The organism is Curtobacterium sp. PhB78, assembly GCF_003751685.1.
Taxonomy (GTDB): domain Bacteria; phylum Actinomycetota; class Actinomycetes; order Actinomycetales; family Microbacteriaceae; genus Curtobacterium.
Genome location: NZ_RKIA01000001.1, coordinates 673176 through 730846, shown reverse-complemented (window position 1 = coordinate 730846; position 57671 = coordinate 673176). Strand labels below are relative to the sequence as shown.

The 57671-nt window shown below is 71.7% G+C and carries 48 protein-coding genes (2 of these 48 cut by a window edge); 23 read left to right on the top strand and 25 right to left on the bottom strand.

Going from position 1 to position 57671, the window contains the following annotated elements:
- Positions 1-721 carry the 5' portion of a hypothetical protein gene (locus EDF53_RS03570; protein ID WP_123292233.1) on the bottom strand. It extends 638 nt beyond the left edge of the window, so 721 of the gene's 1359 nt are visible here — the first part of the coding sequence; the start codon lies at positions 719-721; its stop codon lies beyond the left edge, outside the window.
- A 131-nt stretch (positions 722-852) separates the two neighbouring features.
- On the opposite strand from EDF53_RS03570, the gene EDF53_RS03565 reads away from it, so the two are divergent.
- Positions 853-2139 (top strand): O-antigen ligase, encoded by a 1287-nt coding sequence (locus EDF53_RS03565; protein ID WP_123938722.1) that lies wholly within the window; start codon positions 853-855, stop codon positions 2137-2139.
- Positions 2140-2393: 254 nt separating this feature from the next.
- Here EDF53_RS03565 and EDF53_RS03560 read toward each other — a convergent pair whose 3' ends face one another.
- Together EDF53_RS03560 and EDF53_RS03555 are read right to left on the bottom strand one after the other, a co-directional pair.
- Positions 2394-3140, bottom strand: coding sequence for a polyprenol monophosphomannose synthase (locus EDF53_RS03560; protein WP_123292232.1), 747 nt, complete (start codon positions 3138-3140; stop codon positions 2394-2396).
- On the bottom strand, positions 3137-5626 hold the full coding sequence (locus EDF53_RS03555; RefSeq protein ID WP_123292231.1) for a glycosyltransferase: 2490 nt from the start codon (positions 5624-5626) through the stop codon (positions 3137-3139). Before EDF53_RS03555 ends, EDF53_RS03560 begins: the two co-directional genes overlap by 4 nt.
- A 137-nt stretch (positions 5627-5763) precedes the next feature.
- Between EDF53_RS03555 and EDF53_RS03550 the strand changes: the two genes are divergently transcribed.
- On the top strand, positions 5764-7080 hold the full coding sequence (locus EDF53_RS03550; RefSeq protein WP_165918801.1) for a glycosyltransferase: 1317 nt from the start codon (positions 5764-5766) through the stop codon (positions 7078-7080).
- Positions 7081-7253: 173 nt separating this feature from the next.
- Here the strand turns inward: EDF53_RS03550 and EDF53_RS03545 are convergent, their stop codons facing one another.
- On the bottom strand, positions 7254-9803 hold the full coding sequence (locus EDF53_RS03545) for a hypothetical protein (protein WP_123292229.1): 2550 nt from the start codon (positions 9801-9803) through the stop codon (positions 7254-7256).
- The gene (locus EDF53_RS03540; protein ID WP_123292228.1) at positions 9803-10396 is read right to left on the bottom strand and encodes a hypothetical protein; all 594 of its coding nucleotides are present in this window, start codon (positions 10394-10396) and stop codon (positions 9803-9805) included. Before EDF53_RS03540 ends, EDF53_RS03545 begins: the two co-directional genes overlap by 1 nt.
- A gap of 190 nt (positions 10397-10586) precedes the next feature.
- On the opposite strand from EDF53_RS03540, the gene EDF53_RS03535 reads away from it, so the two are divergent.
- From EDF53_RS03535 to EDF53_RS03510, 6 genes are all read left to right on the top strand, one after another.
- On the top strand, positions 10587-11489 hold the full coding sequence (locus EDF53_RS03535; protein WP_123292227.1) for an ABC transporter permease: 903 nt from the start codon (positions 10587-10589) through the stop codon (positions 11487-11489).
- Positions 11490-11492: 3 nt separating this feature from the next.
- The gene (locus tag EDF53_RS03530) at positions 11493-12722 is read left to right on the top strand and encodes an ABC transporter ATP-binding protein (RefSeq protein ID WP_123292226.1); all 1230 of its coding nucleotides are present in this window, start codon (positions 11493-11495) and stop codon (positions 12720-12722) included.
- Positions 12641-13780, top strand: a complete 1140-nt coding sequence (locus EDF53_RS03525) for a glycosyltransferase family 2 protein (RefSeq protein ID WP_123292225.1) — start codon at positions 12641-12643, stop codon at positions 13778-13780. The genes EDF53_RS03530 and EDF53_RS03525 overlap by 82 nt, the downstream gene beginning before the upstream one ends.
- Positions 13781-13854: 74 nt before the next feature.
- Positions 13855-15045, top strand: coding sequence for a glycosyltransferase family 1 protein (locus EDF53_RS03520; RefSeq protein ID WP_221181184.1), 1191 nt, complete (start codon positions 13855-13857; stop codon positions 15043-15045).
- The gene (locus EDF53_RS03515; RefSeq protein WP_123292223.1) at positions 15042-15896 is read left to right on the top strand and encodes a glycosyltransferase family 2 protein; all 855 of its coding nucleotides are present in this window, start codon (positions 15042-15044) and stop codon (positions 15894-15896) included. Before EDF53_RS03520 ends, EDF53_RS03515 begins: the two co-directional genes overlap by 4 nt.
- 50 nt (positions 15897-15946) lie before the next feature.
- Positions 15947-16486: a DUF805 domain-containing protein gene (locus tag EDF53_RS03510; RefSeq protein ID WP_185020926.1), complete on the top strand. Its 540-nt coding sequence runs from the start codon at positions 15947-15949 to the stop codon at positions 16484-16486.
- A 125-nt stretch (positions 16487-16611) separates the two neighbouring features.
- On the opposite strand, the gene EDF53_RS03505 is transcribed toward EDF53_RS03510, so the two are convergent.
- From EDF53_RS03505 to EDF53_RS03495, 3 genes are read right to left on the bottom strand one after another with little or no spacing between them, the layout of a single operon-like run.
- On the bottom strand, positions 16612-18432 hold the full coding sequence (locus EDF53_RS03505; protein WP_148058256.1) for a glycosyltransferase: 1821 nt from the start codon (positions 18430-18432) through the stop codon (positions 16612-16614).
- A gap of 8 nt (positions 18433-18440) precedes the next feature.
- Positions 18441-19304, bottom strand: a complete 864-nt coding sequence (gene rfbA, locus EDF53_RS03500; protein ID WP_111085998.1) for a glucose-1-phosphate thymidylyltransferase RfbA — start codon at positions 19302-19304, stop codon at positions 18441-18443.
- A 21-nt stretch (positions 19305-19325) separates the two neighbouring features.
- The gene (locus EDF53_RS03495; protein ID WP_123292220.1) at positions 19326-19934 is read right to left on the bottom strand and encodes a dTDP-4-dehydrorhamnose 3,5-epimerase family protein; all 609 of its coding nucleotides are present in this window, start codon (positions 19932-19934) and stop codon (positions 19326-19328) included.
- A gap of 98 nt (positions 19935-20032) precedes the next feature.
- Here EDF53_RS03495 and EDF53_RS03490 point away from each other — a divergent pair, with 98 nt between their 5' ends.
- From EDF53_RS03490 to EDF53_RS03465, 6 genes are all read left to right on the top strand, one after another.
- The gene (locus EDF53_RS03490; protein WP_111086000.1) at positions 20033-20974 is read left to right on the top strand and encodes a glycosyltransferase family 2 protein; all 942 of its coding nucleotides are present in this window, start codon (positions 20033-20035) and stop codon (positions 20972-20974) included.
- Positions 20964-22523 (top strand): glycosyltransferase family 39 protein, encoded by a 1560-nt coding sequence (locus tag EDF53_RS03485; protein WP_123292219.1) that lies wholly within the window; start codon positions 20964-20966, stop codon positions 22521-22523. The genes EDF53_RS03490 and EDF53_RS03485 overlap by 11 nt, the downstream gene beginning before the upstream one ends.
- Positions 22520-24133 (top strand): glycosyltransferase family 39 protein, encoded by a 1614-nt coding sequence (locus EDF53_RS03480; protein WP_123292218.1) that lies wholly within the window; start codon positions 22520-22522, stop codon positions 24131-24133. Before EDF53_RS03485 ends, EDF53_RS03480 begins: the two co-directional genes overlap by 4 nt.
- Entirely contained in the window at positions 24130-25116 is a 987-nt protein-coding gene (gene rfbB, locus EDF53_RS03475) for a dTDP-glucose 4,6-dehydratase (protein ID WP_111086003.1), read from the top strand. The genes EDF53_RS03480 and rfbB overlap by 4 nt, the downstream gene beginning before the upstream one ends.
- Complete coding sequence (rfbD, locus tag EDF53_RS03470) at positions 25113-25964, top strand: dTDP-4-dehydrorhamnose reductase (RefSeq protein WP_123292217.1); 852 nt, start codon at positions 25113-25115, stop codon at positions 25962-25964. Before rfbB ends, rfbD begins: the two co-directional genes overlap by 4 nt.
- A gap of 179 nt (positions 25965-26143) precedes the next feature.
- The gene (locus tag EDF53_RS03465; protein WP_123292216.1) at positions 26144-27286 is read left to right on the top strand and encodes a glycosyltransferase family 1 protein; all 1143 of its coding nucleotides are present in this window, start codon (positions 26144-26146) and stop codon (positions 27284-27286) included.
- A 38-nt stretch (positions 27287-27324) separates the two neighbouring features.
- Here the strand turns inward: EDF53_RS03465 and EDF53_RS03460 are convergent, their stop codons facing one another.
- The 6 genes from EDF53_RS03460 to EDF53_RS03430 form a co-directional block, all read right to left on the bottom strand.
- Positions 27325-28080, bottom strand: a complete 756-nt coding sequence (locus EDF53_RS03460; RefSeq protein ID WP_123292215.1) for a glycoside hydrolase family 16 protein — start codon at positions 28078-28080, stop codon at positions 27325-27327.
- 250 nt (positions 28081-28330) lie between these two features.
- Positions 28331-28618, bottom strand: coding sequence for a hypothetical protein (locus EDF53_RS03455; RefSeq protein ID WP_123292214.1), 288 nt, complete (start codon positions 28616-28618; stop codon positions 28331-28333).
- Between the two features lie 212 nt (positions 28619-28830).
- Positions 28831-29298, bottom strand: a complete 468-nt coding sequence (gene purE, locus EDF53_RS03445; RefSeq protein WP_216834593.1) for a 5-(carboxyamino)imidazole ribonucleotide mutase — start codon at positions 29296-29298, stop codon at positions 28831-28833.
- A gap of 54 nt (positions 29299-29352) precedes the next feature.
- Positions 29353-30450 carry a hypothetical protein gene (locus EDF53_RS03440; RefSeq protein WP_123292212.1) on the bottom strand — a complete coding sequence of 366 codons (1098 nt, stop codon included), beginning with the start codon at positions 30448-30450 and terminating at the stop codon, positions 29353-29355.
- 90 nt (positions 30451-30540) lie between these two features.
- Positions 30541-32211, bottom strand: a complete 1671-nt coding sequence (locus EDF53_RS03435; RefSeq protein WP_185020925.1) for a glycoside hydrolase family 6 protein — start codon at positions 32209-32211, stop codon at positions 30541-30543.
- Positions 32212-32334: 123 nt separating this feature from the next.
- Positions 32335-33471 carry a 5-(carboxyamino)imidazole ribonucleotide synthase gene (locus tag EDF53_RS03430; protein ID WP_123292210.1) on the bottom strand — a complete coding sequence of 379 codons (1137 nt, stop codon included), beginning with the start codon at positions 33469-33471 and terminating at the stop codon, positions 32335-32337.
- Positions 33472-33584: 113 nt separating this feature from the next.
- On the opposite strand from EDF53_RS03430, the gene EDF53_RS03425 reads away from it, so the two are divergent.
- Both EDF53_RS03425 and EDF53_RS03420 read left to right on the top strand, forming a co-directional pair.
- On the top strand, positions 33585-34070 hold the full coding sequence (locus tag EDF53_RS03425; RefSeq protein ID WP_123292209.1) for a GtrA family protein: 486 nt from the start codon (positions 33585-33587) through the stop codon (positions 34068-34070).
- Positions 34067-35620, top strand: a complete 1554-nt coding sequence (locus EDF53_RS03420; RefSeq protein ID WP_185020924.1) for a DUF2142 domain-containing protein — start codon at positions 34067-34069, stop codon at positions 35618-35620. Before EDF53_RS03425 ends, EDF53_RS03420 begins: the two co-directional genes overlap by 4 nt.
- A gap of 178 nt (positions 35621-35798) precedes the next feature.
- Here the strand turns inward: EDF53_RS03420 and EDF53_RS03415 are convergent, their stop codons facing one another.
- A complete protein-coding gene (locus EDF53_RS03415) occupies positions 35799-36830 on the bottom strand; it encodes a lysylphosphatidylglycerol synthase domain-containing protein (protein ID WP_185020923.1) in 1032 nt (343 codons plus the stop codon).
- Between the two features lie 72 nt (positions 36831-36902).
- The gene (locus EDF53_RS03410) at positions 36903-38774 is read right to left on the bottom strand and encodes a glycosyltransferase family 39 protein (RefSeq protein ID WP_134195068.1); all 1872 of its coding nucleotides are present in this window, start codon (positions 38772-38774) and stop codon (positions 36903-36905) included.
- Positions 38775-38881: 107 nt separating this feature from the next.
- On the opposite strand from EDF53_RS03410, the gene EDF53_RS03405 reads away from it, so the two are divergent.
- Together EDF53_RS03405 and EDF53_RS03400 are read left to right on the top strand one after the other, a co-directional pair.
- A complete protein-coding gene (locus tag EDF53_RS03405) occupies positions 38882-40174 on the top strand; it encodes an acyltransferase (protein WP_185020922.1) in 1293 nt (430 codons plus the stop codon).
- A 143-nt stretch (positions 40175-40317) separates the two neighbouring features.
- A complete protein-coding gene (locus tag EDF53_RS03400; protein WP_221181183.1) occupies positions 40318-41331 on the top strand; it encodes a GH25 family lysozyme in 1014 nt (337 codons plus the stop codon).
- Between the two features lie 542 nt (positions 41332-41873).
- On the opposite strand, the gene EDF53_RS03395 is transcribed toward EDF53_RS03400, so the two are convergent.
- Positions 41874-43097 (bottom strand): polysaccharide pyruvyl transferase family protein, encoded by a 1224-nt coding sequence (locus EDF53_RS03395; RefSeq protein ID WP_165932442.1) that lies wholly within the window; start codon positions 43095-43097, stop codon positions 41874-41876.
- A 48-nt stretch (positions 43098-43145) separates the two neighbouring features.
- Between EDF53_RS03395 and EDF53_RS03390 the strand changes: the two genes are divergently transcribed.
- A complete protein-coding gene (locus EDF53_RS03390; RefSeq protein WP_123292203.1) occupies positions 43146-44333 on the top strand; it encodes a glycosyltransferase in 1188 nt (395 codons plus the stop codon).
- Here EDF53_RS03390 and EDF53_RS03385 read toward each other — a convergent pair.
- The 4 genes from EDF53_RS03385 to EDF53_RS03370 form a co-directional block, all read right to left on the bottom strand.
- The gene (locus tag EDF53_RS03385) at positions 44300-45685 is read right to left on the bottom strand and encodes a hypothetical protein (RefSeq protein WP_123292202.1); all 1386 of its coding nucleotides are present in this window, start codon (positions 45683-45685) and stop codon (positions 44300-44302) included. The genes EDF53_RS03390 and EDF53_RS03385 overlap by 34 nt on opposite strands.
- Before the next feature lie 41 nt (positions 45686-45726).
- Positions 45727-47034 carry a UDP-glucose/GDP-mannose dehydrogenase family protein gene (locus tag EDF53_RS03380; RefSeq protein ID WP_123292201.1) on the bottom strand — a complete coding sequence of 436 codons (1308 nt, stop codon included), beginning with the start codon at positions 47032-47034 and terminating at the stop codon, positions 45727-45729.
- A 66-nt stretch (positions 47035-47100) separates the two neighbouring features.
- On the bottom strand, positions 47101-47649 hold the full coding sequence (locus tag EDF53_RS03375) for a PH domain-containing protein (RefSeq protein WP_123292200.1): 549 nt from the start codon (positions 47647-47649) through the stop codon (positions 47101-47103).
- Positions 47650-47653: 4 nt separating this feature from the next.
- Positions 47654-48454 (bottom strand): biotin--[acetyl-CoA-carboxylase] ligase, encoded by an 801-nt coding sequence (locus EDF53_RS03370; RefSeq protein WP_123292199.1) that lies wholly within the window; start codon positions 48452-48454, stop codon positions 47654-47656.
- A 74-nt stretch (positions 48455-48528) separates the two neighbouring features.
- Here EDF53_RS03370 and EDF53_RS03365 point away from each other — a divergent pair, with 74 nt between their 5' ends.
- Positions 48529-50124 carry an acyl-CoA carboxylase subunit beta gene (locus EDF53_RS03365; RefSeq protein ID WP_123292198.1) on the top strand — a complete coding sequence of 532 codons (1596 nt, stop codon included), beginning with the start codon at positions 48529-48531 and terminating at the stop codon, positions 50122-50124.
- A gap of 13 nt (positions 50125-50137) precedes the next feature.
- Positions 50138-50392 (top strand): acyl-CoA carboxylase subunit epsilon, encoded by a 255-nt coding sequence (locus EDF53_RS03360; RefSeq protein WP_123292197.1) that lies wholly within the window; start codon positions 50138-50140, stop codon positions 50390-50392.
- Between the two features lie 770 nt (positions 50393-51162).
- Here EDF53_RS03360 and EDF53_RS03355 read toward each other — a convergent pair.
- From EDF53_RS03355 to EDF53_RS03340, 4 genes are all read right to left on the bottom strand, one after another.
- A complete protein-coding gene (locus EDF53_RS03355; RefSeq protein WP_123292196.1) occupies positions 51163-52212 on the bottom strand; it encodes a hypothetical protein in 1050 nt (349 codons plus the stop codon).
- Positions 52209-53519 carry a sensor histidine kinase gene (locus EDF53_RS03350; protein ID WP_148058255.1) on the bottom strand — a complete coding sequence of 437 codons (1311 nt, stop codon included), beginning with the start codon at positions 53517-53519 and terminating at the stop codon, positions 52209-52211. The genes EDF53_RS03355 and EDF53_RS03350 overlap by 4 nt, the downstream gene beginning before the upstream one ends.
- 107 nt (positions 53520-53626) lie before the next feature.
- A complete protein-coding gene (locus tag EDF53_RS03345; RefSeq protein WP_111086608.1) occupies positions 53627-54343 on the bottom strand; it encodes a response regulator transcription factor in 717 nt (238 codons plus the stop codon).
- 131 nt (positions 54344-54474) lie between these two features.
- Positions 54475-55734 carry a class I SAM-dependent RNA methyltransferase gene (locus EDF53_RS03340; RefSeq protein WP_123292194.1) on the bottom strand — a complete coding sequence of 420 codons (1260 nt, stop codon included), beginning with the start codon at positions 55732-55734 and terminating at the stop codon, positions 54475-54477.
- A 14-nt stretch (positions 55735-55748) separates the two neighbouring features.
- Here EDF53_RS03340 and EDF53_RS03335 point away from each other — a divergent pair, with 14 nt between their 5' ends.
- Entirely contained in the window at positions 55749-56543 is a 795-nt protein-coding gene (locus tag EDF53_RS03335) for a nucleoside triphosphate pyrophosphatase (RefSeq protein WP_123292193.1), read from the top strand.
- A 79-nt stretch (positions 56544-56622) separates the two neighbouring features.
- Positions 56623-57671 carry the 5' portion of a biotin carboxylase N-terminal domain-containing protein gene (locus tag EDF53_RS03330; protein WP_111086611.1) on the top strand. It continues 736 nt past the right edge of the window, so 1049 of the gene's 1785 nt are visible here — the first part of the coding sequence; it begins with the start codon at positions 56623-56625; its stop codon lies off the right edge, out of view.

Sequence of the window (57671 nt, the reverse complement as noted above, 5' to 3'; positions counted from 1 at the left end):
ACGCGGGAGCGCCGGGCGTCAGGTCGCGCGGGTGGGTGAGCGTCGTGACGACCTGCACGACGGCCCCGGCGAGCGCCACGACCGTGACGGGCAGCGGGAGCAGGCGCGCGCGGCGAGACCCGTCGCCCCCAGGACGACGCAGCGGCCACGCGAGCAGGAGCAGCGGCGTGAACAGGATCGTCTGCGGTTCCGTGAGGACCGCGAGTCCGGCGACGACGGCGAGCCCGACGGCTCCCCACCAGGTCCGGCTGCGGTGTGCGAAGACCCAGGGCACCAGCACGAGCAGGTACCAGTGCAGGTTGGCGGCGTTCCCGCTGATCTCGTACGGCGCGAGCGGCAGCACGACGGGCACCGCGGCGAGCACGAGGCGGAACGGCCACGGTCGGACCACGTCGCGGGACAGGACGAAGACCAGCGCGCACACGGCCCCGACCACCAGGCAGGACGACAGCGAGACGACCTGGGCGTACCGCGCGGTCGGCAGTGCGTACCCGAGGTCGACCACCATCCGGGGCAGCAGGTGCACGTACCCGGCGTACGGGTGCAGCAGGGTGTCCACCGGACCGAGGGCGATGCGCTCCCGCAGGAAGACCCCGCCGTCCTCGGCCCAGACGGTGTTCCGGGGCACGGGGCCGAGCCGGTACCAGGCGAGCGCGCCGGCGGCGAAGCCGATGACGACCGCGACCAGCGGCAGGCCGGCGGCCCTCCGCAGGGGGTCCATTGCAGTGAAGCTAGGTCAGCATCGCGCATCGTCGATGACGCCACACCGCGGATCGTCGATACAGCCGTTCCGCGATGCGGGCGACTCGTCACAAGGTCGTACGCCAAGATGGACGCGTGACGGACGGCCGGGTGAGCAGACACGTGCTCGGGCGCCGGTACCTCTCCGCCTGGATCGGCTTCTCGGCCGGTGGACGGTTCAGCCAGGCGCTCGCGACGGTCATCGTGCTGTTCGGGTTCGGGCAGCCGACCGTCCAGGCCCTCGTCGGCCGGTCGGGCACGTGGGCCGTGCTCGTGACGCTGTTCGTCCTCGCCGGGCTGAGCCTGCTCGGGCAGCGGTACCGGATCGAGTGGCACGGCGTGCTGCCCCTGTCGCTGCTGGCGTTCGTCGGGTACTGCGCGTTGAGCGTGCTCTGGAGCGAGTACTCGTGGGTCGCCCTGCGCGGTCTCGTGCAGACGGTCTGCTTCATCGGACTCGGCCTCTACCTGGCGCTCGGGCGGGACCTGGTGCAGGTGATCCGGGCGTCGGGTGACGCGTTCCGGATCCTCCTCGTCGTCGCCCTCGGCCTCGAGGTCCTGTCCGGACTGGTGCTCGACGTCCCGCTGCCGGCCTTCGGGATCCGCGGCGACATCGCCTACGGCGGCCCGATCCAGGGCATCGGCGGCACCCGCAACTTCATGGGGTTCATCGCCGCGATGGCCCTGGTCACCTTCGTCGTCGAGTTCCTCACCCGCTCGGTCACCATGTGGCGGGCGATCGGCTCCACCGCCCTCGCCGTCATCGCGCTGATGCTCGTGCAGTCCCCCATCACCGGCCTCGCGATGATCGCCCTCGCCGTCACCGCGCTGGCCCTCTGGTCGCTCCGGCACGCACGACCCGCCACCAGACCGGTGGTCAACGGCGTCCTCGGCGGCGCGGTCCTGCTCACCCTGGTCGTGGCCGTGTTCGCGCGGCACCGGCTGCTCGCCGAGATCGGTGCGGCCGGGGGCACGGCGACGCGCATCGACCTGTGGTCGCAGATCCGCGTCCTGACCGAGCGCTACCCGATCCAGGGCTGGGGGTGGGTCGGGACGTGGCCGACCGAGCCCGTCGTGCCGTACGTCACGCTCATCGACCCGTCCGGCGCGCGGTTCACGTCCGGCCTCAACGCGTTCGTCGACGCGTGGCTGCAGCTCGGGGTGGCCGGCACGATCATCCTGGGGATCGCCGCGCTGCTGGCCTTCGCACGAGCATGGGTCACGGCGACGACGTTCCCCGGAGTGGCCTACGTGTGGCCGGCCGCGGTGCTGGTGCTGCTCGCGGTGACGAGCACGGCGGAGAGCTACCTGCTGCACGGTGCGGGCCTGATGTTCTTCGTGACGGTGCTCGTGATCGCGGCGCGGCGGCGCTCGTGGCGCCGGCACCTGCCGCGGGCGTAGGTGCCGCGGGGGCGCGCAGGCACGGCGTGTGACGCACTTCGTGAGCAGGAATGGTCGAGTCCGCCGCGGCGACCCGACCATTTCTGTTCACGAAGCGCCGGCCACCGCCGTCGTCATGCCTGCTCGTGCGCAGAGCGCCGAGGTTCCACGACACGCCGCCCGTCTGCCGCCGAGGTTCCACGGAGCGGCGGTGGGAGCGCCGAGGTTCCGAGATCTCGGAACCTCGGGGCAGCGCGAGCGGGCGCGGGCGCGCGCTACGAGCGCGTCGGACGACCCAGGCGGCGCTGCAGGCCCCACTGCGTGACGCGGAGCATCGCCTCGACGACGATGGACCGGCTCATCTTCGAGACCCCGTGCACGCGATCGCGGAACCGGATCGGCACCTCGACGATGCGGCCGCCCAGCGCGTCCACGCGCAGCGTCATGTCGACCTGGAAGCAGTACCCCTTCGAGTCGATCGAGCCGAGGTCCATCCGCGCGATCGCGTCGGAACGGTAGACGCGGTACCCGGCGGTGATGTCCCGCACGTGGATCCCGAGCACCAACCGCGCGTACGTGTTCGCGCCGCGGCTCAGGGCCTGACGACGGAGCGGCCAGTCGACGACCGACCCACCGGGCACCCAGCGCGACCCGATCGCGAGCAGCACGTCGTCCGACGAGGTGACCGCGTCGATGAGCGCCGGCAGCCGGTCGGCCGGGTGCGAGCCGTCGGCGTCCATCTCGACCAGCAGCGGGTAGCCGCGCTCCAGGCCCCACCGGAACCCGGCGACGTAGGCCGTGCCGAGCCCGAGCTTGCCCGACCGCTGCAGCAGGTGCACCCGGTCGTCGTCGGCCGCGATGGACCGCACGATGTCGCCGGTGTGGTCCGGGCTGCCGTCGTCGACGACGAGCAGGTGGGCACCGGGCGACGCCGTCAGGATCGCGTCGGCGATGGCTCGGATGTTCTCGGCCTCGTCGTACGTCGGGACGATGACGAGGGCCGTGGTCTCGGCTGGGTTCACCGGTTGCCGAGGCGTCGCTTGATCTTCCCCGCGACGCTGCGCGGGCCCTCGGTGCGGAAGTAGTGCACCGCGCGCCCGACGTCGTAGCGGACGCCTGAGAGCTTCTTGCGGTCCGGCACGCGCACGCGCATCGTGTGGGGCGCGAGCTTCGTGCTGGTGTCGCGCACCGACTTGTCCGCCGCGCGGATCGGGTTCCGGCAGAACTCGACGAGCGGCGCCAGGACGTTCTCCCACGTGAACTGCTCGCGCACGCGGTCGACGTTGGCGATGAACTGGGCGCGGGCCTTCTTGTCGAAGAGCGCGGTCTCGAGCGCCGTGGCCAGGCCGTCGACGTCCTGTTCGTGCACTGCGACGCCGAGCTGCTGCTCGGCGACCAGGTCACCGAAGGAGTCGCCGGCCGTCGTGACGATCGGCAGGCGCGCCCACAGGTAGTCGAGGATGCGGGTACGGAACGAGAACGTGGTCTCGAGGTGCTCGTAGTGCGTCGAGACGCCGGCGTCGGCCTCGAGCAGGTAGGCGCCGCGCTCCTCGTACGGGATCCACGAGTCGTTGAAGAACACGTGCTTCCCGGTCAGACCGAGGGCGTCGGCCTCGGCGCGGACCTTCGCGACGATGTCCATCTCGGGCACGTCGGGGTTCGGGTGCTGCACGCCCATGAAGAAGAGCTTCACCGACGGCCGGCGGGCGGCGAGCTGGGCGATCGAGCGGACCAGGGTGATCGGGTCGAACCAGTCGTAGATGCCACCGCCCCAGACGACGAGCTTGTCGTTCTTGCCGATGCCCGGCACGACTCCCTTGACCCGCGGCTGGTCGTGCACCGGCGGGGTCGAGGACAGCCCGAACGGCACGACGCCGATGAGCGAGCGGAGGTCAGCGTCGCGCGAGTACGTGCGGGCGTTGACCCGGCCGGAACCGGCGAGCTGGCCGAGCCAGAACATGCGCTGGCGTTCCGAGGCACAGATGAAGTAGTCGCCGAGCTCGAGCTGGTGGTTGAGCGTGTCCGAGGCGTCGAGGATCTGACGGTTCCACTGGTCGACGTCGTCGCTGCGGCCCTGCTCGAGCTGCTCGAGGTGCAGCGGGTCGTACACGTCGACGACCAGGATCTTGCTCGTCGACTCGAGCACCGGGAACAGCCGGAGCGCGTGGCCCTGCACGATGATGACGTCGGCCCAGCCCTCGTGCTCGACCATCTGGCGGGGGTGGCGGTGCGGCACGGTGACGACGTCGTACGACGGGTCGATCTGCGACGAGCGGGTCAGGCTGACCACGCGCACGTCGTGCTCGGACGCGAGCTGCTTGGCCATCTGGGTGGCGCGGATCGCGGGACCGGCCATCTTCGCGCCGATCGAGTCGCCCGTGATGATGAGGATGCGACGACGGGTGCCGACCTCGAGCACACCGAGGGAGTGCACGATCTTGTCGTAGCCGGCCAGGTAGTTCTCGATCGGGTACGCGGGCTCGTCGCGGTTGCCGAACAGGCGCAGCAGCTCGCGGTCGCTGCGGACACGCGTGGCCTGGATCGCGCGGCGCGACTCGGTCATCGACGGCAGCTGCTCGACGAACTGGTCGACGCCGTAGATGCCGGCCATGCTCGTCTTCGGCACCGGGATGGTGGGGACGCTGTCGTCGCCGGGGTTCCGCAGGTCGAGCTCCGTGGAGTCGAGCTCCCCGCGGCCCACGGCACGGCGGACGGCGAGCGCCAGCGAGCCGGGCAGGGCGGCGGCGAGCTGCTCGTCGCCGAGGTTCTTGTACAGCGTGAAGAGGGCGTTCCGCTCGAGCAGGTAGGTCTCGCGGAAGTCGCCGAACTTGTTCATCGACGCGTGGTGCTTGTGGAACGCGACCGACTTCGGCTGGTACCGGAAGCGCCAGCCGAGCAGGTTGAGCCGCCAGCCGAGGTCGACGTCCTCGTAGAACATGAAGTAGCGGTCGTCGAAGCCGTCGAGCTGCTCGAAGAGCTCGGCGCGGATGAACATCGCGGCGCCGGTGCCGAACAGGACGTCGGTCTCGCTCTCCCAGCGGCCGGTGTCCGGCGACCCGGCGAAGGGCTTGTAGCCCATGCCGTACCAGGTCATCGCGGCCTCGGTGAAGTCGATGTTGACGCCCTCCCAGTCGAGGACCTTCGACGCCACGGCACCGATGTCGGCGCCGGACGCGAACGTGGCCATCGCCTCGCGCACCCAGCCGGTGTCGGGACGGGCGTCGTTGTTGAGGAACGCGACGACCTCGCCGGAGGACTTCTCGACGCCGAGGTTGCACCCGCCGGTGAAGCCGAGGTTGGCGGCCGCGTCGACCAGGGTGAAGTCGAGGTCGGAGGCCTGCAGCCGGCCGAGGTGCTCCGGACCGGAGCCGTTCTCGACGACGATCACCTCGAGCTTGTCCTGCGGCCAGTCCTGCTTGCGGAGTTCCGCGATGCTCGTCAGGGTGTCGTCCGTGCCCTTGTAGTTCACGAGGATGACGGACACGACTCCCGGCTTGCGCTCTGTCACGCGAGTTCCTCCAGCAGCTGCCGCGCACGGCGCGGATCGGTGGCTCGGCCCACGGGGTGCCGCGAGCCGATGACACCCTACAAGGCGCGCCCCGCCACTCCCCTGTGGCCGTCGCCGATTCGTGCAGAATGGGCCGCGTGACTGCCGCAGTGATCCCGAACACTCCCCTCTCCTCGCCCCTCGCACCGGAGTACGCGGCCATCGCGGCCGGTGCGCACGCCGAGGGGCCGCGCGGCACCGTCCGGTTCGCCGTGTCGACCGCCGACCCGACCGAGGGCAAGGGCGACCTGTTCGTCGCACTCGGGCTCGCACGGGCGCTCCGTGCCGAGGGCTGGGGCGTCGCGATGTGGCCGCTCGAGCGCTGGGGGGAAGCGGTCCCCGCCGACACCGCCGTCGTGGTCAGCATGATCGAGTCGTTCGTCCCCGGGTACGTCCCCGCCGGCACCGCCCTGGTCGCGTGGGTGCGGAACTGGACCGCGAAGTGGGCGGCCCTGCCCTACCTCGGTGAGTTCGACGCGGTGTGGACGTCGTCCGGCATCGCCCGCGACGCCGTCGCCGCGCAGTACGACGGTCCGGTCGAGGTCGTCCCGATCGGTGTCGATCTGGACCTGTTCACCGACGAGCGACCGCACGAGGCCGGCACGACCGCGCCCGCCACGGCGTCCGAGCGCACGGACCGTGCCGTCACGACCGTCAACTTCTGGGGCGTGCGCCGCCGCGTGCAGGACGTGCTCGCCGAGGTCGCCCCGGCCGAGCCGATCGTGTGGTTCGCCGCGAACGTCGACCACGTCGAGGCCACGGCCGGCGTCGAGCTCCGGCCCGCGGTGTCCTACTTCGCGCTGCCCGAGGTGTACCGCGCCGCCGGCTTCGTCGTCGACGACGTGATCGCCCCGGCCGCCGAGTACGGCACCCTGAACTCGCGCCTGTACGAGGCACTCGCGTCCGGGGCGCTGCCGGTGACGGACTGCGCGCTCGGCCTGGACGAGCTCGGCCTGTCCGACGTGCCGGTCTTCGACGACGCCGCGTCGCTCGAGCGGGTGCTCGCGATGCCCCGCGCCGAGCGCACGGCCCTGACGGCCCGACTCCGTGCCGTGGTCGTCGAGCGGCACTCGTTCCGTGCGCGCGCCGAGCAGGTCGGTCCGGTCCTGGACGCGGCCGTCGCGGTCGCCTCGGGTCGGTCCGGCGAGCGGAACGCGTTCCTGCGCTGGGCGACCGCGCAGCGCGAGGTCCTGCGGCAGGCCGAGCACGACCGTGACGTCCACCTGTCCGGGGTGCAGGACATCAACCGGCGGCTCGTCGCGTCGGAGCAGCAGGTCGGCGCGTACGACACGGCCCGCCGCCAGGCCGAGGCGGAGCGCGACCAGATCGCGGCGCGGTTCGCGGGCCTCACCCGCTCCCCCGAGTACCGGTTGCTGCACGGCGTGGGCCTGATGGCCCGGCGCGTGCGCCGCTGACGTGGGACCAGCACCGACGTTCAGCGCGCTCACTTCGTGAGCAGGAATGGTCGGGTCCGTCCACCGGACCCGACCATTGCTGCTCACGATCCGCCGCCCTGGGCGCGACCACGGAACGGACGGGAGGCCCGGTGCCAGCTGGCACCGGGCCTCCCGTCCGTCTCGGCGACCGTCTACTGCACGGTCACCGTCTTCGTCCCGAAGCTCTTGTACGTCCCGCTCGGCAGGTCCTGGTAGTAGACGCGCACGGTGTGCGTGCCGGGCTGCAGCCCGGTGAGCACCCGCGACAGCCCGACGTCCGAACCCCAGTTCGGGTAGTTCTTCTGCACGTCGGTGCGGGTCGCGTTCACCGTGCCGGGGGTGATCGCGACGCCGTCCAGGTGCATCTTGTACTTGACCGGGTCCCACACGTCGGGGTCGATCGCCCACCCCGTGACGGTGATGGTCCCCTTGCCGCCGGTGACGGAGTCGAACGACCCCTTCACCGCGCCGGTGTTGCCGGTCTTGCCCGTCGCGGGCGGGTCGATGACCGTGAACGACTTCGTGCCGAAGCTCTTGTACGTGCCGCTCGGCAGGTCCTGGAAGTACACGCGGACGGTGTGCGTGCCCGCGCTCAGACCGGTGAGCTGCACGGACAGGCCGACGTCGGAGCCCCAGCCCGGGTGGACGGCCTCGACGTCGGTGCGCTTGGCGTTCACCACACCCGGGTCGATCGCGACGCCGTCCAGGTGCATCTTGTACTTGACCGGGTCCCACACGTCGGGGTCGATCGCCCAGCCCTTGACCGTCGCGCTGTAGACGCCGCCGGTGACCGACTCGTACGAGCCCGTCACCGCGCCGGTCTTGCCGGTCTTGCCGGTGGTGCCGGACGACGGGGCGGTGGCCGACGTCACCTTCACGGTCTTCGTGCCGAAGCTCTTGTAGGTGCCGCTCGGCAGGTCCTGGAAGTAGACCCGCACGGTGTGGTTGCCGGCGCTCAGCCCGGTCAGGCGGAGTGCCAGGCCGACGTCGGAACCCCAGGACGGGTGCTTCGCCTCGACGTCGGTGCGGGTGGCGTTCGCGGTGCCGCTGTTCGTGCTGACGCCGTCGACGTGGACCTTGTACTTGACGGGGTCCCAGACGTCCGGGTCGATCGCCCACGCGCGCACCGTGGCCGTGCCGGCACCGCCGGTGACGGACTCGTACGAGCCGCGGAGCGCTCCGGTCTTGCCGGTCTTGCCGGTGGTCGGGGCGCTGACGGTGACGGACTTCGACGCGACCTTGACGTAGTCGGTGCCGGGCTTGTCCTGCGTGTACAGCGCCACGGTGCGGGTGCCCGGCGTGATGCCGCCGATCGTCTTCGAGAACCCGAGGGTGCTGCCGACGCCCTTGTAGACCTTGGCGACGTCGGTGCGGGTGCGGTCGGTGGTGCCGGTCGCCTTGCTGACGCCGTCGACCAGGATCTTCCACGGGGCGGGCTTCGCCGAGTCGGGGTCGAGGGCCCAGCCGGTCGCGGTGATCGTGCCGGCGCTGCCGGTGACGGTGTCGAGTGCACCCTTCGGGGCTGCGCTCACGACCGTGCGGGTGTAGCAGCCGAGCAGCGTGTTGCTGCCCTTGCCCTGGTTGATGGCGTAGGTGCACACCGAGTGCTTGCCGACGCTCAGCCCGGTCAGCTCGGTCGAGAACCCGTGCTTGAGGTTGTTCGCGCCGAGGGTGGCGGACAGGTCGGGCCGGTTCACGTTCGCGGTGACGGTCTTCGCCCCGGCGCCGTCGACGTAGAACGCGACGCGGAGCGCGCTCGTGGTGTCCGGGTCGACGGCCCAGCCGCTGACCGTGATCGACGACGTCGAGCTCGGCGTGACCGCGTCGACGTTGCCGTACGGGTTGCCGCCGCCGGTCGCCGAGCCGAACCAGTCGGTGTACATGCGCCAGAAGTTGCGGTTGCCGTACGCCGAGCAGCCGTCGCCGGTGCCGTAGAGGTTCGACATCGCGGCGGTGTTCGGGGTGTACGGGGTGTAGATGTACAGCCCTGCGGTCGCCTGGTTCTGGATGTAGACGGACTTGCGGCCGCAGGCCGCGTTCGGGTTGAGGAGGATCGAGTTGGTCCGACCCGCCTGGTACGCCCACGAGGTCGGCGACGACTGGTAGCGCTTGAACTGGAGCGCGGCGGCGTAGACCTGCTGACCGAAGCCGAAGTACGCCGGGTCGCACGGGGCGGTGTCGGGGCACGCGAAGCCGGTGGCGTGCAGGTACATGTAGGACGTCGGCGAGGACGTCGTGACGATGCCCTGCTCCTTCTGCAGGAGCACGAGGAGCACCTTCTGGCTGATGCCGCACGCGGCGCCGACCTGGGCGATCATCGTCGCGGCGGACTTGGTGCCGCCGGCGATGGCGCTGCACCGGCCGGAGACGGCGCCGATCGCGCTCATCTTCTGCGAGAAGTCCTTCAGGCAAGCGGGTCCGCTCGACGACTTCCGGCAGTTCGGGGCGACGCTCGTCAGGAACGACTGCACGGACGCGGCGTTCATCGCCGAGCCGTTGTAGAAGTTGGCGTCGCTGATGATGTTGCCCGGGTCGAAGTCGCCGGCGACGGCGGCCGAGGCGGACTCGGTCGTGGTCTGCTCGGACAGGATCGTGCCGAAGGTCAGCCCGCTGACGGCGACGGCGAGTGCCGCGACGATCGCGAGGGAGGTCCGGAAGGGTCGGCGACGGCGCCCGTCCGACTCGGTCTGGATGGAACGCATCACGGCACCTCCGCCGGCATCGGGTCGGACGTCGTCGACGCGGAGCCGACGGCGTAGGTCAGGGTGACGGACCAGGTGCCGCTGGGGACCTGGGCCGCGGGGAACGCGACCTGCGCGCAGTTGACCGAGGAAGCACTCGCCTGCGCCGCGCTCGTGGCGGTGCGCGTGACGCTCCCCTTCTTCGCGGTGAACGTGCAGATCCCGCTGGTGTCGGTGGTGCCGGAGACGAGTCCGCCGGCCTGCAGCGACTTCGAAGCCGTGTCCCAGCCGCTGTAGGTGACGACGGCGGTCGCCGGGAAGTCCGACGGGTCGGTGTCCGGCTCGTTGGTCGAGCCGGTCCCCGGGAAGGCACCGGGGGTGTCGTCGTCCGAGGCGGTGGGGTCGTCTGTGGCCTCGGACGCGGGCGACGACGCGGTGCCGGTGGGCTCCGTGGTCGCCGAGTCGTCGGCGGTCGGGGTCGGACTCGCGGTGCGGGTCGCTGACGCGGACGGCGACGGGGTGGCGTCGTCGCCACCACCGGAACAACCGGCCAAGAGAACACTGAGGGCACCGACCACCGCGAACGCAGCGATCGGCCTGGATGCGAGGAGCATGCTGACGGGCCGTCCTGTGGATGTTGACAAGGGTCCGGGTTGCGACAACGGTAACCCCAAAGTGAAGGTTGAGGGTTGGATCGGTCCGGAATCACCCCCGCTCGGGGTGCACGACGGCCGTCGCCCATCCCTGCCGCGCGGGCCCGGTGAGTATGCTGTTCCGGTCCTGCCCCCACGAACGAAGAGACGTATGGTCGATCAAGCCCGCATGGCGGCGCTCGCGAAGGAACCCCTCGTCGTGATCGGCGCTCCGACGAGCGCCTTCCGCGGAACCTGGCGAGAGCTGCGCGACGTCTTCCGGCAGCGCGAGATGCTCGGGATGCTCATCCGACGCGACCTGAAGGCGCGGTACAAGGACTCGGCGCTCGGGTTCGTGTGGACGCTGGTGCGCCCGCTGACCCAGCTGCTCATCTACTACTTCGTCATCGGCAAGGTCCTCGGCGCCGCCAACGGCATCGACAACTTCGCGATCTACGTCTTCACCGGCCTGACCGCGTACACGCTCTTCAGCGAGATCGTCGCCGGGTCGACCGGCTCGATCGTCGGCAACTCCGGGCTGATCAAGAAGGTCTACGTCCCGCGCGAGGTCTTCCCGCTCGCCAGCGTCGGCGCGGCCCTGGTCAACTTCACCATCCAGTTCGCGATCCTGCTCGCCGCGACCGTGGTCATCGGCGTCTTCCCGTTCCACGAGGGGCTCGTCTACCTGATCCCGTCGCTCGCGGTGATCCTCGTCTACGGCGCGGCCATCGGCCTGGTGCTGTCCGCGCTCAACGTGTACCTGCGCGACGTGCAGTTCGTCATCGACGTCGGCCTCATGGTCCTGCTCTGGGCCTCGCCGATCGTGTACTCGTACTCGCGGGTGGTCGCCACCGTGAACACCGACTGGCTCATCACCGCCTACACGAACAACCCCCTGACGCTGGCCGTGCTCGGCATGCAGAACGCGATCTGGCTGCACGACCCGGCCGACGTCACGTACCCGGACCACCTGATGCTGCGCCTCGGCATCGCGTTCGTCATCGGTGTCCTCTGCCTCCTCGGCGCGCAGCGGGTGTTCTCCCGTCTGCAGGGCAACTTCGCGCAGGAGCTGTAGACCATGGCCATCAGCACCCCCGTCGCCCCGACGCCCACCGAGGGCACCGCCGAGCGCCCGGACGTCATCGTCATCGACCACGTCCGCAAGCGCTTCACCGTCCGCAAGGACAACACCCTGCGCGAGCGCATCGTCACGCTCGGTCGCGCCGGCCGCAAGCACCGCCAGGACTTCTGGGCCCTCGACGACGTCACCGTGTCGATCCAGGCCGGCTCCACGGTCGGCCTCATCGGCCAGAACGGCTCCGGCAAGTCGACCCTGCTCAAGGCCATCGGCGGCATCATCCAGCCGACCTCCGGCACGGTGGCCCGCCGCGGTCGCCTCGCTGCCCTGCTCGAGCTCGGCGCCGGCTTCCACCCTGACCTGTCCGGGCGCGAGAACGTCTACCTCAACGCGTCGTTGCTCGGGCTGAGCCGCAAGCAGACCGACGAGAAGTTCGACGACATCCTGGCGTTCTCGGGGATCGGCGACTTCATCGACACCCAGGTGAAGTTCTACTCATCCGGCATGTACGTGCGACTCGCCTTCGCCGTCGCCGTGCACACCGACCCCGACGTCCTGCTCGTCGACGAGGTGCTGGCCGTCGGCGACGAGGCGTTCCAGCGCAAGTGCCTCGACCGCATCCGCACCTTCCAAGAGGCGGGCAAGACGATCATCATCGTCACGCACTCGCTCAGCCAGGTGCAGGAGATGTGCGACCGGGTGGTCCTGCTCAACAAGGGCAAGGTGCTGCACGACGGCGATCCCGTCCAGGCCGTGAGCATGTTCCGCGAGGTCCTCGAGGAACGCCGCCAGGGCGAGCTCAGCACCGACGTCGCCGTCGGCCGCGGCAAGGTCCTCGGCGCGAGCGTGCACGTCGACGGCAAGGAGCCCCGCGCCGAGGTCATGCCCGGCGACGACCTCGTCGTGGACATGGAGTTCGAGCACCTGGACGGCATCGCCGACTGGGAGGCCGCGGTGCAGATCAACAACGCCGGCGGCCAGGTCGTGTACGGCACCACCACCGGCATCATGGGCCTCGAACTGCAGCCGCTGCACGGTCGCCGGAAGCTCCGCCTGCGGATCGCCGACACCGCGTTCGGCACCGGCAAGTACTTCATCAACGTGTCGATGATGGACTCCGCCGGCCGCCACCTGCACGACATGCCGGAGTGCGACTCGTTCGAGGTGCCCGGGTTCGAGAACGCCGTGGGCACGGTCTACGCGCAGCCCTCGATCGAGGAGCTGGACTGAGCCCGACCGACGACGGCACCGACGTCCGGACCCCGGGCGTCCCGCGCACCGCGGTCGTCGTCGTCAACTGGGAACGCGCCGACCTGACGACCGCGGCCGTCCGCGCCGTGCTCGCCGAGGGCGCGGCCGACCAGGTGGTGGTCGTCGACAACGGCTCGTCGGACGACTCCGTCGCCGTCCTCCGCCGCGAGCTGCCCGACGTCGACGTGGTCGCGCGGGAGCACAACGGTGGGTTCGCGGCCGGCGCCAACACCGGCATCCGGCACGCGGACGCCGAGGTCGTCGTGCTGCTCAACAACGACGCGGTCCCCGCGCCGGGCTTCGTCGCGGCGCTCCGCGACCACCTGGCGCAGGCGCGGCCCGAGGTCGCGGCCGTGACGGGCCGCATCGTGCTCGCCGGACGCTGGTCGGGCCTCCCGGTCGGCGCGACGTCACCACCCGGCCAGCGCGTGCTGCAGGGCCACGACGGCCGCTCGTGGATTCCGTCGCCCGACGGCGACGTTCGCCTCAACTCGACCGGCGTGCGCGTCGACCACGACGGCAACGGCATGGACCGCGACTGGTTCGCGCCCGTCGACCGCGTCGCGGACGTCGACGTCTTCGGGTTCTCCGGTGGGGCCTCCGCCCTGCGGCGGAGCGCGCTCGACGACGTCGGGCTGCTCGACGAGTCGCTCTTCATGTACTACGAGGACACCGAACTCGCGTGGCGACTCCGCCGACGCGGCTGGCGCGTGGAACACGCGGCCGACGCGGTCGTCGAGCACGACCACTCGGCGTCGTCCGGGGTGCAGAGCGACCTGTTCCTCTTCCGCAACGCGCGCAACCGGATGGTCGTCGCGCTCTGGCACGCACCGTGGGGCACCGTCCTGCGGGCGAGCGCCCGGACCCTCTTCCGCGGCCTGCGCGGACTGCTCACTGCTCCCACCCGACGGGAGGCCCGGCTCGTCCTGGCAGCGTTCGCGGACGTCGTCGGGGCGCTCCCGTCGCACCTCGCGCGGCGGCTCCGCGAGTCGCGGCGCGCGTCCGTCCCGCGCCGCAGCGTGGACCCGGGCGCATGAGCGCGGAGGGCTATCCTGGTCACTCCCCCGCCGACGGACCCGACCGTGGCGCCCCCGTTCGGAAGGACCCTCGCGTGCCGCAGCTCACCGTCCTCGTCGACGGGACCGCGGTACCGCGTGCACTCGGCGGTGTGGGCCGCTACGTCGAGGGGGTCGTGTCGCACCTGACCGACCCGGCGCTCGACGTCCACCTGGTGGTCCGACCCGTGCACGCTCCGCACTTCGCCGCCGTCGCGCCCCACGCGACCGTGCACACCGCGCCGGGCTGGACCGACTCGGTGCCGCTCCGGTTCCTCTGGGAGCAGACCGGGCTGCCGGCGCTCGGCCGTCGGCTCGGCGCGCAGGTGCTGCACTCCCCGCACTACACGTTCCCGTTCGCGTGGCGCGGCGGATCCGTCGTCACCCTGCACGACGCCACGTTCTTCTCGAACCCCGAGTGGCACTCCCGCCTGAAGCGGACGTTCTTCACCTGGTGGAGCCGCCGGTCCCTGCGCTCCCGCCCGGTCGTCATCGTGCCGAGCGCGGCCACCGCGACCGAGGCCGCACGGGTCGTGACCGGCATCCGCGCCGACGTCCGGGTCGCACCGCTCGGCGTCGACCGTGCCGTGTTCCACGAGCCGTCCACCGCCGAGGTCGAGGACGCCCGGATCGCCGCGACGCTGCCCGAGGGTGCGCCGTGGATCGCGTTCCTCGGCACGATCGAACCGCGGAAGAACGTCACCGCGCTGCTCGACGCCTACGCCGCGGTGCGTTCCGCGCGCGCGGACGCCGGCTCGGACGGTGGCTCGGCTGGTGGCTCCGACGTCCCGTGGCTGGTGCTCTCCGGGGCCCGCGGCTGGGACGAGTCCGCGATCGCCCGGCTCGACGCGCTGCAGCCGGACGACCACGTGATCGAGGCCGGCTACCTGCCCCTCGAGGACCTGGCGGGCTACCTCGGCGGCGCGGAGTTCGTCGTCTATCCGTCGCTCGGCGAGGGCTTCGGGCTGCCGGTGGTCGAGGCGATGGCCTCCGGCGCCTGCGTCCTGACCACCCGGCGGCTGTCACTCCCCGAGGTCGGCGGTGACGCAGCGGTGTACACCGAGCCGTCCGCCCCCGCACTGGCGTCCGCGATGACGCGGCTGCTCGACGACCCGTCGCTCGTCGCGTCGCACCGGGCGGCCGCGCTGGCCCGGGCCGCCTCGTTCACGTGGGAGGCCACGGCAGCCGTGCACGTCGAGGCCTACACGGCCGTGGCCCGGGACGCTCGGGCCGGGGGTACCCGGTGATCCGCGTCGCCGTGCTGACGGTCACCTACAACACCGGCGAGACCATCCGGCCGTTCCTGGCGAGCGTCGCGGCGGCGTCCTCGGAGCCGGTCGCCGTCGTGATCGCCGACAACGGCTCCGCCGACATCGACGCACTGCGGGCGATCGGTGAGTCCTACGGTGCCGTCGTGGTGTCCTCCGGGGGCAACCGCGGCTACGGCGGGGGCATCGACGCCGCACTGAGCGCCCTCGACGACGTCCTGCCCGACGTCCGCCCCGAGTTCCTGCTCGTCACGAACCCCGACGTCGTGCTCGCACCCGGCTCGATCGACGAACTCGTCCGCGCCGCCGACCGGCTGCCGTCCGGCGGGTCGTTCGGGCCGCGGATCCTCGACGAGCAGGGCGAGACGTACCCGTCCGCGCGCCAGCTGCCGTCGCTCCGGACCGGGCTCGGCCACGCGGCGTTCTCGCGGTTCTGGCCCGCCAACCCGTGGAGCCAGCGGTACTGGTCCACCACGCAGGTCGTCGAGCGCGAGGCCGGCTGGCTGTCCGGCGCGTGCTTCCTCATCCGGACGTCGGTGTTCCGCGAGCTCGGCGGGTTCGACGAGTCGTACTTCATGTACTTCGAGGACGTCGACCTGGGTCAGCGCGTCGGTCGCTCCGGTCGCGCGAACGTGTACGTGCCGACGGCCGTGGTCACCCACACCGGGGCGCACTCGACGTCGTCCAACCGGCGCCGGATGGAGATCGAGCACCACCGCAGCGCGTACCGGTTCCTGTCGCGGAAGTACCGGGCGTGGTGGCTCTGGCCGCTGCGGGTCGCCCTGCACGCGGGCCTCTCTGCCCGCGCCCGCTGGGTCACACGCAAGTAGCCCGGTCGGGGGCCTGCAGGGCCGTGCGCGACCCCACTAGGCTCAGCGTCGTGCACCGCGACCCGGAACCCTGGCTCGGCTGCGGCCCGATCGACGCCGCCCGCCGCTACTGGACGGGGGCGTTCACGTTCCGCCGTGCCCGTGCGAGCCGGGCCGAGTTCTGGTGGGCACGCGCCGTCGACGTGCTCGTGGTCTGGCTCGTCGTGACGTTCGTGCCGATGGCCACCGGGATCCCGGACGCCGACGACTCGATGTCGACCTTCCAGAACACCCCCGGGTTCCTCGGGATCGGGCAGTCCGTCCTGAGCCTCAACGGCAGCCCCGACGGCTGGCACGTCGTCGCCCAGGGGCCGCCGTCGCAGTGGGTGCTGTTCGTGTGGTGCGTGCTGACCGTCATCCCGAACCTGGCACTCGGCGCGCGACGACTCCGTGACATCGGGTCGCCGGCGTGGATCGCGCTGTTCGGCGGCTTCCCGATCATGGATCTGTTCCTGCTGCTCGGTGCCCTGCGCCGCAGTTGGCGCCCGACGCTCCCCTCGGCCCCGGACCCGTCCGGCGCCGAACTTCCCGTCGCCCACCGCGCCGCGTAGCCGCCCGCCCGATCCGGATCGACGCCGGGCGCGCCCCGGCACGGTCATCGCGCCCCGAAGAGTCGGGGCGCGATGACCACGGCGGGGCGCAGCTCGGGACGGGACTCGTCGACGCGGAGCGGGGATCAGGAGCGGAGGCGGGCGCGTTCGGTTCGGGCTGCGTCCAGCAGCACGGCGGCTCGGGCGTCGAAGGAGTGCTCTGCGGCGATGCGCGACGCCACCGCCGCCCGCTCGGCAGCGGACGGCCACACTCGTGCCGGGTCCAGGAGCGCGGCGAGCTCGTCACGGGAACGCGCGACCGCGAGCGTCGGGACGTCGAGCACCTCGGTCAGCCCGGCGACCTCGTCGGTGACGACGACTCCCCCGGACGCCAACACGTCGAACACCCGGTTCGACACGAAGCCACCGGCCGCCATGTCCGCCCAGTGGTCGTTGAGCACCACGCGCGCCGAGGCGTAGGCCGTGGCGACCTCGGCCCGGCTCAGCGACGGTTCGCCGAGCGCTGCGTCGGGGACCACGCCCTGCCACCCCGGGCCGTGCACGCGCAGGTCGGCTCCGAGCGCCACGGCATCGGCGACCACCGGGCGCGCGGCGCCGCGGGTCGAGCCGACGAACACCACCCGGTCGGCATCGGGGCTCGTCGTCGCCCGCGCGCCCGGGTGGAACACCGCGGGGTCGGTCGCCTGCAGCAGCGTGCGGACCGGGACCCCCGATCGCGCTGCGGCCGCAGCAGCCCAGACCGGCCCGGCGGCGAAGGCCGCGTCGAACGACCGGAGCTCGGTGTCGGAGACGTCGTCGGGATGGCTGATCACCCAGAGGAGGTTCACCGACGCGGGGTTCGGCGGCACCCGGTCGAGCCCGCGGATCACGAGCGTCACGTCGTCCGAGGCGTCGTCGTCCCGCACGTGGGCGTCACGGCGGTCGATCCGGACACGCTGCCCGAGCCGCTCGAGTGCCCCGGCCAGCTCGGCGGCGAAGTGCACGTCGCCCCAACCGTCACCCTCGGGCCCGGCGGGAGCGGCGATCTTCAGCGACCAGGTGAGCGGGTCGGTGGCGCTGCTGGTCGTCCGGCGGACCGGTGTCACCGGTCGCGCTCCCCACGGCGGCAGCGGCGGCCCGGCCACGACGTCACGTGTCGCTGGCCCACGGTCCCGCCATGCGCTGAACGCGTCGACGGTCGAGGCGTCGACCGTGCGGCCGGCCTCGACCGAGCGGGTCGCCGCACCGACGACGCGCACCGGTCCGCCGTGGACATCGGCGACGGCGCGGGTCCAGGCAGTCAGGGTCATGCGTTCGTCCGGGAGGCACGGTGCCGGCACCAGCGCCGCCCCCGGCGTCGAGAGCACTGGTTGGTCCGCTGCGAACACGGCGTCGGCGTCCTCGGCGGCGCCTCCGGGAACGGCGTCGTCGGACCAGGGCAGCGCCCCGGGACGGAGGAGCCGGGCGCCGGAGCGGAGTGCGCCGTCCGGCAGGCGGACCCGTGCCTGTGCCACCGCGTCGGCCGCGGCGAGTGCCCGGAGACCGGCGGCATCGATCGTCACCGAGGTGTCGACGAGCACGAGGACCCGTCCGACCCCGGCGGCGAGGCCGGCGTTGATCGCGGACCCCAGGCCGTCGACCGGCACGGTCCGCACCCACGGCAGGCGACGACCGAACGGATCGCGCGGCGAGGCGTCGGCGACGTAGCTCACGGCGCGGACGTCAGCGCCACGGCCGAAGGCCTCGCGGGCGACGGCGACGAGGCGCGCGACCTCGGCGTGCCGGTCCGACCGGGTCGTGACGAGGACCGTGACGTCCTGGTCCAGGTGCGGCAGGGGGCCGTCGAAGCCGGCCACGCGGACGACGTCAGTCGTCGCTGCGGGCGTGGGACGGGCCTCCCGGTCGGGGTGGTCGGCAGCCGTCGTGTCGCGACGACGGCGACCGAACCACCCAGAACCGGACGCCACGGGCGGTGCTAGGCGCCGAGGAGCCGCTGGAGGTAGACGCCGTAGCCGCCCTTGACGAGCGGTGCGGCGAGCTCGGCGAGCTGCGCGTCGTCGATCCAGCCGTTGCGCCAGGCGATCTCCTCGATGCACCCGATCTTGAAGCCCTGACGGTCCTCGATGACCTTGACGTACTCGGACGCCTGCATCATCGACTCGAACGTGCCGGTGTCGAGCCACGCGGTGCCACGGTCGAGGACCTGGACGCCGAGTTCACCGGCCTCGAGGTAGCGCTCGTTGACCGTCGAGATCTCGAGCTCGCCACGGGCGCTCGGCTCGATCGTCTTCGCGATCTCGATGACCTTGTTGTCGTAGAAGTACAGGCCGGGGACGGCGTAGTTCGACTTCGGCTCGGCCGGCTTCTCCTCGATGGAGACGGCCGTGAAGTCGTCGTCGAACTCCACGACGCCGTAGGCCTTCGGGTCGGCCACGTGGTACGCGAAGATCGTCGCACCGTCGACCTCGGTGTTCTTCCGCAGGTTCGTCCCGAGGCCGGTGCCGTGGAAGATGTTGTCGCCGAGGACGAGTGCGACGCTGTCGTCGCCGATGAAGTCCTCGCCGATGACGAAGGCCTGCGCGAGCCCGTCCGGGGACGGCTGCACGGCGTACTGGATCTCCATGCCGAAGGCGGAGCCGTCGCCGAGCAGGGCCTTGAACTGCTCGTTGTACTCCGGCGTCGTGATGACGAGCACTTCGCGGATGCCGGCCATCATCAGGGTCGACAGGGGGTAGTAGACCATCGGCTTGTCGTAGATCGGCATGAGCTGCTTGCTGATGCCCTTGGTGATCGGCCAGAGGCGCGTGCCGGATCCACCGGCGAGGATGATGCCCTTCATCGGGATCGCTTCCTTACTTCGTTACTTCGTCGTGCGGAGGGACTCGGTGTAGGCCACGCACTCCTCGTACGTCGGCAGCAGACCGGCGGCGGCGGCCGCTTCGAGCGTCGGGGCGCTCGTGTCCTTCTCGGAGAGCACCGGCTCACCGATGCCGTCCGGCAGTTCGAGCCCGACGGTCGGGTCGAGGATCGTGATCCCCTTCTCGCGCTCGGGGTCGTAGTGCGCGCTGACCAGGTAGTTCACCGTGGAGTGGTCCTCGAGCGCGACGATCGCATGGCCGAGGCCCTCGGACAGGTACACGGCCTTGCGGTCGACGTCGTCGATGCGGACCGAGTCCCACTGCCCGAACGTCGGCGAACCGACGCGGATGTCGACGATGTAGTCGATGAAGGCGCCTCGGACGGCGGTGACGTACTTCGCCTGGCTCGGGGCGACGAGGGCGTAGTGGATGCCCCGCGCGACGCCGGCCGACGAGATCGACATGTTCACCTGGCGGAGGTCCAGCGGGTGACCGACCGTCTCTTCGAGGACGTCGGCCCGGTACGCCTCGAGGAATGCTCCTCGTGCGTCGCCGTGCTGGACGGGCGTGAACTCCCACGCGCCGGGGATCTTCAGTTCGCGGATCTGCACCGGGGAAGCCTAGCAAGGTGGCGCATCGCATAGGCTGTCCTGGTTCTGTGCCCCGCGCCCCGCGCGCTGCGACTCCCGAAACGAGACCAAGCGAGCCCGTGAAGCTATTCGTCCAGATCCCCTGCCTCAACGAGGAGAACACCCTCGCCAGCGTCATCGACTCGATCCCGCGTGAGATCGACGGCATCGACGAGATCGAGATCCTGGTCATCAACGACGGCAGCACCGACCGCACCGTCGAGGTCGCCAAGGAACACGGCGTCAAGCACTTCGTGCACCACACGACCAACATGGGGCTCGCCCGGTCGTTCCGCGACGGCGTCGACTACGCCCTGCTGCACGGTGCCGACATCGTCGTCAACACCGACGGCGACAACCAGTACCCGCAGGCGCAGATCGCCGAGCTCGTCCAGCCGATCCTGCGCAAGGAAGCCGAGATCGTCATCGGCGACCGGCAGACCCGCACGATCGAGCACTTCTCCGGCTTCAAGAAGCTCATGCAGCGCTTCGGGTCGTGGGTCGCCAGCCGCGCCGCCGGGCTCGACCTGCCCGACGCCGCGAGCGGGTTCCGCGCGTACTCGAAGTACTCGCTGATCCGCCTGAACATCGTCACGCGCTTCAGCTACTGCATGGAGACCATCGTGCAGGCCGGCTACAAGCGCCTGGCGATCGCGTCCGTGCCGATCACGACGAACCCGAAGACCCGCGAGTCCCGGTTGTTCAGCAACATCTTCCAGCACATGTTCGAGTCCGGCTCCGCGATCGCCCGGGTCTACCTGATGTACCGGCCGATGGCGCTCTTCGCCTGGGTCAGCGTGATCCTGGGCGGGCTCGGGCTCTGGCCGCTCGTCCGCTACCTGGTGCTGCTCGCGATGCAGACCCCCGGCAACCACCTGCAGTCGATCATCCTCGGTGTGGTGCTGCTCATCACGGCGCTGCTCTCCATCGTGATCGGCGTCGTCGCCGACCTCACCCGCCTCAACCGCACGCTGGCCGAGGAGCAGCTCGACCTGCAGAAACTGCAGCGGTATGGCGACTGACACGGCCCCGGCCGTGTCGGGCACCGTCGCCCGCCCACGGGTCGACCGTGCCGAGCGCGTCGTCGTCATCGCCCTGACGGTCGCGTTCGCCGCCGTCCTGGCGGTCTGGGCGATCGTGACGACCACCTACAAGGCGCCGGACGAGCCGACGCACGTCGACGCCGTCCTGCACCTGGCGATCGGTGACGCCTGGCCGGAGCCGGGCGCGATGCACTACCTCAACGCCACGCACGACACGCAGATCAGCAACCTGCGACAGCCGGCGTCCGACAACGCGACGTGGGGCGAGCTGCTGCGGGAGTTCCCCGGGGTGCACCCGACGAGCATCGACCAGATGTCGCAGCACCCGCCCACGTACTACGCGCTGGCCGCCGGGGTCCTCCACCTGGTGCACTTCGAGGACCTGCGGTGGGACCACGCCGTGATGGCCCTGCGGCTGTTCGACGCCCTGCTCGTGCTGCCCCTGCCGTTCCTGGCGTGGGCCACGGTGCGTCGGCTGACCCGCTCGCCCCGGGCTGCCGTGGTCGGCGGGGCGGCGATCCTGGCCGTCCCCGAGGTCGCGTCGATCGGTACCTCGGTGACGAACGACGCCCTGATGCTGCCCCTCGCGGGTGCGCTGGTGTACTTCGTCGTCCGGCTGCTGACGGGCGACCAGCGGGTGCGGACCACGGTGTGGATCGGCCTGCTGCTCGGCGCGATGCTGCTGACCAAGGGAACTGCCCTGCCCGCCGTCCCCTTCGTCGGGATCGCGGTGATGGCGGCGGGCTGCACCCGCGCGACCGTCTGGCGGAACGTGCTGCGCACCACCTGGACGCTGGGGATCGCCGGTGTCGTCGGTGGGTGGTGGTGGCTGCGGAACATCCTCGTGTACCACGCGATCCAGCCCGACGGCATGGCCTACGCCCGTCCGTCGATGCCGTTCCCGGACGACACCGCCGCCAGTCCGGAGGTATTCCTGCGCGACTACTGGAACGGCGTGACCCGCACGTTCTGGGGCAGCGTCGGCGGCCTGACGCAGTTCCAGTTCGCCCAGTTCCTGATCGACGGCCTGACCATCGTGTCGATCGCCGGCATCGTCATCTGGGCGTTCCGCCGCGGCCCGTCGCTGCGACCCGCGATCGTCTTGGCGTCGTACCCCGTCATCCTGATCGCCCTGCACATGCAGAGCGGGTGGGGCGGCTACGTGCGGAACACGATCGTCGCCGGCACCCAGGGCCGCTACTACTACCCCACCCTCATCGCCCTGATCGCCCTGAGCGCCCTGGCCTGGCGGCGCGTGACCGTCACCGCGGCCGGCGCCACACGACTGGCCGTCGGCATGTCCGTCGCGGCGACGGCCATCGCCCTCTACGGCGTCGTCTACGCGCTCCGGGCGTTCGGCCGTGACGCCGCGTTCTGGATCGACGAGTTCTCGATCGTCAAGTTCGACCAGTACGGCATGCTCGCTGCCGGCGGGAACTTCACGCTGGCCACCGTGGCAGCGGTCGCGCTGATCGCCACGGCGGTCCTGCTGGTGCGTTTCGTGCGCCGAACGGCGGTGACGGCGTGACCGCCCGCCGCGAGTGGGTCGTGCTCGGTACGATCACCGTCGCGTGGCTGGGCCTGCTGCTCGGCTTCGCGCTGCTCACCCCCGCGTTCGGCGCCCCCGACGAGCCCGCGCACGTCGACGCCGCGTTCCGGCTGGCGCTCGGCCTCGGGTGGCCGCACGGCGGCGAGATGCACTACCTCGCCGCGATCCGGCAGATCGTGGAGCACCCGGTGCCCGCCGTCGACCGCCCCACCGTCGACGCGCTCCTGGCAGCGGTCCCCGGCGACTCCCCCGCGATCGACCCGATGTCGCAGAACCCGCCGACGTACTGGCTCGTCGCCGCGGGCATCCTGCGCCTGATCCGCTTCGGGGCGCACGACTGGGCCACCTCAGTGCTCGTCCTGCGCCTGTTCGACGTCGTGCTCGTGACCGCGCTGCCGGTGCTCGTGTGGGCGACCGTCCGCCGGGTGACGCGGTCACCACGGACCGCCCTGGTCGCACCGCTGCTGCTCTTCGCGGTGCCGCAGCTCGCGCAGGTCGCCGCCGGCGTGACGTCGTGGGCGCCGATGATCCTGCTCGGCGCCGTGCTCGTGTGGCTGAGCGTGCGGGTGCTCACCGGTGACCGGTCGTGGTGGACCACGGCGGGGTTGGCCGTGGCGGTGACCGGCCTGGCGGCGATCAGCGCACTCGGCCTGCTGGCGGTGCCGTTCGTCGTGCTCGTGTTCGCGCTGGCCCGCGACGAGCGCGGCGAGCGCGAGCGCGACCGCGACCGCGACCGCGACCAGCGCACCGCACGTCCGTGGCGCCGGTCGGCCCTGCACGCCGGCGTGGTCGTCGTCGCTACCGCCGCGGTGTCCGGCTGGTGGTGGGTCCGCACGCTGCTCGTCAGCGGGACCCTGCTGCCGGACGCCCTGCGCGGCGTGACCACGGTGCAGCCGTACCCGTCGGGCGGCGCGAACCCCGGCGCGTTCGCCGGTCGGCAGTGGGACGGCCTGACCGCCTCGTTCTTCGGGGACTTCGGCGCGAACCAGTGGCCGCTGCCGCCCATGGTCGTCGACGCCCTGGCGATCGTCGGTCTCGTCGCCCTCGGCTGGTCGTACGCGCGTCGCGGCGCCGGACGCCGGGTGATGACCATCGCCCTGGTCTGGCCGGTGCTCGTCGTCGTCGCGACCCTGGCCTACAACTGGCGGAACTACCTCGGCACGCACCAGGGCAACGGGCTGCAGGGCCGGTTCCTGTTCGTGGCCGTCGTCGCCCTCGTGCTGTCGCAGGCCGTGGCGTGGCGTGCCCTGGTCGTCCGTCCGGAACTGCGCCGCCGGCTCGCCCGGATCGCCGCCGTCGGCTCGTTCGCCATCGCCCTGTACGGCATCGGCATCGCGTACCGCGGCGCGTGGGAGAACGTCCAGTTCCGGGTCACTCCCGGCGGCCTGTCGGCGATGGCCGGTGGCTCGCTCGCCGGGCCGCTCCCGATCGCACTGGCCGGCGCGCTGTTCCTCGCCGCCGCCGTCGCAGCCGCCGTGTTCGTCTGGCGCGTGGCCGCCGTGCCGAGCACCACGACCACCCCCGTCACCGGGCTCCCGCTAGAATCGCCGCCGACCCACGAACCGACCGTCAGGAAAGAGAACTCGTGAAGATCCTCGTCACCGGAGGAGCCGGCTTCATCGGCTCGAACTTCGTCCGCCGCACCCTGGAGGACGCGTACCCCGGCCTCGAGGGCGCCGAGGTCGTCGTCTACGACGCGCTGACCTACTCCGGCAACGAAGCGAACCTCGCACCGGTCGCCGACTCCCCCCGCTACACCTTCGTGCACGGCGACATCCGTGACGCCGCGAAGCTCGACGAGGTCGTCCCGACGGTCGACGCGATCGTGCACTTCGCCGCCGAGTCCCACGTCGACCGGTCGGTCCGCGACTCCGGCATCTTCGTCGAGACGAACGTCGTCGGCACCCAGCGCCTGCTCGACGCTGCGCTCCGCCACGGCACCGAGCGCTTCGTGCACGTCTCCACCGACGAGGTCTACGGCTCCATCAGCGAGGGCTCGTGGGACGAGGAACGCCCGCTCGAGCCGAACTCCCCGTACTCGGCGTCGAAGGCCGGCAGCGACCTGCTCGCCCGCAGCTACCACCGCACCCACGGGCTGAACCTCTCGATCACGCGCTGCTCGAACAACTACGGGCCGTACCACTTCCCCGAGAAGGTCATCCCGCTCTTCGTCACGAACCTCATCGACGACGTGCACGTCCCGCTGTACGGCGAGGGCAACAACATCCGCGACTGGCTGCACGTCGACGACCACACCCGCGGCATCGCGATGGTCCTGACCCGTGGCCGCGCCGGCGAGATCTACAACATCGGTGGCGGCACCGAGCTCACCAACAAGGAGCTCACGCAGCTGCTCCTCGACGCCACCGGCAAGGACTGGTCGTACGTCGACCGCGTCGCCGACCGTCTCGGCCACGACCTGCGCTACTCGGTCGACATCTCGAAGATCCAGGCCGAGCTCGGCTACGAGCCGCAGGTCCCCTTCGAGCAGGGCCTGGCCGACGTCGTGCAGTGGTACCGCGACAACCGTTCGTGGTGGGAGCCGCTCAAGGAGCGCGCAGCGATCGCATGACCAGGTACCTCATCACCGGCGCCGCCGGCATGCTCGGCCGTGACCTCCAGGCCGCGCTCGCCGGCCGCGACGTCACGGCACGCTCGCGCGCCGAGCTCGACATCACCGACCCGGCCGCGGTGGACGCCGCCGTCGCCGGACACGACGTCGTGATCAACTCCGCCGCGTACACGAAGGTCGACGACGCAGAAGGCCACGAGGACGACGCCTTCGCCGTCAACGCGACCGGCCCGAAGCTCCTGGCCGAGGCCGCGGTCCGCCACGGCGCGAAGCTCGTCACCGTGTCGACGGACTACGTCTTCGACGGCAACGGCACCGCCCCGTACGCCGAGGACGCCCCGACCGACCCGATCAACGCCTACGGCCGCACCAAGGCCGCGGGCGAGGCGTTCGTGCGCGAGATCGCCCCGGACACGTCGTACGTCGTCCGCACCGCCTGGATCTACGGCGCGCACGGACCGAACTTCGCCGCGACGATGCTCCGGCTGGCCGGCTCGCACGACACCGTGAGCGTCGTCACCGACCAGGTCGGTCAGCCGACGTGGACCGGCGACCTCGCCGCGCGGATCGTCGAGCTCGTCGACGGCGACGCCCCCGCGGGCGTCTACCACGGCACCAACGCCGGGCAGGGGTCGTGGTTCGACTTCACCCGCGCCATCTACACCGAGCTCGGGCTCGACCCCGAGCGCGTCCTGCCGACCGACAGCGCCGCGTTCGTCCGGCCGGCGCCGCGCCCGGCGTACAGCGTGCTCGGCCATGACGGCTGGTCGCGCGCCGGCCTCGCGCCGATGCGCGACTGGCGCGAGGCGCTGCGCGCTGCGGTGGCCGCAGGAGCGTTGACGAAGTAAGCACGGCAGTCGACCGGGAGGCCCGGATCACGTCCGCCGCGTCGCGAACGTGATCCGGGCCTCCCGTCCAGGTCTCCTGCCGCGGCTTCCAGGGGGCGGCCCACCTGCCCTGGTAGGGTCGGGCAGCCGGGCGCCGGGCCGGTCCTCGGCCCCATCACCACGACGAGGAGAGCAGCACCATGACCACCCTCCACGTCCTCGTCGACCAGGTCGTCGCACCCGTTCCGGGTGGCATCGGGCGGTACGCCGAAGAGCTCGCCCGGCACCTCGTGGCGAACGCGCCGAGCGGCTGCGACGTCGCCGGGGTCGTGTCCGCGGTCAGCTCCGACGAGATGGCCCACCTGCGCACCCTGCTGCCCGGTCTGTCCGACCTGCAGCGTCTTCCGCTGGCCCGTCGTGAACTCTCGCTCGCGTGGCAGGGCGGCTTCGTCGGTGGCATCGCGAAGGGCATGGTGCACGCGCCGAGCGTCCTCGCTCCCCTGGTCAAGCACGACCGGTTCCAGGACCCGGGCCGCCAGACCGTCGTCACCGTGCACGACACCGTGCCGTGGACGAACCCCGAGACCCTGACGCCCCGCGGCGTCCACTTCCACAAGGCGATGGTGAAGCGCGCGTGGAAGCACGCCGACGCCGTCGTCGTGCCCACCCACGCGGTCGCGAGCGCACTGAACGAGATCCACCGGTTCGACGACCGACTGCGCGTCATCGGCGGAGCTCCGAGCGGTCGGCTGCGGCTGCCCGTGGACGCCGACCTGCGCGCCGAGCGTCTCGGCCTGCCGGACCGCTACGTGCTGGCCGTCGGCACGCTCGAACCACGCAAGGCGCTCGGGTCCCTGATCGAGGCGCTCGCGCACCCCGACGCCCCCGCCGACATCCCGCTCGTGATCTCCGGCCCGGACGGCTGGGGTGACGTCGACGTGTACGGCACCGCCGAGCGCGCCGGGCTCGCCCGCGACCGGGTGAAGGTGCTCGGGCGGATCGACGACGCCGACCTCGCCGTGGTCTACGACCGGGCGACGGTGTTCGTGTTCCCGAGCTTCGCCGAGGGCTTCGGCCTGCCCGTGATCGAGGCGATGAGCTTCGGTACCCCGGTCATCCACTCCGACGACCCCGCGGTGGCCGAGGTCGCGTCCGACGCCGGGGTGACCGTCGCCCGGAACCCGCGGGACTCCTACCCGGAGCGGATCGCGCAGGCGGTGTACCAGGTGGTCAACGACCCGTTGCTCGCCGGACAGCTCGCCGTCGCCGGGCCGGACCGTGCCCGGATGTACGACTGGAGCGACTCCGCCGCCGAGACCTGGCAGCTGCACGCCGACCTCTGAGCCGGCGCGGGCGTCACGTCACTCCTCGGAGGTGTACGTCACTTCTTGTACGTGTACGTGCTGACCCAGTCGATGTACAGGTGGCCGGTGGCACCCCAGTTGCCGACCTGGAACATGTACCGGTGCGCGGTCTTCGGCACGTGCTTCGTGATCGTCTTGATCACCTTGCCGTCGAGGCGGTAGCGCACCGACTTCCCCGGGATCCACTCGATCGAGTACGTGTGCCACGAGCGCCACGAGACGCCGGTGCTCAGGCTCGTCGCGTTGACCTCCTGGCCGGGGGTCATCGAGTGGTGGTGCAGCATCGGCTGCTGCTCGAAGTTCGCCTCGGGGTAGTCGATCTCGCCGTCCGACCACTTGTCGGACGACGGCCAGAGCATGAACGCGGCGCCGTTCCCGTCGCCGCCGGTCGCCTTGGCGCGGACGATGAACTTGCCGCCCTTGTGCCCCCATGCACCCGACGGGGTGCCGAAGGTGCCGGCAGCACCGTGCTTGCCGTCCAGCTTGACGTCCATGTACCCGTTGTGCGAGCTGATCTGGGCGCCCGAGTAGTACATGCCCCCGGTGCCGTCCGGGTAGGGCTGCCACGACTTCGCGTAGGTCTTGGCGAACTTCCCCTTGGCCGCCGCCGCCGTGCTGAAGTTCTCGCGGAAGGTCTGCTTGAAGTTCCCGACGTTGCCGATCGGTGCCGAACTGGCGGACGCTGCGGTTCCCGTGCCGAGCGGTCCTGCGACGAGTGCGGCACTGAGGAGCACGACGGTGAGTGCGGCCCGCTTGGTTGCACGTTTCTGCATGAGCTGTCACTCCCTGACGTGACGGTTCGCACCCGTTCCCGTGGGTGCCGGGCGGCCGGATCTCGACCACCCGCCGTTCACCGTAGTTGCGAAATGCAGCCCGCGCGCGGGGTTGACAGAACCGGCGCATCCCCAGTACGCGGGGGTTGCAGAACGTTCCGTCTACGTCGAAGAAGTGCTGATCAGCGCCGTGTTGCGTCCCCCGTTCTGGGGCTGCCGGCGACTCGTCGACCCCGGCGGGCGGTGGTGTTCAGACCCGCGTGCGACGGCGGCGTGACGACACGACGGCGGTGACGACCGCGGCGAGGACGGCGACGACCGCGACCACCGCTGCGACCTCGGCCACGTGCGACGCCAGGAGCCACGAGTCGAACTGCGACTTCGTCGCGACGACGTGCTCGTCCGTGCCTCGGATCCACCAGGACACCGGGTTCATCGGGCCCGCACCGCGTGCGGCGACGGCGCACACCACGGCTGCGACGACCGCGACACCGACCAGGACGAGGGCGGCGGTGTGGCGACGGAGACGAGCGGGCATGGCGGTACCGTAGCGCGCATGACCCGATGCGAGGAATGCGGCCGACCGATCACCGGCGAGGTCGTCCGGACAGCGACGCGGACGCTCGACCGTGCCTGCGCCGACCGGACGAACGCGATCGCGTACGGCGTCCTGAACGGCGGGAACCCGTTCGACGGTCCCGGGGCCACCCGCGCGGAACGCTCGAGGGAGTCGCGCAGGCGCGCGGAACGCTAGAGGGAGTCGCGCAGGCGCGCGGCCTTCTCCTCGACCAGTCGCTCGAGGCCGTCGGCGTACTCGGTCAGGCGAGCCGCGACCGCGGGCTCCGAGGTGCCGATGATCCGCGCAGCGAGGAGTCCGGCGTTCGCGGCACCGTTGATCGCCATCGTCGCCACCGGGATGCCGGCCGGCATCTGCACGATCGACAGCAGCGAGTCGAGGCCGTCGAGGCGTGCGAGCTGCACCGGGACACCGATGACCGGCAGCGTCGTCATCGAGGCCACCATGCCCGGCAGGTGCGCGGCGCCACCGGCACCGGCGATCACGACGCGGATGCCACGCTCGGCGGCGCCGCGGGCGAACCGGGTCATCTTGTCGGGCGTGCGGTGCGCCGACACGACGTCCGCCTCGAACGGGATGCCGAGCTCGGCCAGGATGTCGGCCGCAGCGCGCATCGTCGGCCAGTCGGAGTCCGACCCCATGATGATCGAGACGAGCGGCTGGACGGGTGCGTCGGTGTCGGTCACGCGACGAGCCTAGCCGAGCAGCACGCGGCGCCAGGCGTCGTCGTCACGGCCGATCGTGCGCTCCCCGGTGACCCACCGGACCGCCCGTTCGTCGGCCGTCCCGCGCTCGACGGCGGCGCGCACCGCACCACGCCAGGCCCCGACGTCGTCCGGCACCGCGACGGCCCCGTGGGCCCGCGCCACGGCGTAGGAGGGCCGGTCCGAGACCACTGCTGGCAGTCCGAGTGAGGTGTACTCGAGGAACTTCAGGTCGCTCTTCGCGCGGTTGAACTCCTCGTCACGCAGGGGCGCGACACCGGCACGCCAGCGCTCCCGGTGCGCCACGAGCCAGCGGGAGAACGCCGGGTAGTGGCCGTCCGGCACCTCGACGCGGCGGAACCAGTCGGCGCCGCCCTCGTCGGTCACCCCGATGACCTCGAGCCGGATCGGCGTGCCGTCGGTGGTCGTCAGGTCGGTGAAGACGTCGCGCAGGAGTTCGAGGTCGGCGGCGTGGGTGAGCGTGCCCATGTACAGCACCCGGTGCTCTGCTCCGGGACGATCGTCGTCGTCCTCGGTCGCGCCGGCGGTCCACAGCCCCGGGTCGAGGGCGTTCGGCACGACCGTGACGTCGCGGGCCACCGGGCGCACGACCTCGGCCAGCTCCGGTGTGCTCACGACGACCGTGTCGGCACCGCGGACCAGTGCGTCGATCGAGGCGAGGCGGTCCGGGTCGTACTCGGCGCGGGCGAGGCGCTGGCGGCCGGACTCGGTGAAGAAGTCGTCGTCGACCTCGCCGACGACGCGGACGCCGCGGGCCGCAGCCGCCGCGAGGAAGGGCTGCACGGCGTCGCGCGGCAGGATGTCGCGCTGCACCAGGACGGCGGCGTACGACGTCGTGTCGGTCCCGTCGACGAACGCGACGGGGTCGACTTGACGGACCTCGGCCGTGCCGCTGGCCGCCAGGTGCTCGGTGCGCCGGACGACGCGCACGTGGGCGGATGCGGGGTGGGCGCCGTCACCGCCCGCGACGACGTAGCCGAGGACCGGCAGCGGAGCGGGCACGGGGGGCGTCCCGGCGACGACCCGGCGGAGTCGACGAGCGGCCCGGCGGACGAGATCACGCGGCATGTGCCCATCCTCTCGCACCGGGCGACCGGGCTCACACGCAGCACCGCACCTCGCACGGTGCGGGGTTGCCAGCGGAACGGCCCCGAGCGGTCAGCGCCGCGCCACCGTCACCGTCCGGCAGGGGCTCGACTTCCGGTCCTTCCCGGTGCCGGTGTTCCGAGCGACCGCGCAGACGGTCCGCTTGCCGGCCTTGAGCGCGACGGTGCCGGCGAACCCGTGCTTCGTGCCCGAGCCCCACGTCCGGTCGACGTCGGCGCGCACGCGTCCCGCCGACAACGACGTCACCCGTCTGCCGTCGACCGTGATCGCGACCGTGCTGGCGGAGGACACGGCGTCACCGTCGAAGGCCCAGCCACGGACGCTGACGCCGCCCTTTTTCCCCGTCACCGACTCGAGCGCGACGTAGGGGTCGTGCCGGAAGGCGCGGACGGTGGCGCACCCGAGCGTGGTGTCCGACCCGGCACCGATGTTCAGCGCGGTCACGCAGACCCGGCGAGCGCCGGCGGCAGTCGGGACGACGGCCTCGAAGCCGTGGGTCGCCCCGACGCCCGCGGCGGCGTCGACGTCGGTGCGGCGGAGTCCGGCGGTCACGGCTCCAGCGGCGACGCCGTCGACGGTGGCACGGACCCGGACGGGCTGCGTGGGGTCGTCCTCGTCGAAGGCCCATCCCCGGACCCGGACGCCGCCACCGGTGCCGGCGACGACCTCGAGCGAACCCTGCGGCGCGAGGTCGGCCGCGGGGACCCCGAGCCGGGCGTTCGCGACGAGGGCCTGGGCGTAGGAGGACCACCACTTGCCCGCGGCGGGGGCGCCGTTGCAGGTGCCGTCGCTCGCGCCGGGGGTCTTCACCCACAGCAGGGCGTCGAGCGCGGTGCCGTCGGTGGCGACCCGGGGCGAGGTGCCGAGTCCGGCGCCGGGTCCGTTGCACCAGGTTCCCCGCCAGCCCTGCCCGTTCCGCGAGGTGTCGATCACGTAGTGCGATCCCCCGGTCGCACCGGAGACCTTCTGCGCGTAGGCCTGTTCCTGCGCGGTCGGGTAGTAGTTCGCGACGTTCGTGAAGAACCCGCGGGCCCGCTGCACGCCGGCACTGTTCAGCCGTGCGGCCATCGTCGCGGGCGGCACCCAGTTCGAGTTGCCGGCGTCGAGGTAGGCCGGCACCCCGGCGGCGGTGAGCCCGGCGACGGTGCGGGACAGGATCCGGTAGCGCTGGTCGTCGAGCGTGGTGCTGCACTTCGCGTTGCTGAGCATCGCGAGGGAGTCCGGCTCGACGATCACGGCGGCGCGGTGTCCGGCGAGTGCCGCGGTGACCTGGTCGACCCAGGCGTCGTAGGAGGCCTCGGAGAACCCGCCGGCGGAGTACCCGCCGCAGTCCCGGTCCGGGATCGCGTACAGCACGAACACCGGGGTGGTGTCGGACTGCTCGGCCCCCGAGACCGCCGTGCTGATCGTCTTGGTCAGCTGGGTCCCCTGCGTCCACTCGCCGAGCCACGTCGCGACGGGGTACCGGGCGATGGTCGACGCCGCGGCGGCACCAGCGGGGTCCGAGGCGGCGAGCGCGGTGGCCGCCTTCGCTGCCTCGCTCGTGGGCGACCGGTACGGACCGGCACCGTACAGCGACGCAGCCGATGCGGAGCGGATGGTCGTGGCGGACGTCGCGGCGGTGGCGCTCGACCCGAACGCGACGGGCAGCAGCCCGCCGACGAGGGCGGTGAGTGCGACGGCGGCGCCGCAGACGACGACACGGCGCGGACGGCGGCGCATGGACACTCCCCTGGACGATCGGACCCCTGACCCGTCCATGGCACCATGCGCCCGCAGTGGCGGCCAGCCGCCAGTGCGGGTGGCACCCGAGCGGGTGTCGGCAACAGTGCCGACACCCGATCGTCAGTCGTCGAAGTGCGCCGCGGCCGCGCGTGCCCGGTAGACGACGTCGTCGACGTCCTCACCGATCACGGTGACGTGCCCGATCTTCCGACCCGGCCGGGGGGCCTTGCCGTAGAAGTGGTACTTCGCCTCGGGGAACGCCTCGAGCGCGGCCGGGTACCGGGCGGCGAGGTCGCCGTCGGCCGGTCCGCCGAGCACGTTGATCATCACGGCGGCCGGGGCGAACGACCCGGTGGCACCGAGCGGCAGGTCGAGGACGGCACGCAGGTGCTGCTCGAACTGGCTCGTCGTCGCACCGTCGATGGTCCAGTGACCGGTGTTGTGCGGTCGCATCGCGAGTTCGTTGATCAGGATGCGCTCGTCGGCGGTCTGGAACAGCTCGACGGCCAGGACCCCGGTGACCCCGAGCTCCTCGGCGATCCGGACCGCGATCGACTCCGTCACGTCGGCGATGCGTCCAGCGCTGTCGGGCGCGGGGGCGATGACCTCGGCGCAGACACCGTCGCGCTGCACGGTCTCGACCAGCGGCCACGCCACCACCTGGCCGGAGGGGCGGCGGGCGACGGACTGCGCGAGTTCGCGGGTGAACGGGACGAGCTCCTCGGCGAGCAGCGCCTGCCCGCCGCCGGCCTCGGCGACGGCGATGAACCAGTCGTCGACGTCCGACGGGTCGGACACGACCCGCACGCCCTTGCCGTCGTAGCCACCGCGGGGCGTCTTCACGACCGCGCGGCCGCCGTGCTCGTCGAGGAAGGCCCGGAGCTCGTCGGGGTCGTGCACCGCGGCCCAGTCCGGCACCGGCAGGCCGAGCTCGGAGAGCTTCGTGCGCATCGTGATCTTGTCCTGGGCGACGGCCAGCGGACCGGGTCCGGGGCGGACGGCCACGCCGGCGTCGACCAGGGCGCGCAGGACGTCCTGGGGCACGTGCTCGTGGTCGAACGTCACCACGTCGACGTCGCGGGCGAACGCCAGCACCGTCGAGACGTCGTGGTAGTCGCCCTCGGCCGTGGCGGCGATGGCGGCCGACATGCCCGGCCCCTCGGCGAGGATCCGGATGTCGATCCCCAGCTCGACGGCCGCCGGCACCATCATCCGTGCCAGCTGTCCCCCACCGATGACCCCGACGCGCAACGCCATGCTGTGTGATCCTTCCGGCGTTCGCACCATCGAGGGTGAACGCGTTGTCTACAATCGCTGTTCGGGTCGCGTTGTGCACGGCCCGCGACAACTCTACGGATCCTGGAGGGCACGTGCGGCGCCTCATTGCCCAGCTGGCACGCTTCGGCGTGGTCGGTGCCGTCGGCTTCGTCGTCGACACCACGGTGTTCAACCTGCTGCGCCTCACCGTCCTGAACCCCGACGAGGTGCACTCCGGGCCGTTCTGGGCGAAGGTCGTCTCCACCGTCGTCGCCATCTTCGTCAACTGGATGGGCAACCGGTACTGGACGTTCCGCGAGCAGCGCCGTGCCGTCGCGACCCGCGAGGGCTTCGAGTTCGTCGTCGTCTCGCTCGGCGGCATGGTCATCGCGCTCGCGTGCCTCGGGGTGTCCCACTACGTGATGGGACTGACCTCGGTCTTCGCCGACAACGTCGCGAACATCGTCGGCCTGGTGCTCGGCACGGTGTTCCGCTTCTGGCTCTACAAGGTGTGGGTGTACCACCCCGAGCGGACCGGTTCCGAGCCCGCGGCCGCCGACGTCGCACCAGAGGGGCGCGCCCTAGACTCGACCGGGTGACGGCCCACGAGACCACCACCAGCACCACCGCACCACCCCGCACCGCCCGCTGGGAGCGTGTGGCGATCGCCGTCGTCACGGCGACCTTCGGCCTGTGGCTCGTCGCGTGGGCGCTGATCGTCCCGGTCTTCGAGGCCCCGGACGAGACGGCGCACATCGACGCCGCCGTGCACGTCGCGCTCGGTGACGCCTGGGCTGCCCCGGGCGACCTGTACGTCACCAACGCGGTGCAGGCGGCGAAGGTCGAGCAGGCGACGAAGCCGTCCAGCGAGTGGTCGACCGTCAGCGAGCTGCTGCAGAACGCCCCCGGGCCGTCGTCGACCGTCAACCAGATGACCCAGCACCCGCCGACCGCCTACCTCGCCGGTGCCGCCGTGCTCCGTGCCGTGGACTTCGGTGACCTGCGGTGGGACCGGGCGCTCACCGCGCTACGGCTCGCCGACGTCCTCGCCGTTACCGCACTGCCGCTGCTGGCGTGGGCGTCCGTCCGCCGGGTGACCCGGTCGCCGCGGGCCGCGCTCGTCGGTGGGCTCGCCGTGTTCGCGACGCCCGAGCTCGCGTCCATCGGTTCCTCGTTCTCGAACGACGCCCCCGTCCTGCTCGTCGCCGGGATCGTCGTGTGGCTCGCCACCCGGCTGCTCACCGGTGACACCCGGTGGCGCACCACCATCGCGCTCGCGGTGGTGCTCGGAGCCCTGGTCTGGATCAAGGGCACCGGGCTGCCCGCCGTGCCGTTCGTGGCGGTGGTCGTGCTCTTCGCCGGCGCCGGGGTGCTGTCGCTGCGGCAACGGGTGGTCCGCACCGTGGTGACGATGGCCGTGTCCGGTGGCATCGGGGCGTGGTGGTGGGTGCACAACTGGTTCGCCTACGGCCGGATCCAGCCGAACGGCTACACGGCGATGCGTCCGCCGAAGGACTTCCCGCCCGGCGAGCACCCGACGCTCGGGCACTTCCTCGACGTCAGCTGGGGCACGCTCGCGCGCACGTTCTGGGGCAGCTTCGGCGGTCGGGCACAGGTCAGCATGGGTGACCTGCTCACCGCCGTCCTGACGGTCATCGCGCTCGTCGTGCTCGTCGGCTGGGCGTTCCGGCGCGGCCCCGACCTGCGGGTGGCCCTGTGCCTGGCCGTGTTCCCGGCGCTGCTCATCGGCATCCAGAACCGGACGAGCGCGCACTCGTACCTCACCACCACCGAGGTCGCCGCGACCCAGGGACGCTACTACTTCCCCGCGATCGTCTGCCTGATCGTGCTGAGCGCCCTGGCCTGGCGTCGCCTGGTGCCCGCCGGACGCGCCCGCTCGTGGGTCGCGGTGGCGCTGGCCGTCCTGCTGCCCGCGGTGGGCGTGTACGGCTTCGCGGTGGCGTCGGCGTGGTTCTGGAACGCCGCCCTGTTCCCGGTGACGGGCCGCGGACTGCTCCGCTACACGGAGATCGGGCCGGTGCCGCCCGCAGTGCTCGTGGCCGTGGTCGTGCTGGTGGCCGTCGGCCTCGTCGCGTCCGTCGTCCAGGTCGCCCGCGCCGACCGTCGGGTGGCCGCCCCCGCGTCGTGACCACACGTCGGGCGTGCGGCTGACGGGGTGGACGCCCCACCAGACGGACGGGAGGCCCGGTGCCAGCTGGCACGGGCCTCCCGTTCGTCGTCACGCGCGTCGCGTGCCCCCGGATGGTGAGCAGGAATGGTCGGGTCGCGCACCGCGGACCCGACCGTTCCTGCTCACGAAGTGCGCGTCAGGCGGCGGGGGCGCTGCCCTCGACGGCTGACGGGTCGTCGGTCGGACGACCACGGCGGAACCAGGTCGGTGCTGCGGCGCAGAGCAGGAACAGGCCGTCGACCGCCAGGCTCCACACGCGGGTGACGACGACCACGACCAGGGCGATCCCCGGCGGCATGACGAGGGTGAGGAGCAGGGCCTGCACGCCCTCGCGGACGCCGAGGCCGCCGGGGGCGAACACGGCCAGCATGCTGATCGCCGAGGCCATGCTCGCGGCACCGATGACGAACGCCGCGTCGCTGAGCTTGAGCGACGGGTACACCCCGAGGGTGATGAAGTAGTACGCCGTGCCCGACAGGATCGCACCGGCGACGTACAGACCGGCGCCGCCGAGGACGGTGCCGAGGTTCGGGCGGACGTCGGCCGCGAGCGGCTTGCGACGCAGGATCTTCAGCGCGATGCCGATCAGGAACACGAAGACCCGCGGGATCAGGCAGACGACGCAGGCGACGAACGCCGCGATCATCAGGGCGATGAGCCACGGGCTGAGCGCGTGCGTGCGGGGGTCGATGAGCAGCAGGACGAGCGCCAGGGCGAGGGTGGCGGCGATCTGCAGCGCGCCCTCGAGCAGGCCGCTGACGCCGAGCCGGGCCTTCGAGACGCCGTGCTTCGAGGCGAAGTAGACCTTGCCGATGATCCAGGTCGCGGCCCCCGGGATGTAGCGGCCCATCCAGGACTTCGCGTACACGTAGGTCAGCGTGACGCCACTGCCCTTCAGGCCGGTCGCACCGAGCCGCCGCAGCAGGTAGAACCAGATGCCGACGCCCCAGTAGCGGAAGCCCAGGCTGATCACGGTCGCCAGGATCACCCAGCCCCACTGCCAGTCCAGCCCGGCGAGCTGCCCCCAGTCGACGCTCCGCACGTACAGCACGAGGAAGACCGCGAGCAGCACGTAGAAGACGATGGGGATCGCCTTGCCGAGGAACCGTCGCCAGGTCGGCGGACGCTTCCCCTCGGGCGCGGGGGTGTCGCTGGTGGTTCCTGACAAACGTGGTCTCCTGCCGGGCTTCGGGACCAGGTCATCGTAGACGCTGGTGTGGCGCGCTCCCTGGAGCGGCGGCTACTTGGCGAACTTCACGATCTGGACGCGGCAGGGGATCTCGGGATCCGTGGACCGGTCGGCGCTGCACGAGATCGTCGCGTTGTACGTGCCGACGAGCTTCCCGGCCATCGAGTAGTCGCGTGCCGGCGCGTTGGCGGGGTCGAACTGCACGAAGTACTGCACGCCCTCGTCGATGAACAGCTTGCGCATCGCGTCCGAGTGGTACGTGTAACCCTGACCTGAACGACCGTACACACGCGTGTCGGTCAGAAAGGCCAACGAGGACAGCGACCGGTAGTTCGAGCCGATGACGGTGGCGTCCTCGGGCAGGGCACCGCTCGCCCGGATCTGGTCGGCGAGCCGCACGATCTCGGGGACGTCGGTCGGGCCGGTGACACGAAGCGCCTCGGTGCGGTTCACCGACGGGTAGAAGGGCGCCGGCGACCCGATCCAGTTCTGCGTGAACGACGCCACGGGGACGACGGCGATCGCGACGCACGCCACGATCGTCCGGACCACGCCGCGTCGTCGGACCAACCGCCAGACGGCCGGCAGCATGAGCGCGCCGATCATCGCCGTCAGGTAGAACAGCGGCCAGTAGTACCGCGCGTTCCCACCACCGCTCGACGACGACGTGATCATGCCGTACCCGACGAAGTAGACCAGGGTCGTCGCCGCGACGATGCAGGTGAACGCGTACCGGCGGAACCGGACCACGCCGATAACCAGGGCGGCGGCGAAGAGCAGGGCGATCGGTGCCGCGAACGGCGCGAAGGTGCTGATCTTCTGCAGGTAGTAGGGCAGCGCGAGCATGCGCTCGTGCAGGTAGTAGCCGGCGCGGGCAGCGATGCCGGAGTCCTTGGTGACCTTTGGCGCGGTGTCCTCGGTGGTCGACTCGGTCGTCGGCGGCACCACGGACGGGTCCGGGTTCTCCATCGGGCCCTGCTTGTAGACCGACGGGGTGAAGTCCTCGTTCGGCGAGAACGCGTGCGAGTTCGGCGGCACGGGCAGGAACGGCCAGTCGGTCGCACGCCCGCCGTCGTCGAACTTCGAGCCGATGTTCACCGAGAGCGACGAACCCAGGGTCGGCGACCCGTACTTCATGGTCAGGGCACCCACCCACGGCGCGATGACGACGGCGAAGACCACGATCGTGGCCACGGGCGACGTCCACCAGTGCAGCACCGGCTCACGACGGCGTCGGGCGGACCAGACCCGGAGCAGCAGCCACAGGATCACCGCGCCGACCGCCACCGGCAGCAGGAAGAGCTTCACGAAGTACCCGATGGCCGCGACCGCGCCGAGCACCCCGCCGGAGACCAACCGGGCCCGCGTCGATCCGTGCAACGCCTGGTCGGCCCACCGGAGTGCCCACAGGTAGCCGACGACCCACGCGACGACGAGCAGGTCGGGGGTCTGCACCGACACCGCGCTCATCAGCGCCGGGATCGCGGTGACCATGAAGAGGACGGCCGGCACGATGCGGTGGTTCTGCGACCACACCAGCCAGCCACCGACGCCGAGCACGACGGCGACCGCGAAGCAGTTCACGACCGCGAAGGCCGTCTGCATGCCGAGGCCGGCAGCGATGAACGGCGCCATCATCCAGGACACCATCGGCGACCAGTAGGCGTTGATCGCGTCGGGCAGCCAGCCGTTCGCGTACTCGCGGGCGATGCCCATGTAGGAGATGCCGTCGACGTTCGTCACCCCGAGGCGGTTGTGGTACGCCACGGCGGCGCTGAGCGCGACGCCCACGACGACGAGCACCGCCAGGATGACCGGCGCGACGACGTGCTTGAACCGCCTCGGAACCGCCCCCGAACGCCGGTGGACGGGATCGTGGGTGATCTGCGTTGCGGCTGCGCTCGTCGAGGTCACGTGCTTCATCATGACATCCGAACCGAAACACCAGGCACAGGGTGCCTGATCGCGGCGCCGGGTCGGCGTGTGGGAGACTGCCTGCGACCCCGCTCCGACCACCACGAGGACGATCGTTGGCCACCGAAACCCGCGCCGCAGTACCCGCAGCCGACTCCGCTGCCCCCGCGCCCCGCGCCGGCGGCCGACTCGAGTTCCCCTACCTGGACGGACTCCGGGGGTTGGCCGCACTCGCGGTGGTCTTCTACCACGCGTACCTCTTCACCGGGACGACCGGCACCGGCCCGACCGAGCTGCCCTGGCTGCGCCCGATCATCGGCTGGGGCTACCTCGGCGTCCCGCTCTTCATCGTGCTGTCCGGCTACGTGCTCATGCTGCCGGTGCTGACCCGCTTCGACCGCTACCGTCTGCCCGGCGGGTTCTGGAAGTTCGTCTGGCGTCGCGCCCGCCGCATCATCCCGCCGTACTGGGCGTCGCTCGTGCTGTTCGCCCTGCTGATCCTGTTCGTCCCCGTGCTCGGCCAGCCCGGCGGCACGCAGTGGGACACGAAGCTGCCGATGGGCTGGGGCACGTTCCTGACGCACTTCTTCCTGGTGCACGACTTCTTCCCGCAGTACATCGGCAAGATCAACGGCCCGATGTGGACGGTCGCGGTCGAGTGGCAGATCTACTTCCTGATGCCGCTGCTGATCCTGCCGCTGTGGCGGGTCTTCGGCGGGTGGGCGACGGCGTCGAGCCTGGTCCTGATCGGCATGTGGATGGGCGCCGAGAGCCGTTACTCGTTCATGCACCCGTGGTTCGTCGGCCTGTTCGCGGTGGGGATGCTCGCCGCCGAACTGACCGTGAAGGCCCGCGACGAGCACCTGTCCGGCATGGTCCGCGAGCGCTCGAAGCTCGGCGGCCCGCGGTGGGCGAGCGGCGCGTTCGTCGGCGCCATGGCCCTCGGGACCCTGCTCGTGTTCTTCCGCAACCGCGACTACTGGCAGCACCAGACCTGGCCGTCCGAGGTCGTCACCGGCATCCTCGCCGGCATCCTGCTCACCTGGATGGGACGCCAGGCGGTCACCGGCAACCACACCTGGCTCGCCCGCTTCTTCGCCTGGAAGCCGTTCGTGCTCGCCGGTCTGGTGTCGTACTCGATCTACCTGTTCCACAGCCCGCTGCTGGGCCTCGGCAACCTGCTGCTCCTGCCCCTCGGCCTGTACCCGAAGTACCAGTTCCTGATGATGGTGTTCGTCGTGATCCCGGTCGTGATCGGCATCTGCATCGGCTTCTGGTGGCTCGTCGAGCGCAACTTCATGAACCGCCGGCAGAAGCACGCCACGGCCGAGGTCTCGCACCGCGGCCGCCTGCCCGAGGTCGAGAGCGACGCCGCCACCCCCGACGCGAGCAGCCGCACCGCGCGCTGACGCACCCGCGGCGTACCGCAGCACGTCCTGCGCCGACGTCCTGCGCGTGGCGGACAGCACGGTCGCTCGCCAGGTAGCATCGCTCGGACCGCGGCGTGGGTGATCAGGGGCCCACGGCATCTCGACAGGGAAGACGAGACCACATGCGCGCACCGATCACCAAGATCCTCGGACTCGGCACCGCTGCCGCCGTCGCCGGGGCCATCACCTTCGGCAGCGGGACGGCGGTCGCCGAGACCGCCCCGGCCACGCCGGCACCGACTGCCACGACGACAGCGGCGGCGACCCCGGCCCCCACTGCGTCTGCTGCACCTGCTGCACCCGCACCCGCTGCCGAGCAGCTCTCCATCGCCGAGATGGACCGCACCGGGAACCACACCATGGGGGCCGGCATCGCCGCCCACGCCGGAGAGTCACACGTCACGGTCACCGCGCCGGACAGCGCCGCCGGTGGCGTGAGCGCCCAGTCGCTGAGCACCTCCTCCGCCGCCACCGCCTCCGGCCCACCACCGGGACGCGTCCAGGGCTTCGACATCAGCGCCTGGCAGCCGAGCGTCAACTTCCTGCAGGCGTACCGCAACGGCGCCCGCTTCGCCTACGTCAAGGCGACCGAGGGCACCTCGTACGTCAGCTCGACCTACAAGGAGCAGTACGCCACCGCCAAGCAGCGGAACCTGTACCGCGGTGGCTACGTGTACGCGCAGCCGAGCCAGGCGAGCGGCGCCGCGACGGCGAACTACTTCTTCGCGCACGGCGGGCAGTGGAGCAAGGACGGCAAGACCCTGCCGCCCCTGCTCGACATCGAGTACGGCAGCGCGGCCCAGGGCACCTGCTACGGCAAGAGCTGGGGTCAGATGCGCAGCTGGATCAAGGACTTCTCGAACACCGTCTACAAGAAGATCCACCGCTACCCCGCGATCTACACGACCACCGACTGGTGGAAGCGCTGCACGAACAACAGCAACCAGTTCTCGAAGAACCCGCTGTTCGTCGCGATCTACCCGGTCAAGAACTTCACCACGCCGGGCACGCTCGGGCGCAGCTGGTCGAAGTGGACCTTCTGGCAGTGGGCGTCCAGCGGGGTGCTCCCGGGTGACCAGGACGTCTACCGGAACGACATCACGTACCTGAAGCGCTTCGCGGCCAAGACCGAGTGACGCGCGTCACGCCCTGAGCGGGTGCGGATGACGGACGGGAGGCCCGTGGCGGTGTCGCCACGGGCCTCCCGTCCGCCGCACGGTGCGGAGTCCGACACCCGGTGCGCCGTTGCACGCCCCGTGCCGACACACAAACACGCACCAAGCGGGCAAGCCCGCACCAGACGACCATGCACGCACGGTGCGCAGNNNNAGTCCGACACCCGGTGCGCCGTTGCACGCCCCGTGCCGACACACAAACACGCACCAAGCGGGCAAGCCCGCACCAGACGACCATGCACGCACGGTGCGCAGCCCGCGCGCCACGGGCCTCCCGTCCGCCGCACGGTGCGGACTCCGACACCCGGTGCGCCGTTGCACGCCCCGTGCCGACACACAAACACGCACCAAGCGGGCAAGCCCGCACCAGACGACCATGCACGCACGGTGCGCAGCCCACGCACCACGCGCCGGCGAGCTTCGCCCGGACGGACGGGAGGCCCGTGGCGGTGTCGCCACGGGCCTCCCGTCCGTCATCGGCTCACGATCGCGAGCCGCTGGTGTCAGCGGACGTCGCGGGTCGCTTCGGCGAAGTCGGCGTCGAGCGCGGTCGCCATCCGGGCCACGCCCTCGGCGAGCTGCGCGCGGACCGCGTCGCGGTCGGCGTCGAGCCGCTCCAGCTGCGCCGTCACGTCGTCGACGAACGTCGGCTCGAGTGCTGCTTCGATCGGCTTCGAGAACTCCTGCTGGCCCATCTGCTCGAAGAACAACCGGCCCTTGTCGACGTAGTAGAGCACCGCGGCGGGGACGCCGGCGATGGTCGCGACGATCGCGGAGTGCAGCCGGCTCGCCAGGAACAGGCGGCTGCAGGACATCAGGCCCGCGTACTCGGACGGTGAGAACTCGTCGGCCTCGACCACGTGGGTGCGGTCCGCGTGCCGCATGAGGGCGATGACCTCGCGGGCGAAGGCGGCGTCGCCCTCCGACGCCTCCATGTGCATCGGGTAGAACACGACGTCGGCGTCCCAACGGTCGATGACGCGGTCGGCCAGGTCGGCGACGGCCTGGCGGTAGGTGACGAGCTTGTCGCTGTCGACACCGGTCTGCCGGAAGCGCTTCGGCAGGAAGCGGAACGGGATCCAGCCGCTGCGCTTGTAGTGGAACCAGCGGCGGACGCCGAAGCCGATCGAGCCCTCGAGGCGCTCGGCGGTCAAGCCGGTGGTGCGCTCGAGCCGTTCGAGCACGTCGGCGTCGGGCGTCGTGACGGTCCCGACGACGGCCGGGTCGAACGACGACACGATCGGCGTGCGGACGCCCCACGCCAGGAGCTTCTCGCGGGATTCGTCGTCGCGGACGGCGAACGAGCGGCACAGGTCGACAGTGGCGCGGATCAGGCGCTTGCTGACGCCGGCGGTGGTCGGACCGATGCCCTGGAAGGCGCCGATCAGGTTCTTGTTCACCGCGCGGACGAGCAGCATCTTGCCGAACCAGTACACGAGACCGAGCTTGTTCGTGTAGTCCTTCAGGATCTCGCCGCCGCCCCACAGGACGACGTCGGCGCTGCGCGCGGCACGCAGCAGGGCGAACAGGTCGCCGATGCCGGTGCTGTACGGCGAGACCGGCAGGAACCGGATCCCGAACCACGCGGCGTCCCGCTCGGGGTACTGCGACAGGGAGACGATCTCGGCGTCCGGCCACCGCCTGCGGACCAGCTCGACGTTGCCGGCGAGGATCGCCCGGTCCCCGCGGTTGTGGGGCGAATCGCTATTGTGGATCAGAACGCGCACGGGTGGAGAGCCTACCGGACCGTCCCCCGCGACCCCCGGAAAGGCACGATGTCCCGCCCCACCCCCTCCGCCCGTCCCCGCCTGCTCGTCCTCGGCTCGACGTTCCCGGCCCGTCCGGACGACGGCGTGCCGGCGTTCGTGCTCGACCTCGCGCACCAAGAGGCCCTCGAGTTCGACACGATGGTGCTCACGCCGCGGGTCCCGGGCGGTGCCACCACCGAACGCATCGGCGACGTCGGCGTCCGGCGGTTCCCGTACTTCCCGAAGGCGTTCGAGGACCTGGCCGACGGCGCGATCCTCGACAACCTCAAGGAACGCCGGTCGCGCATCGTGCAGGTGCCGGCCCTGGTGCTCGCGCAGTGGTTCGCGATCCGCCGCGTGGTCCGCTCAGCGAAGCCCGACGTCATCCACGCGCACTGGGCGATCCCGCAGGCGCTCGTCGCGACGCTGGCGGCCCCAGGCGTCCCCATCGTCGTCACGACGCACGGCGGGGACATCTACGCCCTCCGCGCCGCTCCCCTGGTCCGCCTGAAGCGCTGGGTGTTCGGCCGCTCGGCGCACGTCACCACCGTGAACTCCGAGATGCGCGAGCGGCTGACCGAGTGGGGCGTGCCCGAGGCGCGGTCGACCGTGATCCCGATGGGCGTCGACCTCGGCCCGGCCCGTGACACCCGCGCCCGCGTCCCCGCGCAGGAGCACCACGTCGTGGCGGTCGGCCGGCTCGTCGAGAAGAAGGGCTTCGGCAACCTGATCGAGGCGCTGCGGGGCCTCGGCGACGACGTGCCGTGGCGACTCACCGTCGTCGGTGACGGTCCGTACCGGGCACAGCTCGAGCAGCAGGCCGCCGGACTGCCCGTGACGTTCCTGGGCCAGCGCGGGCGCACCGAGGTGCTCGAGACCCTGGCTGCGGCCACCGTCGTGGCGGTGCCGTCGATCCCCGCGGCGAACGGCGACCAAGAGGGACTGCCCGTCACCCTGCTCGAGGCCGCTGCCGTCGGTGCCGCGATCGTCGCGAGCGACCTGCCCGGCATCCGCGACGTCGTGCAGGACGACGTGTCCGGGGTCCTCGTGCCCCCCGGTGACGTCCCCGCGCTGCGGACAGCACTGCAGCGCGTGCTCACCGACGACGCCGCACGGGCGCGCTACCAGGAGCAGGCCGTGGTGTCGGCGGCGGAGTTCTCCACCGAACGGATCGGCGAGCGCTACCGGGCGGTGCTGCGCGCGGCCATCGCGTAGGCCACCAGCATCCCGGCAGCGCACACGACCGCCGCCGCGAACGCGACCACGACGACGGCACCGGAGTGCCCGACGAGCTCGGAGCCCTCGAACCGGACGAGCGACCACATCGGCACGACGGCCGCGGCACCCCACACCAGCACGAGCCACGTCGCCGCACGACGCCAGGCGAGGAAGCCCGCCGCCATCGCGAACGCGATCGGCAGCAGCACCGTGAGCGTGTACCGGTTGAGCGGTGCGCCGCCGCCTGCGGTGTAACGGATCTCGACGACGACGAACAGCAGCGTGACCACGACGAGCATCGCCACGACGAGGCGGCGCGGCCACCGGTCGTCGTCGGCAGGTGCCCAGGGGCGCAGGCGCCGCAGCACGAGGGCCGCGACGAACAGCAGCACCGGGACGAGCAGGAGCACCCACGGCAGCGGGCTCGCGATCGGCAACGAGCCGCGGAACAGGGCGAAGAGCTGCCGCCAGAAGCCGAGCATCGAGACGACCTCGGCATCGGAGTAGTGCGGCCTCGGGGTGTACCCGGGCCAGGCGGTCGGCCGACCGCTGAACGAGCCGGTCAGGGCCTGGTTCCGCAGCCAGAACCACCCGGAGGCGGCTGCGGCGGCGAGCACCGGGACCGCCGCGACGACGACGCGGGCCCAGACACCGCGGAGCCGGCCGAACCGGACCGTGCGGGCCAGTGCGAACGCGACGACGATCGCCACGAGCCACAGGGCGAACGACAGGCGGGTGGTGGTGCCGGCCGCCGCCACGAGCGCTCCGCCCACGGCGAGTCCCGGTCCCACGCCGGACCGGAGCGCTGCACCGGCGACGCCGCACGCCAGCGCACAGGTCAACGCTGCGAGCGAGTCGTTGTACACGACACCGCCCTGCACCACGAGGACGCTCGTCGACGCGGTCACGACGGCCACGGTGCCCGGGAGCCGTACGACCCCGGGGAAGCACCGGGCCGCAGCCCACGCGGCGACCGGCACGATCGCGGCGACGAACACGGCGTTCGCCAGACGGCCGAGCACCACGGCCTGCACCGGGTGCCCGGCGTCGACGAGCGGGCCCATCACCGGGGCGAGCAGCAGGTAGTAGAGCGGCGGGTGCTGTGCGACCCACTGGACGGGCGGTGTCCCGCCGAAGCCCGGCCGGAACCGGATGCCGTCGGACAGGACCGGCAGTTGGCCGTGCCAGACGCGCAGGACGTAGTCGACGTGGGCCGACTCGTCGACGCTCGCGAGCGGCATCGACGAGAACGTCCGCGCCACCGACGCCGTCAGGACGAGCAGGGTGGCGGCGAGCACGACCGGCGTCGCCCAGTCGCGCCCGCGGAGTCTCCCGGCGGGACGCGGCACGCCGGAGGACAGCCGCCGGAGCCGGTCCGCGACGATCGGCGTCAGCGCCCCATGCCGCGGTACGTGAAGCCGGCGGCGGTCCAGGCATCGCGGTCGAGGCAGTTGCGGCCGTCGATGACGACCGGGCTCGACACCAGGGACGCCACCGTGGTCGCGTCGAGCTCGCGGAACTCGGTCCACTCGGTCAGCACCAGGACCAGGTCGGCGCCGGACAGCGCGTCCGCCGCCGTCTCGACGAAGTCGAGCTCCGGGTGCACGCGACGCGCGGTGACGACGGCCTCGGGGTCGTAGGCGGACACCGTGGCACCGAGCTCGTGCAGGCGCGCAGCGATGTCGAGGGCGGGCGAGTCACGGACGTCGTCCGAGTTCGGCTTGAAGGCCAGACCGAGGACCGCGACGCGCTTGCCGCTGACGACCCCGCCGAGCAGCTCCTGCGCCAGCTCGACGACGTGCGCACGACGACGCAGGTTCGTGGCGTCGACGTCGGCAAGGAACGCCAGGGACTCCCCGACGCCGAGCTCGTTCGCCCGGGCCTGGAACGCCCGGATGTCCTTGGGCAAGCAGCCGCCGCCGAAGCCGAGGCCGGCGTTGAGGAACTTGCGGCCGATGCGGGCGTCGTGGCCGATGGCGTCGGCGAGCGCGGTGACGTCGGCGCCGGCGACCTCGGCGATCTCGGCCATCGAGTTGATGAACGAGATCTTCGTGGCGAGGAACGCGTTCGCGCTGATCTTGACGAGCTCGGCGGTGGGCAGGTTGACGACGAGCCGGGGGGTGCCGGACGCGAGCGCCTCGGCGTAGACCTCGTCGAGCGCGTCGACGGCGGCCTGCCCGGCGTCACCGTCCGGCACACCGTAGACGAAGCGGTCCGGGCTGATGGTGTCCTGCACGGCGAAGCCCTCTCGCAGGAACTCGGGGTTCCAGACGAGCGTCGCCCCGGGCACGGCCTCGGACACCTCGGCGGCGAGGCGTGCGGCGGTGCCGACGGGGACGGTCGACTTGCCGACGACGAACTCGCCGGCGGACAGGTGCGGGGTGAGCGCGGCGACCGCGGCGTTCACGTAGGTCATGTCCGCGGCACCGGTCGGGCTCTGCGGGGTTCCGACGGCGAGGAAGTGCACGCGGGCACCGGCGACCTCGGCCATGTCGGTGGTGAAGCGGATCCGGCCGGAGGCGAGCGCCTCGGTCAGGATCTCCGGGAGCCCGGGTTCGAAGAAGGGGGCTTCGCCGGCAGCGAGCCGCTCGATCTTCGCCGGGTCGACGTCGACGGCGACGACCTCGTGTCCGAGCTTGGCCATGGAGGCGGCGTGCACGGCACCGAGGTACCCGCAGCCGATGACAGAGATACGCACGACGAAGAAGGTACCGGTTTCTCGTGGGAGTTCCAGCACCCCGGCACCCAGGGTGTCGCGGCGGCGTCAGGCGCGGACGTCGCCCCACGGCGGTCGGTCCGGGCCGCCGACGATCTCGTCCCAGTCCGGCTCGCGGTGCCGCCGCCGGGCCTCGTACGCCTCGACCAGGTCGTGCAGGACGGCCACCACGAGGTCGGCGTGCGGGACATCCGCGAGCACCACGGCGGGGTCGTCGCCCGGGAACACCAGGACGTCGCCGGAGCGGAACACACCCTGGAGGCCGCGCCGGCGCACCGTCACGTCGTACCCGCGGGAGTGCAGGAGCTCCTGCCGGGTCCGGGTGCCGAGCCCGTGCACGACGACGAGCCGCCGGGTCGTGACGACGTACCGCTCGGACATCCAGCGGAACAGCGGCACGGCGCCGCCGAACACCACGAGCACCACGACGAGTCCTGCGACGACGGCGTTCAGCCACGCCAGCTGCGCCTGGAACACCCCGAACCCGAACCCGCCGGCGACCACGACCAGCACGACGAACACCGCCGGGCGCACGAGCCGACGAGCGTGCGGTCGCAGGCGAGCGACGACGCGTTCGGGCGGCGGCTCGGCGGTCATGCCGTCATGCATACCGCAGGTGGGTGACGTCCCCCACGGCGACGCCCCTGGAGTCACCCGCTCGATCCCGGATCGTGATGCGGCCCTCGTCGTCGATGTCGGTGGCGTCGGCCTCCTCCACGGTGCCGTCGGGCAGCTCGAGGCGGATGCGGCGACCGATCGTGCCGCACGCGGCGCGGACGTGAGACCGGACCGACTCGGCGGATGGACCACCGGCGACCAGGGCGGCCACGGCCTCCAGGAAGGCTGCCCGGAAGGCGGACAGGACCGCGTCGGCCAACGCGGGGGCGTCGTCGACCGCGCCCGCCACGAGCAGCGACGTCGACGTCGGGGTCGGCAGGCGGTCGGCAGGGATCGTGAGGTTCACGCCGGCGCCGACCACGATGCTGCCGTCGGAGGCGACCTGGCAGAGGATGCCGCACACCTTGTCGCCCGCGACCTGGACGTCGTTCGGCCACTTGACGGCGACGTCGGCGCCGGCGGGCAGCACCCGTGCGATCGCGTCACGCATGGCGGCGCCGGCGACGAGGGGCAGCCAGCCACGGTCGTGGTCGGCGAGGTCGGCGCGCACGAGCAGGCTCGCGGCCAGCGCCTCGCCCGCCGGTGCGCTCCACGTGCGGTCGAGGCGCCCCCGGCCCGCGGTCTGGTGGAGCGTCGCGACCACGCTGCCGTGCTGCTGCTCGGGTGCCACGGCGAGCAGGTCGGCGTTGGTCGAGCCGGTCTCGTCGGGGACGGTGAGGGTCGCGCCCGTCGACCGGACCGCCTCGCTGGTGGCGGTGAACGACGACGACGGGGATGTGGACATGCACGCAAATGTACGGGCAGGAACCGTGGGGGTCCTCCAACCGGCCCCGACCTCGCCGCCGGTAGGGTGAGCGGGTGACTTCAGGAGACACCCCCGATCTCTCGACGACGGCAGGCCGGCTGGCCGACCTCCGCGAGCGGTACCACGAGGCCGTGACCGCTGCGGGCGAGTCCGCGATCGCCAAGCAGCACGCCAAGGGCAAGGGCACCGCGCGCGAACGCATCGAGCAGCTGCTCGACGAGAACTCCTTCGTGGAGTTCGACGAGTTCGTCCGCCACCGCACCACCTCGTTCGGCATGGACGCCAAGCGCCCCTACGGCGACGCGGTCGTCACCGGCGTCGGCACGATCCACGGCCGCAACGTCGCCGTGTACGCGCAGGACTTCACCGTCTTCGGCGGCTCGCTCGGCGAGGTCGCCGGCGAGAAGATCATCAAGGTGATGCAGCACGCGCTGAAGACGGGCGTGCCGATCATCGGCATCCTCGACTCCGGCGGGGCCCGGATCCAGGAGGGCGTGGTCGCGCTCGGCAAGTACGGCGAGATCTTCCGCCTCAACACCCAGGCGTCCGGCGTCATCCCGCAGCTGTCGATCATCATGGGCCCGGCGGCCGGCGGTGCGGTGTACTCCCCCGCCCTCACCGACTTCGTGATCATGGTCGACAAGACCAGCCACATGTTCGTCACCGGCCCCGACGTCATCAAGACCGTCACCGGCGAGGACGTCGGCTTCGAGGAGCTCGGCGGCGCGCAGACCCACAACGCGGTCTCCGGCGTGGCCCACTACCTGGCCGAGGACGAGACCGACGCGCTCGACTACGCCCGCTCGCTCATCGGGTTCCTGCCGGACAACAACCTGTCCGACGCCCCCGCCTACGACGTCGCCCCGGAGCTCGAGACCACCGACGCCGACCACGAGCTCGACCTCGTGATCCCGGACTCGACGAACCAGCCGTACGACGTCACGACGATCATCGAGCACGTCGTCGACGACGGCGAGTTCCTCGAGGTCCAGCCGCTCTTCGCGCCGAACATCCTGATCGGCTTCGGCCGGGTCGAGGGCCGCACCGTCGGCATCATCGCGAACCAGCCGCAGGCCATGGCCGGCACGCTGAACATCGATGCCGGTGAGAAGGCAGCCCGCTTCGTGCGGTTCTGCGACGCGTTCGGCATCCCGATCCTGACCCTGGTCGACGTGCCCGGCTACCTGCCCGGCACCGACCAGGAGTGGACCGGGGTCATCCGCCGCGGCGCGAAGCTGCTGTACGCCTACGCCGAGGCCACCGTCCCGCTCGTCACCGTCATCACGCGCAAGGCCTACGGCGGCGCGTACATCGTGATGGGGTCGAAGCAGCTCGGCGCCGACATCAACCTGGCATGGCCGACCGCCGAGATCGCGGTCATGGGCGGTCAGGGCGCCGTCAACATCCTGTACCGCGCCGAGATCAAGCGCGCCGAGGAGTCCGGCGAGGACGTCGCTGCGGTCCGCACGAAGCTCGCGAACGAGTACACCTACAACGTCGCGTCGCCGTACCTGGCGGCCGAGCGCGGTGAGCTCGACGGCATCATCCAGCCGCACGCCACCCGCGTCTCGGTCATCAAGGCCCTGCGTGCCCTGCGCGGCAAGCGTGCGACGCTGCCGCCCAAGAAGCACGGGAACATCCCCCTCTGATGGGTGCGCACTGATGGGTCGTCACGCAGCTCCGGTCCCCTCGGACGAGCCCGCCTCGGTGGCCGACGTCCGGGTGGTCTCCGGTGAGCCCACCCCCGAGGAGCTCGCAGCGGTCGTCGCCGTGCTGCAGCGCCAGGCCGACGAGGCCGCAGCAGCCGGTCGCGCCGAGGTCGTCGACGAGCCGCGCACCGGGTGGCAGGCCTCGGCCCGCGGCCTGCGTCGCCCGCTCGACCACGGTCCGGGCGCCTGGGGCCGTTCGCTCCGCTGACGGACCTTGGCTTCCCTGTACCCCTGGTGTCCCCGACCCGGCGGACGTTGCAGGCTGCACTTCCCGGTCGGTATCCCCTCGCACGGGGGACACGAATCGCCGAAGAGGACCGGAAATGCCGAATTTGTCCCCCATAATGACGACTGACACAGGGGTTGTGGGTTGGCATAGTTACTGGTGTTCGGTGTCCTTCAACGAAGAACATCGCAGGTCGGTGGCCGACTAGGGTACGACGCCACCGCCCGCTGCGAGGCAGGGCGACATTCGGGTTGTCGCTCAGCCTCGGGTCGTGAACGGGCCGGTCGGATACGACCGGCCCGTTCCCCGTTTCCGGGGGCGTTCGCGCCGGCCGTCGTCGATGCGGAACGACATCCTCGACGTCGTGCGGCGTCCACAGTGTCGTCCCCCGGCGCCTGCAACAGTTGCACGCGCGCACGAGCGACACCCCCGACGTCGTACGACGTCCGTGTTGTCGCGTCAGCCGTCGGCGCCAGCCCGGCGCGACCACGGTGCGGCCAGGAGGCCCGTGGCGGCGCCGCCACGGGCCTCCCGGCCGCTGCGTCCCGCGTCCACCGCCGCGCGCGCGTCCCACGGACCCGGAACGACGTCCTCGACGTCGTACGACGTCGACGTAGTCGTCCGCACGCGGACACAACAGTTGCGCGCGCGCACGAGCGACACCCTCGATGTCGTACGACATCGACCTTGTCGCTTCCGTCTCGCCGCGCGCGACGCCGCACACGACCACGCGCGGGCAGGCGCAGCGCGCCTCAGGCGGGCTCGTGCCGCGGGATCTCGAGCCAGAGGGCTACGGAGTCGTCCTCGTCGCCGTCGTCGTCCTCCATGCCCGCCCCGAGGGCGGCGGACTCGCTCGCGGCCGTGTCGAGCTTGAGCCCGACGACCGTCACCGCGGAGTCGGACCCCTCGCTGACGGTGCGGACGATGACGTTGTCGGCCTCGCGGGCCTGGCGGAGCGCCTCGGCGATGCGGGCGTGGATGCGGCGGACGTCGTCGACCTCGAGCTCGTCGAGACCGCCGTCGTCGTGCAGCTGCACCGTCGCACCCCGGCGGCGCAGGCGCATGACCTCGTCGCGGACGTCCTCGGACAGCAGGGAGCGACCGCGGATCTCGTCGCGGATGGCCTGCTCGAGGTGCAGGCACTCGGCCCGGTCCGCGTCGTCGAGGTCACCGCACGAGTCGATGATCCGCTGCAGCATCGGCAGGGCCATCCGCGTGGTCTGGCTCAGGCGGAACTGCCGCTCGAAGACGTGGGCGTCCTGCGCAGCCTGCCAGTCGGCGGTCTCCTGTTCAGCGCGCATGAGCTCGCGGGTGTTCCGGATGGCGCGGTTCATGGCGATGGCGAACACCGTGGCGATCGCGACCCAGGCCACGCTGCCGAGCACCCCGAGTGTGCCGAGCGCATCGAGACCGGCCCAGGCGACCGTGTACACGGCGAGGAACAGGACCCCGGCCCAGGCGAACGGGCCGCGTCCCCGCACGACGAGCACGACCATCAGGGTGCCGACGGCGGCGATCCACCACGTGGCGGACCCCGGGCCCTTCGCCAGGTCGACGACCGGCGCCGCGACGAGCGGCATCATGATCGCGGTGGCGAGCGAGAAGCACGCCGTCCAGACCGGCAGGACCTTGCCGGGCACGAACAACGCGGTGCCGGTGGCCGCGGCGTAGAGGACCATGCAGGCGATCACGGGGCCGACGTCGTGCACGCGCTGCAGCGACGCGACGGCGAGGACCAGGTGGTAGACGGAGAACAGCGACGCCAGGCCGAGCGCGATGCTCGCGGGCAGGGAGACCTTCACGCTGCGGCTCCCGTCGTCGTGGGCGTGGACGGCGTGGTCGGCGACCAGCTCAGCTCTATTCGCGTGCCCTCGCCCGGGGCGGTGTGCACCTCGGCACGCCCGTCGACGGCGGCGACGCGCTCGATGATCGACCGCCGCACCCCGAGTCGTTCGGACGGGATCGTCGCGACGTCGAACCCGCGACCGTCGTCACCGACCTCGATGTGCACGCCGTCGTCGTGCTGCTCGACGCAGACCCACCGGGCGACGTCGGGCCCACCGGCGTGCTGGACACTGTTGACCGCCGCCTGCAGTGCTGCTGACGCGAGGGCGTCGGCGACCGACGCCGGCAGCCGGACCGACCCGGACGGGGCAGGGACGAGCCGGACGGGCGCCGCGAGGGCACCGATCGCCTCACCGATGCGGGTGCGGAGGTCGGCGAGCGTGACCGGGGTGTCGTCGTCCGGACCGTCGGCCGCTGCGGCCTCGAGGTGGTCGATGGCGTTCCGTGCCATGCGGGCGGCGAGGGTCTTCGCCTCGAGCGTGTCGGCCCGCGCGGCGGAGAGCAGCGTCGTCAGCACACTGTCGTGCACGATCGCGTCGACCTGCACGCGCTCCACCTCGACCGCGTGCTCGCGGATGGCAAGCGAGTACCGGCGGACCGCGGTCGACTGCGCCGTGTCGACCGACGAAGCGGCACGGCGCAGGACCACGGCGATGACGAGCACCGCACCGCTGAGCAGCGCCGTGTACACGCCGTCGAGCAGCGCACGGACGAGCCCGGCGTCGCCGCCGACCGGGGTGAGCCGGAGGACGACGTAGATCGCCGGCACCAGTGCGGTGTAGATCGTGGCCCGCCAGGTGGCGAAGCCCATGGCCGCCGCGGTCGAGCCGACGGTGCAGAACCACCACGGCCACGGCTGCTGCGTGGACGGGATCGAGTCCTGCACCGTGAGCGGCCACGTGGTCAACGCGACCAGGAAGAGCAGGGCGCAGAGGATCTGCGCGAACTGCGCCACCCGCGGCACGAACGCCGAGACCCCGACCAGGACGAACGACGCCCCGAGCGCGATCGCGACGACCGGGCCCCAGAACGGGTCGAGGTACGGCAACTGGGCGAGGACCGCCGGGGTGTCGACGATGCCGAGGCCGACCGCGGTCATCGCCAGCAGGATCGCGAAGGCACGCTCCACCGACGCCTGCGTGATCGACGCGCGGACGCTGCGCGACGGGTCGGCACCGAACGGCGCGCCGTCCCCGAAGCTGACCGGGTCGCCACCGGGAGCACGACCCGAGCCTGCTGGGACGCGGCCGGCATCGCCGGACACCGCACCAGCGCCGCCCGACCCGCGGCCGAACCACCGACCGGTCCCCCGACCGGTCCCCGGGCCGCTCCCCCGGCGCGACGCCGGCTCAGCCGCGCTCGCCATCGTGTTCAGCGACCGTCACCGTCGGGGTCGATGCCCGAGTCGAGCCCGGGGAGGATGCCGTCCTCGACCGCCCGCCGCAGGAGGTCGACCTTCGTCGGGGCCGGGCGACCGACCTCGACGTACTTCACGCGGATGCGGTCGAGGTACTCACGAGCCGTGGAGTACCCGATGCCGAGTTGCTGCGCCGCCAGCTTGAGCGGCAGGCCCGAGGCGTACAGGTGCAGGATCTCGCGCTCGCGCCGGCCGAGCTGGGCCTTCGCGAAGTCGCGGTCGGCGTCGATGGCGCTCGCCCACTCGAGGTTGTTCAGCACGTCACCACGGGCGACGGTGGCGACCGCTGCCATCACCGTCTTCGTGGCGGACGACTTCGGGATGACACCGGCAGCCCCTGCTGCGAGTGCCTCACGGACGTTGGCGACGCGGTCCGCGATGGAGTGCACGAGCACGGCGGAGCCGGTCCCCTGCACGCCCTTGACGTTCTCGGTCACGGTCGAGCCGTCACCGAGGGACAGGTCGAGGACGACGACGTCGACCTCGCGCCCGTCGAGGTTCTGGACGTACTCGGGCACGCTCGCGGCGGTGAGCACCACCTCGAAGCCCTCGTTCTGGCACGCCGCCTGGATCCCGAGTCGCACGGACTCGTGGTCGTCCACGATCGCGACCCGGACCGGCCTGGTGGCCGTGCCCGACGTCTCGGCTGCGGTTGTCGTTCCTGCTCCCACTGTGGCCTCTCGTTCCGATGTGCGTCCCCGGCCCCTGAAACCGGATCGCCATCAGCGCCCAGGATACCCAGGCTGGACTCAGGTCCGGGGAAACCGGACGCGCCACGCGGACGAAACCGCCCGGTTGCCCGTCAGCGCGCGGGCGTCAGGCGCGCCACGGCCTCCATGTGGTGGGTGTGCGGGAACAGGTCGAACGCCCGCAGCGCCTCGAGCTTGTACCCCAGGTCGGCGAACGTCGCGACGTCGCGGGCGAGCGCGACCGGGTCACAGGCGACGTAGACGACCTGCGACGGGTGCAGGGCCGCGATCTGCTCGACGACCTGACGACCGGCACCGGCGCGCGGCGGGTCGAGGACGATCGTGCCGGCGCGGAACCGGTCCTTCTCGGCGCGCGAGGCGTTCGCCACCGTGTTCGCGAGCCAGCGGTCGACCCGGCCGGTCTCGGCGCGCGCGCCGAGCCACTCGGCGAGGTTCTCCTGCGCGTGCTCGGTCGCGCGTGCGGCGCTCTCGACGCTCGTGAGGCGCGCCTTCGGGCCGACGAGGTCGCCGAGTGCGGCGGCGAGCAGGCCGACGCCGCCGTACAGGTCCAGGTGGGTGCCCTCGGGGTCGAGCCGGTCGCGGTCGACCAGGTCCTGCACGGCCTCGGTGAGCACCGACGCCGCGGCACGGTGCACCTGCCAGAAGCCGTTGTCGTCCACCGCGAAGGTGCGCTCCCCCACGACCTCGGTCACCACGGTGGGCTTCTGCTCGTCGATGACGAGGCGCGCCCCCTCGGAGCCGCTCGGTGCCAGCACGTCGATGACCGACGAGCCGGGCATCACGCCACGGCCGAGCGGCGCGCTCTCCTGCACGGCGTCGTTCGCGAGCGGCAGGCTGGTGACGGGGATGACCGAGTGCGAGCGCGCGGCGAACGGGCCGGCGGTGCCGTGCTCGTCGACGTGCAGCCGGACCCGGGTGCGCCAGCCGAGGCCGTTCGCGGCGTCGTCACCGGGTGCGGCCTCGACGACGACGTCCGAGCCGAGCACCGATGCCAGGTCCGTGTGCGCGAACCGCGAGAACGAGTCGACGAGCACGTCGCGCTTCAGCGTGCGCTGGTGTGCGAGGGCGATGTGGCCGAACTCGGCACCGCCCGGGCGCGTCTCGGGGTCGCGGTCGAGCGCGGCCTCGGCCCAGACGTGGTCGACGCGGTGCTCGCTCGGGGTGACGACACTGACGGTGTCGGCGCGCCAGAACGACTTCTTCCGGTCCTCCGTCACCCGGGCGACGACGCGCTCCCCGGGGATCGCGTCCGTGACGAAGACCACCCGGCCTTCGTGCCGTGCCACCGAGATGCCGCCGTGGGCGATCCCGGTGACGTCGAGTTCGAGCAGCGTTCCGACGGATTCACCCATGGTTCGATGGTCCCATGCGTCTGTACCTCGCGAGTACATCCCCCGCCCGCCGAGCACTCCTCGCCCAGTCCGGGATCGAGCCCGTGCTCGTTTCGCCTGGGGTCGACGAGGACGCCGCGGCGTCCGCTGCCGCCGCCGCGCTCGGCCGTGACCTGACCGGCCCGGAGCTCGTGTCGCTGCTGGCCGTCGCCAAGGCGTCGGCCGTCGCGGACGCCGACGTCGCCGGGTCGCCGGTCGACGGCTTCGTGTTCGGCGGCGACTCCGCCTTCGAGGTCGACGGGCGCCTGTTCGGCAAGCCGCACGACCCGTCGGTGGCCCGGGAGCGCTGGCGGCAGATGCTCGCCGCCGGCGGCGGGACGCTGTGGAGTGGACACTGCGTGATCGATCGACGACGCGACGACCGGCGCCGCGACCTGGACCCGGCCACGGGACGGACGGGAGGCCCGGATGCGGCCCGCCCCGTGCCTCCCGTCCGCAGCCTGGTGACGTCTCCTGCCGGCGTGCCGGAGCTGGGGGACGTCCCGCCCGGCGGGTCGGCCCTGGCCGCCGGTGGCGACCGCGTGGTCGCCGTGGACAGCGCCGTGCTGACGTTCGCCGACGACCTGTCCGCCGAGGAGATCGACGCGTACGTGGCGACGGGCGAGCCGCTCGAGGTCGCGGGGGCGTTCACCATCGACGGGCGGGCGGCGGCGTACATCTCGCGAATCGACGGGGCACCGTCGGCGGTGGTCGGGCTGTCCCTGCCGGTGCTGCGGTCGATGCTGCTCCGCGGCTTCGGCGTCCGCTGGCACGAGTTCTGGTCACTGTAGACATCCGCACTTGTTCGGCACGGTTCTTTGTGGGTGCCAGTCAATTCGTGCTCCCGTTGCACGAATACGCTGATGTCTCATGCCCCGTATCAGCAAGGTCCTCATCGCGAACCGCGGCGAGATCGCCGTCCGCATCATCCGCGCGGCCCGCGACGCAGGCAAGGCATCGGTCGCCGTCTACGCCGACCAGGACCGTGACGCCCTGCACGCCCGCCTCGCCGACGAGGCCTACGCGCTGAACGGCACCACGAGCGCCGACACCTACCTCGTCATCGACAAGATCATCTCGGTCGCCCGACGGTCCGGCGCAGACGCCGTGCACCCGGGCTACGGGTTCCTTGCCGAGAACGCCGACTTCGCCCGTGCCGTCATCGACGCCGGACTGACCTGGATCGGCCCGTCGCCGGACTCGATCGAGCGCCTCGGTGACAAGGTCTCCGCGCGCCACGTGGCCGAGAAGGTCGGCGCGCCGCTCGCGCCCGGCACCATCGAGCCCGTCAAGGACGCCTCCGAGGTCATCGCGTTCGCCGACGAGGTCGGCCTGCCGGTCGCCATCAAGGCGGCCTTCGGCGGCGGTGGCCGTGGCCTGAAGGTCGCACGGACGCGCGACGAGGTCGCCTCGCAGTTCGAGTCGGCGACGCGTGAAGCCATCGCGGCGTTCGGTCGGGGCGAGTGCTTCGTCGAGAAGTACCTCGACAAGCCGCGCCACGTCGAGACCCAGTGCCTGGCGGACGAGCACGGCAACGTCGTCGTCGTGTCGACGCGTGACTGCTCGCTGCAGCGCCGGCACCAGAAGCTCGTCGAGGAAGCACCCGCGCCGTACCTGACGGACGCGCAGCAGGAGCGACTGTACGAGTCGTCGAAGGCGATCCTGCGCGAGGTCGGCTACGTCGGTGCCGGCACGTGCGAGTTCCTGATCGGCGCCGACGGCACGGTGTCGTTCCTCGAGGTCAACACCCGCCTGCAGGTCGAGCACTGCGTGTCCGAAGAGGTCACCGGCATCGACCTGGTGCGCGAGCAGTTCCGCATCGCCGAGGGCGGCGTGCTCGACTACTCCGACCCGACGCCCCGCGGGCACTCGTTCGAGTTCCGCATCAACGGCGAGGACCCGGGCCGCAACTTCTTCCC

Coding starts and splice junctions, on each gene's coding strand:
- EDF53_RS03545 (WP_123292229.1), bottom strand. CDS start 9,803: ATGCGTTCCATCCAGACCGAGTCGGACGGGCGCCGTCGCCGACCCTTC.
- EDF53_RS03540 (WP_123292228.1), bottom strand. CDS start 10,396: ATGCTCCTCGCATCCAGGCCGATCGCTGCGTTCGCGGTGGTCGGTGCC.
- EDF53_RS03535 (WP_123292227.1), top strand. CDS start 10,587: ATGGTCGATCAAGCCCGCATGGCGGCGCTCGCGAAGGAACCCCTCGTC.
- EDF53_RS03530 (WP_123292226.1), top strand. CDS start 11,493: ATGGCCATCAGCACCCCCGTCGCCCCGACGCCCACCGAGGGCACCGCC.
- rfbA (WP_111085998.1), bottom strand. CDS start 19,304: ATGAAGGGCATCATCCTCGCCGGTGGATCCGGCACGCGCCTCTGGCCG.
- EDF53_RS03485 (WP_123292219.1), top strand. CDS start 20,964: ATGGCGACTGACACGGCCCCGGCCGTGTCGGGCACCGTCGCCCGCCCA.
- rfbD (WP_123292217.1), top strand. CDS start 25,113: ATGACCAGGTACCTCATCACCGGCGCCGCCGGCATGCTCGGCCGTGAC.
- EDF53_RS03465 (WP_123292216.1), top strand. CDS start 26,144: ATGACCACCCTCCACGTCCTCGTCGACCAGGTCGTCGCACCCGTTCCG.
- EDF53_RS03460 (WP_123292215.1), bottom strand. CDS start 28,080: ATGCAGAAACGTGCAACCAAGCGGGCCGCACTCACCGTCGTGCTCCTC.
- EDF53_RS03455 (WP_123292214.1), bottom strand. CDS start 28,618: ATGCCCGCTCGTCTCCGTCGCCACACCGCCGCCCTCGTCCTGGTCGGT.
- purE (WP_216834593.1), bottom strand. CDS start 29,298: ATGGGGTCGGACTCCGACTGGCCGACGATGCGCGCTGCGGCCGACATC.
- EDF53_RS03440 (WP_123292212.1), bottom strand. CDS start 30,450: ATGCCGCGTGATCTCGTCCGCCGGGCCGCTCGTCGACTCCGCCGGGTC.
- EDF53_RS03435 (WP_185020925.1), bottom strand. CDS start 32,211: ATGCGCCGCCGTCCGCGCCGTGTCGTCGTCTGCGGCGCCGCCGTCGCA.
- EDF53_RS03430 (WP_123292210.1), bottom strand. CDS start 33,471: ATGGCGTTGCGCGTCGGGGTCATCGGTGGGGGACAGCTGGCACGGATG.
- EDF53_RS03410 (WP_134195068.1), bottom strand. CDS start 38,774: ATGAAGCACGTGACCTCGACGAGCGCAGCCGCAACGCAGATCACCCAC.
- EDF53_RS03400 (WP_221181183.1), top strand. CDS start 40,318: ATGCGCGCACCGATCACCAAGATCCTCGGACTCGGCACCGCTGCCGCC.
- EDF53_RS03390 (WP_123292203.1), top strand. CDS start 43,146: ATGTCCCGCCCCACCCCCTCCGCCCGTCCCCGCCTGCTCGTCCTCGGC.
- EDF53_RS03375 (WP_123292200.1), bottom strand. CDS start 47,649: ATGACCGCCGAGCCGCCGCCCGAACGCGTCGTCGCTCGCCTGCGACCG.
- EDF53_RS03370 (WP_123292199.1), bottom strand. CDS start 48,454: ATGTCCACATCCCCGTCGTCGTCGTTCACCGCCACCAGCGAGGCGGTC.
- EDF53_RS03360 (WP_123292197.1), top strand. CDS start 50,138: ATGGGTCGTCACGCAGCTCCGGTCCCCTCGGACGAGCCCGCCTCGGTG.
- EDF53_RS03340 (WP_123292194.1), bottom strand. CDS start 55,734: ATGGGTGAATCCGTCGGAACGCTGCTCGAACTCGACGTCACCGGGATC.
- EDF53_RS03335 (WP_123292193.1), top strand. CDS start 55,749: ATGCGTCTGTACCTCGCGAGTACATCCCCCGCCCGCCGAGCACTCCTC.